General features: G+C 60.8%; 53 protein-coding genes (1 of these 53 cut by a window edge). 29 read left to right on the top strand and 24 right to left on the bottom strand.

The window, feature by feature from the left end:
* The first annotated feature begins 230 nt into the window (after positions 1–230).
* From DFR37_RS17395 to DFR37_RS17320, 16 genes are all read left to right on the top strand, one after another.
* Positions 231–605, top strand: coding sequence for a cupin domain-containing protein (locus DFR37_RS17395; protein WP_113934479.1), 375 nt, complete (start codon positions 231–233; stop codon positions 603–605).
* A gap of 120 nt (positions 606–725) precedes the next feature.
* On the top strand, positions 726–2141 hold the full coding sequence (locus DFR37_RS17390; RefSeq protein ID WP_113934478.1) for a porin: 1416 nt from the start codon (positions 726–728) through the stop codon (positions 2139–2141).
* Positions 2142–2395: 254 nt separating this feature from the next.
* Positions 2396–3337, top strand: coding sequence for a LysR family transcriptional regulator (locus DFR37_RS17385; protein ID WP_081921843.1), 942 nt, complete (start codon positions 2396–2398; stop codon positions 3335–3337).
* A complete protein-coding gene (locus DFR37_RS17380) occupies positions 3334–3600 on the top strand; it encodes an EexN family lipoprotein (RefSeq protein WP_009518848.1) in 267 nt (88 codons plus the stop codon). Before DFR37_RS17385 ends, DFR37_RS17380 begins: the two co-directional genes overlap by 4 nt.
* Positions 3601–3818: 218 nt before the next feature.
* On the top strand, positions 3819–5813 hold the full coding sequence (locus DFR37_RS17375; protein WP_009518847.1) for a conjugal transfer protein TraG: 1995 nt from the start codon (positions 3819–3821) through the stop codon (positions 5811–5813).
* A complete protein-coding gene (locus DFR37_RS17370; RefSeq protein WP_009518845.1) occupies positions 5810–6298 on the top strand; it encodes a ribbon-helix-helix protein, CopG family in 489 nt (162 codons plus the stop codon). The genes DFR37_RS17375 and DFR37_RS17370 overlap by 4 nt, the downstream gene beginning before the upstream one ends.
* Complete coding sequence (gene trbB, locus DFR37_RS17365) at positions 6295–7308, top strand: P-type conjugative transfer ATPase TrbB (RefSeq protein WP_009518844.1); 1014 nt, start codon at positions 6295–6297, stop codon at positions 7306–7308. The genes DFR37_RS17370 and trbB overlap by 4 nt, the downstream gene beginning before the upstream one ends.
* Complete coding sequence (locus DFR37_RS17360) at positions 7305–7691, top strand: TrbC/VirB2 family type IV secretion system protein (protein WP_009518843.1); 387 nt, start codon at positions 7305–7307, stop codon at positions 7689–7691. Before trbB ends, DFR37_RS17360 begins: the two co-directional genes overlap by 4 nt.
* Positions 7688–7960: a VirB3 family type IV secretion system protein gene (locus DFR37_RS17355; protein ID WP_009518842.1), complete on the top strand. Its 273-nt coding sequence runs from the start codon at positions 7688–7690 to the stop codon at positions 7958–7960. Before DFR37_RS17360 ends, DFR37_RS17355 begins: the two co-directional genes overlap by 4 nt.
* Before the next feature lie 10 nt (positions 7961–7970).
* The gene (trbE, locus tag DFR37_RS17350; RefSeq protein WP_009518841.1) at positions 7971–10409 is read left to right on the top strand and encodes a conjugal transfer protein TrbE; all 2439 of its coding nucleotides are present in this window, start codon (positions 7971–7973) and stop codon (positions 10407–10409) included.
* Positions 10406–11137 (top strand): P-type conjugative transfer protein TrbJ, encoded by a 732-nt coding sequence (gene trbJ, locus DFR37_RS17345; RefSeq protein WP_009518840.1) that lies wholly within the window; start codon positions 10406–10408, stop codon positions 11135–11137. Before trbE ends, trbJ begins: the two co-directional genes overlap by 4 nt.
* Before the next feature lie 11 nt (positions 11138–11148).
* Positions 11149–12510 (top strand): P-type conjugative transfer protein TrbL, encoded by a 1362-nt coding sequence (trbL, locus tag DFR37_RS17340; RefSeq protein WP_113934477.1) that lies wholly within the window; start codon positions 11149–11151, stop codon positions 12508–12510.
* Between the two features lie 12 nt (positions 12511–12522).
* Positions 12523–13227, top strand: coding sequence for a conjugal transfer protein TrbF (trbF, locus tag DFR37_RS17335; RefSeq protein WP_009518838.1), 705 nt, complete (start codon positions 12523–12525; stop codon positions 13225–13227).
* The gene (trbG, locus tag DFR37_RS17330) at positions 13224–14219 is read left to right on the top strand and encodes a P-type conjugative transfer protein TrbG (RefSeq protein WP_009518837.1); all 996 of its coding nucleotides are present in this window, start codon (positions 13224–13226) and stop codon (positions 14217–14219) included. Before trbF ends, trbG begins: the two co-directional genes overlap by 4 nt.
* Before the next feature lie 2 nt (positions 14220–14221).
* Positions 14222–15517 (top strand): TraB/TrbI/VirB10 family type IV secretion system protein, encoded by a 1296-nt coding sequence (locus DFR37_RS17325; protein ID WP_094159811.1) that lies wholly within the window; start codon positions 14222–14224, stop codon positions 15515–15517.
* The gene (locus tag DFR37_RS17320; protein ID WP_094159812.1) at positions 15514–15744 is read left to right on the top strand and encodes a DUF2274 domain-containing protein; all 231 of its coding nucleotides are present in this window, start codon (positions 15514–15516) and stop codon (positions 15742–15744) included. The genes DFR37_RS17325 and DFR37_RS17320 overlap by 4 nt, the downstream gene beginning before the upstream one ends.
* Positions 15745–15803: 59 nt before the next feature.
* On the opposite strand, the gene DFR37_RS17315 is transcribed toward DFR37_RS17320, so the two are convergent.
* Genes DFR37_RS17315 through DFR37_RS17295 form a run of 5 tightly spaced genes read right to left on the bottom strand, consistent with a single transcriptional unit; the run spans position 15804 to position 22635 of the window.
* Positions 15804–19316 (bottom strand): DEAD/DEAH box helicase, encoded by a 3513-nt coding sequence (locus tag DFR37_RS17315; RefSeq protein WP_094159813.1) that lies wholly within the window; start codon positions 19314–19316, stop codon positions 15804–15806.
* Complete coding sequence (locus DFR37_RS17310) at positions 19300–20079, bottom strand: Hachiman antiphage defense system protein HamA (protein WP_094159814.1); 780 nt, start codon at positions 20077–20079, stop codon at positions 19300–19302. Before DFR37_RS17310 ends, DFR37_RS17315 begins: the two co-directional genes overlap by 17 nt.
* Positions 20080–20097: 18 nt before the next feature.
* Entirely contained in the window at positions 20098–20970 is an 873-nt protein-coding gene (locus DFR37_RS17305) for a restriction endonuclease (protein ID WP_094159815.1), read from the bottom strand.
* 5 nt (positions 20971–20975) lie between these two features.
* Positions 20976–22046 (bottom strand): nucleotidyl transferase AbiEii/AbiGii toxin family protein, encoded by a 1071-nt coding sequence (locus tag DFR37_RS17300; protein WP_094159816.1) that lies wholly within the window; start codon positions 22044–22046, stop codon positions 20976–20978.
* Complete coding sequence (locus tag DFR37_RS17295) at positions 22039–22635, bottom strand: DUF6088 family protein (RefSeq protein ID WP_094159817.1); 597 nt, start codon at positions 22633–22635, stop codon at positions 22039–22041. The genes DFR37_RS17300 and DFR37_RS17295 overlap by 8 nt, the downstream gene beginning before the upstream one ends.
* 470 nt (positions 22636–23105) lie before the next feature.
* Between DFR37_RS17295 and DFR37_RS17290 the strand changes: the two genes are divergently transcribed.
* On the top strand, positions 23106–24359 hold the full coding sequence (locus DFR37_RS17290) for a pyridoxal phosphate-dependent aminotransferase (protein WP_113934476.1): 1254 nt from the start codon (positions 23106–23108) through the stop codon (positions 24357–24359).
* Between the two features lie 96 nt (positions 24360–24455).
* Here the strand turns inward: DFR37_RS17290 and serS are convergent, their stop codons facing one another.
* From serS to DFR37_RS17270, 4 genes are read right to left on the bottom strand one after another with little or no spacing between them, the layout of a single operon-like run.
* The gene (gene serS / locus DFR37_RS17285; protein WP_113934475.1) at positions 24456–25802 is read right to left on the bottom strand and encodes a serine--tRNA ligase; all 1347 of its coding nucleotides are present in this window, start codon (positions 25800–25802) and stop codon (positions 24456–24458) included.
* A 35-nt stretch (positions 25803–25837) separates the two neighbouring features.
* Positions 25838–27178: a replication-associated recombination protein A gene (locus tag DFR37_RS17280; RefSeq protein ID WP_180148044.1), complete on the bottom strand. Its 1341-nt coding sequence runs from the start codon at positions 27176–27178 to the stop codon at positions 25838–25840.
* Positions 27179–27184: 6 nt separating this feature from the next.
* Positions 27185–27805, bottom strand: a complete 621-nt coding sequence (gene lolA / locus DFR37_RS17275) for an outer membrane lipoprotein chaperone LolA (protein WP_113934474.1) — start codon at positions 27803–27805, stop codon at positions 27185–27187.
* Positions 27795–30152, bottom strand: a complete 2358-nt coding sequence (locus DFR37_RS17270) for a DNA translocase FtsK (RefSeq protein ID WP_113934498.1) — start codon at positions 30150–30152, stop codon at positions 27795–27797. Before DFR37_RS17270 ends, lolA begins: the two co-directional genes overlap by 11 nt.
* A 44-nt stretch (positions 30153–30196) precedes the next feature.
* Between DFR37_RS17270 and trxB the strand changes: the two genes are divergently transcribed.
* Entirely contained in the window at positions 30197–31153 is a 957-nt protein-coding gene (trxB, locus tag DFR37_RS17265; RefSeq protein WP_113934473.1) for a thioredoxin-disulfide reductase, read from the top strand.
* A 16-nt stretch (positions 31154–31169) separates the two neighbouring features.
* A complete protein-coding gene (locus DFR37_RS17260; RefSeq protein WP_113934472.1) occupies positions 31170–31895 on the top strand; it encodes a Smr/MutS family protein in 726 nt (241 codons plus the stop codon).
* 268 nt (positions 31896–32163) lie between these two features.
* On the opposite strand, the gene DFR37_RS17255 is transcribed toward DFR37_RS17260, so the two are convergent.
* From DFR37_RS17255 to DFR37_RS17230, 6 genes are all read right to left on the bottom strand, one after another.
* Positions 32164–32793, bottom strand: a complete 630-nt coding sequence (locus DFR37_RS17255) for a DUF1404 family protein (RefSeq protein WP_242341890.1) — start codon at positions 32791–32793, stop codon at positions 32164–32166.
* Positions 32793–33425 carry an SCO family protein gene (locus DFR37_RS17250; protein WP_113934471.1) on the bottom strand — a complete coding sequence of 211 codons (633 nt, stop codon included), beginning with the start codon at positions 33423–33425 and terminating at the stop codon, positions 32793–32795. The genes DFR37_RS17255 and DFR37_RS17250 overlap by 1 nt, the downstream gene beginning before the upstream one ends.
* The gene (locus tag DFR37_RS17245) at positions 33422–34036 is read right to left on the bottom strand and encodes a c-type cytochrome (RefSeq protein ID WP_113934470.1); all 615 of its coding nucleotides are present in this window, start codon (positions 34034–34036) and stop codon (positions 33422–33424) included. The genes DFR37_RS17250 and DFR37_RS17245 overlap by 4 nt, the downstream gene beginning before the upstream one ends.
* A 21-nt stretch (positions 34037–34057) precedes the next feature.
* Complete coding sequence (locus DFR37_RS17240; protein ID WP_113934469.1) at positions 34058–34741, bottom strand: cbb3-type cytochrome c oxidase subunit II; 684 nt, start codon at positions 34739–34741, stop codon at positions 34058–34060.
* Positions 34742–34747: 6 nt separating this feature from the next.
* Positions 34748–36391: a cbb3-type cytochrome c oxidase subunit I gene (locus DFR37_RS17235; protein WP_113934468.1), complete on the bottom strand. Its 1644-nt coding sequence runs from the start codon at positions 36389–36391 to the stop codon at positions 34748–34750.
* A 264-nt stretch (positions 36392–36655) separates the two neighbouring features.
* The gene (locus DFR37_RS17230; protein ID WP_113934467.1) at positions 36656–37033 is read right to left on the bottom strand and encodes a VOC family protein; all 378 of its coding nucleotides are present in this window, start codon (positions 37031–37033) and stop codon (positions 36656–36658) included.
* 183 nt (positions 37034–37216) lie between these two features.
* Here DFR37_RS17230 and DFR37_RS17225 point away from each other — a divergent pair, with 183 nt between their 5' ends.
* From DFR37_RS17225 to DFR37_RS17215, 3 genes are read left to right on the top strand one after another with little or no spacing between them, the layout of a single operon-like run.
* Complete coding sequence (locus DFR37_RS17225; RefSeq protein ID WP_113934466.1) at positions 37217–37987, top strand: COG4705 family protein; 771 nt, start codon at positions 37217–37219, stop codon at positions 37985–37987.
* Positions 37988–38012: 25 nt separating this feature from the next.
* Positions 38013–38678, top strand: a complete 666-nt coding sequence (locus DFR37_RS17220) for a response regulator transcription factor (protein WP_113934465.1) — start codon at positions 38013–38015, stop codon at positions 38676–38678.
* A complete protein-coding gene (locus DFR37_RS17215) occupies positions 38654–40006 on the top strand; it encodes an ATP-binding protein (RefSeq protein ID WP_113934464.1) in 1353 nt (450 codons plus the stop codon). Before DFR37_RS17220 ends, DFR37_RS17215 begins: the two co-directional genes overlap by 25 nt.
* 45 nt (positions 40007–40051) lie before the next feature.
* Here DFR37_RS17215 and DFR37_RS17210 read toward each other — a convergent pair whose 3' ends face one another.
* Both DFR37_RS17210 and icd read right to left on the bottom strand, forming a co-directional pair.
* Positions 40052–40246 carry a hypothetical protein gene (locus DFR37_RS17210; protein WP_113934463.1) on the bottom strand — a complete coding sequence of 65 codons (195 nt, stop codon included), beginning with the start codon at positions 40244–40246 and terminating at the stop codon, positions 40052–40054.
* Positions 40247–40406: 160 nt separating this feature from the next.
* Complete coding sequence (icd, locus tag DFR37_RS17205) at positions 40407–41663, bottom strand: NADP-dependent isocitrate dehydrogenase (protein WP_113934462.1); 1257 nt, start codon at positions 41661–41663, stop codon at positions 40407–40409.
* A 294-nt stretch (positions 41664–41957) separates the two neighbouring features.
* Between icd and DFR37_RS17200 the strand changes: the two genes are divergently transcribed.
* Positions 41958–42386 (top strand): DUF1841 family protein, encoded by a 429-nt coding sequence (locus tag DFR37_RS17200; protein WP_113934461.1) that lies wholly within the window; start codon positions 41958–41960, stop codon positions 42384–42386.
* A gap of 142 nt (positions 42387–42528) precedes the next feature.
* Here DFR37_RS17200 and DFR37_RS17195 read toward each other — a convergent pair whose 3' ends face one another.
* Positions 42529–42888 (bottom strand): c-type cytochrome, encoded by a 360-nt coding sequence (locus DFR37_RS17195; RefSeq protein ID WP_113934460.1) that lies wholly within the window; start codon positions 42886–42888, stop codon positions 42529–42531.
* 12 nt (positions 42889–42900) lie between these two features.
* Positions 42901–43257: a c-type cytochrome gene (locus tag DFR37_RS17190; protein ID WP_113934459.1), complete on the bottom strand. Its 357-nt coding sequence runs from the start codon at positions 43255–43257 to the stop codon at positions 42901–42903.
* 133 nt (positions 43258–43390) lie between these two features.
* Between DFR37_RS17190 and DFR37_RS17185 the strand changes: the two genes are divergently transcribed.
* Genes DFR37_RS17185 through DFR37_RS17175 form a run of 3 tightly spaced genes read left to right on the top strand, consistent with a single transcriptional unit; the run spans position 43391 to position 48322 of the window.
* On the top strand, positions 43391–44260 hold the full coding sequence (locus tag DFR37_RS17185; RefSeq protein ID WP_113934458.1) for an AAA family ATPase: 870 nt from the start codon (positions 43391–43393) through the stop codon (positions 44258–44260).
* 23 nt (positions 44261–44283) lie between these two features.
* A complete protein-coding gene (locus tag DFR37_RS17180; RefSeq protein WP_113934457.1) occupies positions 44284–45456 on the top strand; it encodes a vWA domain-containing protein in 1173 nt (390 codons plus the stop codon).
* Between the two features lie 31 nt (positions 45457–45487).
* Positions 45488–48322, top strand: a complete 2835-nt coding sequence (locus DFR37_RS17175) for a M16 family metallopeptidase (protein WP_113934456.1) — start codon at positions 45488–45490, stop codon at positions 48320–48322.
* A gap of 128 nt (positions 48323–48450) precedes the next feature.
* Here the strand turns inward: DFR37_RS17175 and dnaJ are convergent, their stop codons facing one another.
* The 3 genes from dnaJ to grpE form a co-directional block, all read right to left on the bottom strand.
* Positions 48451–49569 (bottom strand): molecular chaperone DnaJ, encoded by a 1119-nt coding sequence (gene dnaJ, locus DFR37_RS17170; RefSeq protein WP_113934455.1) that lies wholly within the window; start codon positions 49567–49569, stop codon positions 48451–48453.
* 105 nt (positions 49570–49674) lie between these two features.
* Positions 49675–51597: a molecular chaperone DnaK gene (gene dnaK, locus DFR37_RS17165; RefSeq protein ID WP_113934454.1), complete on the bottom strand. Its 1923-nt coding sequence runs from the start codon at positions 51595–51597 to the stop codon at positions 49675–49677.
* A 116-nt stretch (positions 51598–51713) separates the two neighbouring features.
* Entirely contained in the window at positions 51714–52289 is a 576-nt protein-coding gene (grpE, locus tag DFR37_RS17160) for a nucleotide exchange factor GrpE (protein WP_113934453.1), read from the bottom strand.
* Between the two features lie 267 nt (positions 52290–52556).
* On the opposite strand from grpE, the gene DFR37_RS17155 reads away from it, so the two are divergent.
* On the top strand, positions 52557–54158 hold the full coding sequence (locus tag DFR37_RS17155; protein WP_113934452.1) for an EAL domain-containing protein: 1602 nt from the start codon (positions 52557–52559) through the stop codon (positions 54156–54158).
* Positions 54159–54196: 38 nt separating this feature from the next.
* Here DFR37_RS17155 and hemH read toward each other — a convergent pair whose 3' ends face one another.
* The gene (hemH, locus tag DFR37_RS17150) at positions 54197–55261 is read right to left on the bottom strand and encodes a ferrochelatase (protein ID WP_113934496.1); all 1065 of its coding nucleotides are present in this window, start codon (positions 55259–55261) and stop codon (positions 54197–54199) included.
* A gap of 54 nt (positions 55262–55315) precedes the next feature.
* Entirely contained in the window at positions 55316–56326 is a 1011-nt protein-coding gene (gene hrcA, locus DFR37_RS17145) for a heat-inducible transcriptional repressor HrcA (protein ID WP_113934451.1), read from the bottom strand.
* Between the two features lie 197 nt (positions 56327–56523).
* Here hrcA and DFR37_RS17140 point away from each other — a divergent pair, with 197 nt between their 5' ends.
* Together DFR37_RS17140 and recN are read left to right on the top strand one after the other, a co-directional pair.
* Entirely contained in the window at positions 56524–57423 is a 900-nt protein-coding gene (locus DFR37_RS17140; protein ID WP_113934450.1) for an NAD kinase, read from the top strand.
* 4 nt (positions 57424–57427) lie between these two features.
* A protein-coding gene (recN, locus tag DFR37_RS17135; protein ID WP_113934449.1) for a DNA repair protein RecN crosses the window boundary here: on the top strand, positions 57428–57671 show its 5' portion. Its footprint extends 1400 nt past the window's final position; 244 of the gene's 1644 nt are visible here — the first part of the coding sequence; the start codon lies at positions 57428–57430; its stop codon lies beyond the right edge, outside the window.

The following is a 57671-nucleotide window of genomic DNA, read 5'->3' as shown; positions in this document are numbered from 1 at the left end:
TTTGTCTGACAATGCCTACTACCTTAATATGCCTTGAAAGAATCAAATTTCTTACGGAGGCTCACATGCACTACTTCGCTAATTCAGGCTCTGTTTTCAACTGGCTATCGCCAGCGCAATGTCCGGTTCCAGTCGGACCCGGCCTTTGGGCATCTCTGAAGGTTGGGAGGCAATGTGTGACCAAAGGCGCTCTCTTCAGCATCGTCATTGCGATAACAGGAGTTTTATGTATGGCTTACACCCAACCGGCTTTCGCCCAGGAAAAGCGAGGCGTGATACCGCATGCGCCGCTGCTGAGAACAGCCGTGCCCGATACGGCTAACCAGGAAGTCGCCGTCTATCACGTCGAATATGAGCCGGGTGGCATCAATCCACGGCACCTTCATCCGGCTGCGGTCACCTTCCACATCCTTTCCGGCACTGGCATCTGGCAGGAGGAAGGTGAACCGCCAGTCACTCTACGCGCTGGCGACAGTCTGCTCGTTCCGGCCGGCACCATTCATGCTCACTGGAATCCGAGTTCAACGGAGAGACTCCGCTTTCTCGAATTCATCGTGGCTGAAAAGGACAAAGGGCGGTCCATTCCAAAACCATTGGAAGACTAGCGTGTGTCGGGGACTGGGCAATTCAGTACGAGCAGGATCTTCGTGAGCAGGCACATTAAGCGAAGTGGTTTGGAACCTGCACCGGACCATTCTTGTCCTCGCCCGCGTAAATGTAATTGCGTGAAACGATGCGGAATCTTCACGGCGACGGCGATTGTCGCTGCGATCCTCGCCGGCGGACCCGCCGCCGCGCAGGATTCCGCCAGCGCCCGGCTGGAGGCGCTGAAGGCGGAAATCAACGAGCTGCGGAACGAAGTCGAGGCCCTGAAAGGGGACGTTGCGGAGGGGCGAGAGGAAGCCAGAGGGGCCACTGGGCAGATGGCTGCGGCCAAAACGGAGCCGCCCGCCGACGCACCTAGCATTCGAGTATCCTCCAGCAACCAGCCGACGATCTGCAGTTCCGACGGGCGAAACTGCATCTCGCTCACGAGCCGCCTGCAGCTCGACTTCGGCGGCTACAACTACCGGCCGAACACCACGGCCACGACGCCGCAGAATCTTGTCGGCGGCGTGATCGCGCGCCGAGCGAAGTTCGGGGTCATCGGCGCGTTCCTGAACGACTGGGGATACAGCATCGAATTTGAGGGTGGCGGGTCCGGCGGCGGGTCCGGCGTGGTCCTAGATAAAGCTTACCTTTCCTATAGTGGTTTCGAACCATTCAAGATCTGGGCCGGCATTCTCAGCGTGCGCTACTCGCTCGACCGAGCGACAAGTAACAACAACATCACCTTTATGGAGCGAGCCGCGCCCGTGGAAGTCGCCGCCGGCATCGGCGCCGCCACGCGTTCAGGCTTCGGCATTACCGCCAACGAGCGGCAATGGTGGGCCGGCGCCTTCCTGACGGGACCGGCCTCCGGCAGGACATCGCACGATGCAAGGCAGACCGCCGCGACCGGACGGGTGGTGTTCCTGCCAGTTCTGACCGACAGCGCCTCGCTCCTGATCGGCGGCGACGTGCAGTACCTGTTCGATGCGCCGACGGGCGCCTCGGAACTGAACCTGCGAGACCGGATTGAGATGCGCATCGACGGCAACCGCATCTTGGGCACCGGTCCTCTTCCGATCGACTCCGCGCGCGTCTTGAGCGCGGAACTGGCCGGAACACTGGGCAGCTTCCACTTCCAGGGCGAGTATTTCGATTTCAACGTCGAGCGGCCCCCTGGCAACGGGCCCAGCCTCAACTTCAGCGGCTATTACATCCAAGGCGGCTATATCCTCACCGGCGAGACGCGACGCTACAGCGCAAGCTCCGGCTCTTATGGGAGCGTTGCGCCAAGTCGTCCCTTCGACTGGAGGATGGGCGACTGGGGCGCATGGGAGATTGCTGCGCGCTACAGCATGATTGATCTCAACGACAGGGACATCTTCGGCGGCCGGCAGGAGAACCTCACGCTCGGCCTGAACTGGTATGTGAACAGCAACATCCGCTTCATGCTTAATTACATCAACGGCACGGTGGACAAGCGAACGGGTGGCGGTGGCGACATTGGCGCGAGGTACCAAGCCGTTGGTGCCCGCACGCAGATCGCGTTCTGACCTCCATCCACGAAAGACCAAGGAATGACCGCCGCATCGACGCCTCTTCCTTGACCTACAGCGACGTGCCCCGCGCGAACACGAAGCTGCAACGTTCGCTAGTTCCAGCGCTGGGTTGAGGCGGTGCTGTTGCTCCTCGCACCTCTGACTGGGGACACCATCTTTACGGCTAACGCAAATGATGGCGATCAAGGCTAAGGCTTCCACAACGATCGAAGCAGTCGGTGGTGCTATCACACAAAGGAGATCGTCCAGTGGAATTTCGTCATCTGCGTTGCTTTCTGGCCGTTGCTGAAGAACTCCACTTTGCCCGTGCCGCTGAGCGGCTACACATCGAGCAGTCACCTCTATCACGTGCTATCAAGGAACTGGAAGAGGAGTTGGGCGTGCAGCTCTTTGTGCGCACTACTCGCAGCACGCGCTTGACTCTCGCCGGAAAGCTGTTCCTCAATCACATTCCGCGCGTGTTTGCAGTCCTGGAGCAGGCGCGTGAAAGCGTGAAATCGGCTACCAATGGCTTTCACGGGCAGTTGCGCATTGCTTTGTCTGATGGCATCACACCATCGCGCCTGCCGGCGCTACTGGCACGTTGCCGCGAAGAATATCCAGAAATCGAAATCCGGCTCTTCGAAGTGCCGCTGGATCAGCAGATCAAGGGCCTGCATGATGATCTGTACGACGCGGGCTTTTCCATGGCCGATGAGGCCGGCGACGGCATCATCGTCAATCCAGTTTGGGAAGACCAGTTGATGGTAGCCGTGCCCGCGCGTCATCCCGTGCTGGCTTACAAACGAATTCCGCTGGAAGAAGTGCTGCGCTACCCGATCGTGCTGGGTGATCCCGCAGCATGCGAAGGCCATGCTCGCCAAGTTGATCGCATCCTGCGCCGACAGGAACGGGAGCCGCTGATCGCGCAGCGTGTGGCGACGTTCGACGTGATGATGATGCTGGTATCGGCCGGCTTGGCATTGGGCCTTGCGGGTGGCGCGCACATCGCATTCAGTCGTGAGCTAGGCGTCGTGGCGCGCCCGCTTGCGGGACAGCCACCCTTGTTGACTACTTACCTGCTTCGTAGGGACGCCGAACCGTCGCAGATGCTGGCTCGCTTCATTGAACGGCTGGCGTCCATGGAGTCGAACGATCCTGATTGGCCTGCATCCTCAAAATCTGGTGCTTTGAAGGATATCGAGCTATGAAGAAGATCATCCTGCTTCTGCTCGCTTTGATGCTAACCGCATGCGGTCAGTCAAACCCGATCGCGACCAAGACCACCATTGAAACGGTGGAGTCCCTTGCAGCTAATCCCGAGCGCCTCAAAGAGCTGCGTCAGCAATGCAAGCTGGAACGAGCCAAGCTGGGCAATGAGTTGTGCAACCGGGTTTCTGAGGCAACGCGCAAGCGCTTCTATGGCGACGGCAAGGTGCCGTATACATCACTGGAGAATCCGCCCAAATTTTGATTGTAGGCAGTTCGCCACGAATCATTTAATTTCTGTCAAACACGCCGCAATGCGCCATCGCTTGCGGCTTTTTTTCTGCCTACGCCCCTGCGCGAGTTCTTGCTTTTTGTTCGACCTTTCTCCCGATAACGGTCTTTGACCGGCACTGACCCGGCACCGATCCTGACACCAGCGGCACGTTGAACGCAGTGCGCGCAGGGGAAATCGGAGGCCGGGAGATGCAAGGGACGAACGTGTTGTTCGGTCAGATTGCCGTGGTATTCAGCATCGTGATCGCCGGAGTGTGGAGCGCCACACAATGGACAGCTGCGACCCTTGGTTATCAGATACGTCTTGGCTCGCCGTGGTTCGATTTCCTTGGCACGCCGATCTACCACCCGTGGAAGCTGTTCGAGTGGTGGTTCCTTTTCGACGCCTATGCGTCGCACGTCTTTGACATTGGTGGCGCCATCGCGGGCGGAAGCGGCTTGGTGGCCGTGGTGGTCGCCATAGGCATGTCCATCTGGCGCTCGCGCCAATCTCGTCTGGTCACGACCTACGGCTCGGCCCGCTGGGCCGATGCCGCGGAAATCTGCAAAGCCGGGCTGACCCAGCCATCCGGAGTCTTCCTCGGCCTGCATGGCCGCCAGTACCTGCGACACGAAGGCCCAGAACACGTCCTGACCTTCGCGCCCACGCGCTCGGGCAAGGGCGTCGGCCTGGTGGTGCCCACGCTGCTGTCGTGGCCCGCGTCCGCCGTGATCCACGACATCAAGGGCGAGAACTGGGCTATCACCGCCGGCTGGCGCTCGCGCTTCTCGCACTGCCTGCTATTCAACCCTACCGATGCGAAGTCCGCCGCCTACAACCCGCTGCTGGAAGTACGGCGCGGTGCGCATGAAGTGCGCGACGTGCAGAACATCGCGGACATTCTGGTCGATCCCGAAGGCGCGCTGGAGCGGCGCAACCACTGGGAGAAGACTTCGCACGCGCTGCTGGTCGGCGCGATCCTGCATGTGCTCTACGCCAGCGAGGACAAGACGCTGCGCGGCGTCGCCAACTTCCTGTCCGATCCCGCGTGTCCGTTCGAGGTGACGCTGCATCGGATGATGACGACGAAGCACCTCGGCGATGCACCGCATCCCGTCGTCGCGTCTGCTGCGCGCGAAGTGCTCAACAAGTCGGACAACGAGCGGTCCGGCGTGCTGTCCACCGCGATGAGTTTCCTTGGCCTGTACCGCGACCCCACGGTGGCCGAAGTCACGTCGCGCTGCGACTGGCGCATCGCGGACCTGATTTCCGCGCAGCATCCTGTATCGCTGTACCTCGTGGTACCGCCGTCGGACATCAGCCGCACCAAGCCGCTCATTCGTCTGATCCTCAACCAGATCGGACGGCGCCTCACTGAATCGCTCGATGGCAGCGACGGCGTGGAGCGCAAGCACAAGCTGCTGCTGATGCTCGACGAGTTCCCCGCACTCGGCCGGCTCGACTTCTTTGAATCCGCGCTCGCCTTCATGGCCGGCTACGGGCTGCGCGCCTTCCTGATTTCGCAGTCGCTCAACCAGATCGACAAAGCCTACGGCCAGAACCATTCGATTCTGGACAACTGCCATGTGCGCGTGACCTTCGCCACCAACGACGAACGCACGGCCAAGCGCATTTCCGAAACGCTGGGCACCGCCACCGAGCTGCGCGCGCAGCGCAACTACGCGGGCCATCGGCTCGCGCCCTGGCTCGGGCACCTGATGGTGTCGCGGCAGGAAACGGCGCGCCCGCTGCTCACGCCCGGCGAGGTGATGCAGCTCCCACCCGACGACGCCGTGGTGATGGTCTCCGGCCATCCGCCGATCAAGGCGAAGAAGCTGCGCTACTACGCGGACGCCAACTTCAAGCGCCGCGTGTTGCCAGCACCCACGCTGGCGCAGGGCCGCTACGCCGATGCCCCGGCCGCGCGGCCCGATGACTGGAGCGCCTTGGCGATTCCCGCCATGCCTGCCGTGCCCGCTGTGGCTTCGGACTTGGGAGACGCCAACGAAGGCGGCCCGCGCCAACAGCCCGAGCTGTCCGAAGTCGTCGCCTACAGCTCTGAATCCGAGCACGCGGCCAGCGATCTGGCGCTGCTCGATGACGACGACGATCTGCCGCTTCCCCTGCCGTCCCAGCTCGACCCGCGCTTGCAGCGCGCGGCTCGGCTGGCCGCCCTCAACCCCGACGACGGAATCCAGCTATGAGCCATCTTCATTCCCGCCATCGCCTGAACCTGTTCATCGAGCGCGACCATGCGAAGCGCCTGGACGAGCTGGCCGCGAAGAAAGGCGTCTCGAAATCCAGCATCGTCGCGGCCGCACTCGCGTCCTGGCTGTCGCCGGATGCGGCCGACCAGCGCGAAGCGGCGATGGCCAAGCGGCTGGATCGCCTGTCGCGCCAGTTCGAGAAGCTGGAGCGCGACCAGAACATCCAGATCGAAACGCTGGCGCTGTTCGTGCGCTACTACCTGACCGTCAGCACACCGCTGCCCGAGGCCCATCAGGAAGCCGCGAAGGCACAGGGCAAGGCGCGCTTCGAGCAGTTCATCGAACAGCTCGGCCGCCACCTGCTGCGCGGGCGCAGCCTCGTGCGCGAAGTCTACGAGGAGATCCAGCCCGACACGCAGCGGCTGGACGAGACGGCGGCGCTGGCCGAAGCGCAGGAACGCGCGCAGGAGGCTGCCGCATGAGTGCCGTCCCGCAGCCGCCATCGTCCTCTGTCACCTCGCTGGATCGGCGCATTCGCATGTTGCGCACGGCGATGGGGCCGCTGATCGCTTCCGCGCTCGAAGACCCGGACGTGGTGGAAGTGATGCTGAACCCGGACGGTGCGCTGTGGATCGACCGGCTCTCCACGGGCCGTGCCGCCACCGGCGAGTCGCTGTCGGCCGCCGATGGCGAGCGCATCATCCGCCTGGTCGCGGCGCACGTCGGCACGGAGGTGCATCGCGGCCGGCCGCTGCTGACCGCCGAGCTGCCAGAGACCGGCGAGCGCTTTGAGGGCATCCTGCCGCCGGCCGCGCCGGGTCCGGCCTTCGCCCTGCGCAAGCGTGCCGTGGGCGTAATCGGCCTGGCCGACTACGTGGGCGACGGCATCCTGAGTGCGGAGCAGGCCGAGTTCCTGCGCCGCGCCGTGCGCGAGCGCCAGAACATCCTGATCGCCGGCGGCACCAGCACCGGCAAGACCACGCTCGCCAATGCGCTGCTGGCCGAAATCGCCAGCACTGGTGATCGCGTGCTGGTGCTCGAAGACACGGTGGAGCTTCAGTGTTCTGCCCGCGACCATGTGCCGCTGCGCACCCGCGCCGGGGTTGTGAGCATGCAGGAACTGGTGCGCGCCACGATGCGCCTGCGCCCCGACCGCGTGATCGTCGGCGAAGTGCGCGGCGGCGAGGCGCTGGACCTCATCAAGGTGTGGGGCACAGGGCATCCCGGCGGCATTGCCACGCTGCACGCCAGCTCCGCGCACGGCGCGCTGCTGCGCCTCGAACAACTGATTCTCGAAGTCGCCATGACGCCGCCGCGCGCGCTGATCGCCGAAGCGGTGAACGTCATTGTCTTCATTGCCGGGCGCGGCCGTGCCCGCCAGGTCCAGACCGTCGCCCGCGTGACCGGCTTCGACGGTCAGGGCTACCAACTCGACGACGCGCTCGCGCCGCTTCCTTCCCCGTCCTCAACCCACTCTGGAGAACTGCCATGACGCCTGCTTACGTTTCTCATGATTCCCGCATTTCCGTAAATCCGCTTTCCCTGCTCGCACGCCTACGGTGCCTGGCCGGGCCAGCACAACAGGGGCTGCTGCTGGCGGTCGTATTCCTGCTGGCGACCGGCACGGCGCACGCGGCCGGTTCCAGCATGCCCTGGGAAGGGCCGCTGCAAGCCATCCTCGACTCCATCCAGGGGCCGGTGGCGCGCATCGTCGCAGTCATCATCATCATTGCCACCGGCCTGGCGCTGGCCTTCGGCGATACCAGCGGCGGTTTTCGCAAACTGGTCCAGATCGTCTTCGGCCTGTCCATCGCGTTCGCGGCGTCCTCGTTCTTCCTGTCCTTCTTCAGCTTCTCCGGTGGGGCTGTCGTATGAGTGCGCCCGATGAGTTCGCCAGCGGCTTCGAGGTGCCGCTGCATCGTTCGTTGACCGAAACCATCCTGCTGGGCGGTGCGCCGCGCACGGTCGCCATTGCCAACGGCACGCTGGCCGCCGCCGTGGGACTGGGCCTGCAACTGTGGATTCCGGGTCTGGTGATGTGGATCGTCGGCCATTCGCTCGCGGTATGGGGGGCGCGCGTCGATCCGCAGTTCATGCAGGTGTTCGCGCGGCACATCAAGCACAAGCCTCTGCTGGACGTGTGAGGACGACGCCATGTTGCATCTCGCCGAATACCGTCAGCGTCCCGCACTGCTCGCCGACTGGCTGCCCTGGGCCGGGTTGATGGCGCCCGGCATCGTGCTCAACAAGGACGGTTCGTTCCAAAGGACAGCATGCTTTCGCGGGCCGGACCTGGACAGCGCGACGCAGGGCGAGCTGATCGCCACGTCAGCGCGGCTCAACAACGCGCTACGCCGCCTGGGTTCCGGGTGGGCCTTGTTCGTCGAGGCCGAAAGGCTGTCAGCGGCTGACTATCCGCAGTCCGAGTTTCCCGAACCGCTGTCGTGGCTGGTGGACGAGGAACGCCGAGCGGTGTTCGAGGAAGACCAGAGTCACTTCGATAGCCGCTATCACCTGACGCTGGTGTGCCTGCCGCCGGAGGAGTCCCGCGCACGCGCCGCGAATCTGCTCTACGAGAATACGTCGCAGCGTGGCGTGGATTGGCATGAACGCCTGATCGCCTTCATCGCGGAGACGGATCGTTGCTTCGACCTGCTCGACGGCGTGATGCCAGAGATTGCCTGGCTCGACGACAGCGAAACGCTTACCTATCTGCACGCCACCATCTCCACGCGGCGTTATCACGTGGCCGTGCCGGAGCATCCGTTTCACCTCGATGCGCTGCTGACCGACTGCCCGCTGACCGGCGGGCTTGCGCCGATGTTGGGCGATGCGCATTTGCGCGTGGTGTCGGTGCGCGGCTTCCCGACCTCGACCTGGCCGGGGCTGCTCGACGACCTGAACCGACTCGGCTTCGCCTATCGCTGGAGCACGCGCTTCCTCTGCATGGACAAGTCCGAGGCGGAAAAGGAACTCGGCCGCCTGCGCCGCCAGTGGTTCGCCAAGCGCAAGAACGTCGTCGCACTGCTGCGCGAGACGATCTTTCAACAGGAAAGCCCGCTGGTCGATACCGACGCATCGAACAAGGCGGTGGACGCCGATGCGGCCTTGCAGGAGCTGGGCAGCGATCAAGTCGCTTTCGGCTACGTCACCGCGACCGTGACGGTGCTCGATACCGATGCCGGCGCGGCCGACGAGAAGCTGCGCAGGGTGGAGCGCGTCATTCAGGGCCGGGGTTTCGTCACGATCCCTGAAACACTCAACGCGGTGGAGGCGTGGCTGTCGTCGATTCCGGGCAACGCCTACGCGAACGTGCGCCAGCCCATCGTCTCGACGCTGAACCTCGCGCACCTGATGCCGGTGTCGGCGGTGTGGGCCGGGCCGGAGAAGAATGCCCACCTCGACGGGCCACCCTTGATCGTCACGCGCACCGATGGCGCCACGCCGTTCCGTCTGGTGACGCACATCGGCGATGTCGGCCACACCCTTGTCGTTGGACCGACCGGCATGGGCAAGTCCGTGTTGCTCGCCACGCTGGCGATGCAATTCCGCCGTTATCCCGGCTCACGCATTTTCGCCTTCGACATGGGCCGCTCGATGCGCGCCACCATCCTCGGCCTCGGTGGCGAGCACTACGACCTGGGCACGGACAGCGGCATCGCGTTTCAGCCGCTCGCGCGCATCGACCAAGAAAGCTACCGCACTTGGGCCGCCGAATGGCTCGAAGGCCGGATGCTGCGTGAAGGCGCGAGCATCGGCCCCGACGAGAAGGCGGCCATCTGGTCGGCGCTGGAAAGTCTCGCCGGTGCGCCGGTGGAGCAGCGCACGCTGACCGGGTTTTCCGTGCTGTTGCAGAACAACGCGCTACGCCAGGCGCTCGCGCCCTACGTGCTCGGCGGCGCGCACGGCAGTTTGCTCGATGCCGATCACGACCGTCTGGGCACCGCCGACGTGCAGGGTTTCGAGATGGAGGAACTGATGGCGAGCCGCGCCGCCGTGCTGGCGGTACTCGGTTATCTGTTCGCGCGCTTCGACGAGCGTTTCGACGGCGCACCGACTTTGCTGATTCTCGACGAGGCGTGGCTGTTCCTCGACGACCCGGTGTTCGCCGCGCGCATCCGCCAGTGGTTGAAGACGCTGCGCAAGAAAAACGTGTCGGTGATCTTCGCCACGCAGTCGCTGGCGGACATCAAGGACTCCAGCATCGCGCCGGCCATCGTGGAGAGCTGCGCAAGCCGCATCTTCCTGCCCAATCCACAAGCCACTGAGCCGCAAATCCGCAAGATCTACGAAGGCTTCGGCCTCAACGCCCGGCAAATCGAGATCGTCGCCACCGCGCAGCCCAAGCGCGACTACTACTACCAGTCGCGGCTGGGCAATCGCCTCTTTGACCTCGACCTGGGGCCGGTCGCGCTGGCCTTCGCCGGTGCTTCGACGCCGCAGGACCAGCGCGACATTGACGCGGTGGAAGCGTCGGCTTCGTCTTCCAGCTTCGCAGCCGCCTGGCTGCGCCACTGCGGCCTGGACTGGGCGGCCGATCTGCTGCCGTCCGCACCTGCCGCTTCCAATCCACCACAGGAGAAACCGTCATGAAGAAGACACTTCTTGCGACCGTCGCTGCCGCTCTGTTCTGCACGCTGCCTGCCGCGCAGGCGCAATGGGCGGTGATTGACCCGACCAACCTGATCCAGAACACGCTGACCGCGATCCGCACGCTGGAGCAGATCAACAACCAGGTGCGGCAGCTTCAGAACGAAGCGCAGATGCTCATCAACCAGGCACGCAATCTGACGAGCCTCGACTACAACGTGGTCAATCGCCTGCGCTCGACGCTGGCGACCACCGAACGCCTGATCGCCGAGGCGCAGGGTCTGGCCTACGACGTGACGAACATGGATCGGGAATTCGCCCGGCTGTACCCGCACGAATACGCCGCGACCGTCAGTGGTGACCGCATGGCGCAGGACGCGCGCGAACGCTGGCGACACACGCTCGACGGCCTGCACACAGCCATGCGGATGCAGGCGCAGGTGTCGCAGAACCTCAACGAGGACGAAGGCGTGCTGGCCGATCTGGTCGGCCAGAGCCAGTCGGCCACCGGCGCGTTGCAAGCCATGCAGGCAACCAACCAGTTGCTGGCCTTGCAGGCCAAGCAGGCGATCCAGGCGCAGCAGCTCCAGTTGACGCAGGACCGCGCCGCGTCGCTGGAACTGGCGCGGCAGGCAGCAGCCACCGAGCGCGCCCGCGAAGTGCGGCGACGCTTCCACGGCGAAGGCACGCCCTACACGCCGCAGACCGTGCCGTTCTACGGCGGCGACTGAGGGCACGCGCCATGAACGACATCTCGGTGATCGACCGCTTCCTCATCGTCTTCTCCACCTACATCGACTCGGGCTTCGGTCTGCTGGGTGGCGAGGTTGCGTTCCTCACCGCCACCTTGATCGTGATCGACATGACCATCGCGGGCCTCTATTGGGCGATGAGCCATGCCACCGGCCAGGGCGACGATGTGATCGCCAAGCTGATCCGCAAGGTGCTCTACATCGGTGCCTTCGCTTACATCATCGGCAATTTCAACTGGCTGGCCAGCATCGTGTTCCGCTCGTTCGCGGGTTTGGGATTGATGGCTTCGGGATCGACCATCACGCAGGCGGAGTTCCTGCAACCCGGCCGGCTGGCCAAGGTGGGCGTTGACGCCGGCGCGCCGATCCTCGAACAGATCAGCGACATGGCGGGCTTCCCCGAGGTGTTCGTGAACGTGACACCCATCGCGGTCATGTTTCTGGCCTGGCTCGTGGTGATCGTCACGTTCTTCGTGTTGGCGATCCAGCTTTTCATCACGTTGATCGAGTTCAAGCTGACGACGCTTGCCGGCTTCGTGCTGGTGCCGTTCGCGCTGTGGAACAAGACCGCGTTCCTGGCCGAGAAGGTGCTGGGCAATGTGGTGTCGTCGGGCATCAAGGTGCTGGTGCTGGCGGTGATCGTCGGCATCGGCACCGGCCTGTTCGCCGAATTCCAGGTCGCGCCGGACGAACCCTCCATCGACCATGCGCTGGTCATCATGTTGGCATCCCTTGCGCTGCTGGCGCTCGGGATCTTCGGGCCGGGTATTGCTACCGGACTGGTGTCCGGTTCGCCGCAGCTCGGCGCCGGTGCGATGGCGGGAGCCACGCTCGGCGCGGCCGGGACCGCCGTTGCCGTGGGTGCGGTAGCCACCGGCGTCGGTGGTGCCGTTGCGACCGGCGCGCGCATGGCACCTGGCGCTGCCCGCATGGCCGTCGGCGGCGCACGTTCGATGGCATCGACCGCGAGCAGCGCCAAGTCGGCCTTCCAAGCGGGTTCCTCTGGTGCCGGCGGTGGCCTCAAGGGCGCGGCGGCCGGTCTGGGCAATGTTGCCAGGACCGGCGCGCAGTCGGTCGGGCAGCGCGTGGCCGCCGGTGTGCATTCGCTGAAGGCGCGTGCCGCTGCCGCCATCAATCCCGATGCTTCCACGGGCAGCGCTGCTACCGGCTCGGCCGCTCAGGGCGGCAGTGCGGACGCCGCCGCCAGCACCGGACAACCCGCGTGGGCGAGGCGCTTGCAACGCCGCCAGCAGCTCACCCATGCCGCCACCACCGTCGCGCACACGCTGCGCGGTGGCGACGGCGGCGGCTCGGGCAGCGGCCCCAGCCTGCGCGACCCATCGAACTCATAAGGAGAACCTGCCATGCGATTCAAACGACCGCAGGTGCGCTATGCCGACACACCACAGCCGGCCACGCCGTACCAGGCTGCCGAACAGGTGTGGGACGAGCGCATCGGCTCGGCCCGCGCACAGGCGAAGAACTGGCGGCTGATGGCCTTCGGCTGCCTCGCGCTCGCGCTGCTGATGGCGGGCGGCCTCGTCTGGCGCTCGGCGCAGTCCATCGTCACGCCCTACGTGGTGGAGGTGGACCACGGCGGGCAGGTGCGCGCCGTCGGTGAGGCAGCCACGCCGTACCGGCCAACAGACGTGCAGATCGGCTATCACTTGGCACGTTTCGTCACGATAGTTCGCTCGTTGTCCATCGACCCGATCGTGGTGCGGGACAACTGGCTCGAAGCCTACGACTACACCACCGACCGCGGCGCGGCCGTGCTCAACGACTACGCGCGCACCAACGATCCCTTTGCGCGGATCGGCCGGGAAACGGTGACGGTGGAGATCAACAGCGTTGTACGCGCCAGCGACACGTCGTTCAACGTGCGCTGGACGGAGCGCCGCTACGTCAACGGCGCGGCGGCAGGGCTGGAACGCTGGACGGCGGTGGTCTCCATCGTGCTGCAAACGCCGCGCACCGAGGAACGGTTGCGCCGCAATCCATTGGGCATCTACGTCAACGGCCTGTCATGGAGCCGTGAACTCGACTCAACCGAAGGAGGCAGGCCATGAAACCGTCTTTGCGCTTTTATGCTGTTGCATTGATTGCCGTCACGCTGGCGGGCTGCGCCACGCCACGCAAGCCACCGAGCATCACGCTCGACGAGCCGGTGCAGGCGCAGCCCTTGCCCGAACCACCTCTGCCGATGGAAGTGGTTGCGGTGCCGGAGCCTTTGCCGCTACCGGGGCAGTTGATGCCGCTGCCCGAACTCGCGGAAACGGAGGTGACACCCGAGCCGGAGGACGAGCGCGTGCGCGTATCCCGCGCCAACGAGGAAGCGCGCATGGCGCCCACGCGCGAAGGCTACATCAATGCGATTCAGGTCTGGCCGTTTACCGACGGCGCGCTGTACCAGGTCTATACGAGTCCCGAGCGGGTCACGGTGATTACACTCCAGCCCGGCGAGGAACTGGTGACGGTCGCCGCCGGCGACACGGTGCGCTGGATCGTCGGCGATACGTCGAGCGGCGCCGGCGGCGAACTGCGCGTCAACGTGCTGGTCAAGCCGATCCGCACCGGCCTCAAGACCAATCTGGTCATCACCACCAGCCGCCGCACCTATCTGATCGAACTGACTTCGACCGAAAAGGCGTGGATGGCGTCGGTGTCCTGGGACTATCCGCGCGACCGCATGCTGGCCTTGCAGCGCCAGGCGCGGGCGGCGCAGACGGCGGCGCCGCTCGATACGGGCCTGTCGCTGGAGAACATCCGCTTCCGCTACGCGATCAGCGGTAGCAATACACCGTGGAAGCCGCTGCGCGCCTTCGACGACGGCGAGAAAGTCTACATCCAGTTTCCCGGCGGCATCGCACAGGGCGAGTTGCCGCCACTGTTCGTGATCGGCGCACAGGGCGATGGCCAACTCGTGAACTACCGCTTCCGGTCGCCGTACTACATCGTGGACCGGCTGTTCGGCGCGGCCGAATTGCGCCTGGGTGGCGACAAGGGCGACGTGGTGCGCATCGAGCGCACGGACGGCACGACGGGCGCGCGGAGGAACTGACCATGAGCCAGGACGATTCTCCGGACATGCTTGGCGCCGCCCCGAAGCTGGCGCCGGAACAAGTCGCCCTGCGGGCGCAGCCGCGTCCCGTCACGCGGTTGAACCGGCGCATGCTGGCAGTTCTGGTCGGCAGCGTGGCCGCCGCCGTATTGGGCGCAACGCTCTGGTCGCTGCAAGCACCGCAGCGCCGTGGCGCAGGCGAGCCGACCGAGTTGTACAACGTCGATCGCGTGTCGCGCTCCGAAGGGCTGGCGCAGTTGCCCATCGACTATTCGCAACTACCGCCGACCTTGCCACCGCTGCCGCCGGAGCTGGGCGAACCGCTACCCGGCGACCTCGGAGCACCGATCCTGCGCGCCGAACAGCGAGCGCAGGGTTACTCGCAACCGGGCTATGACCCGGCCGAAGCCGAGCGCCTAGCGCGGCTCAAGGAGGCCGAGGAAGCGGCGGCTTCGTCCGTGTTCTTCAGCACGGGCGGACAGCGCGCCGCCGTAGCCCCTCCCACTCAGAGCATGGCAGGAACCCCACCGCTGACCGGACTGGCGGGTTTCGATCCGCTGGCCGCCGGACCGGCTTCGACGGCCGCGCAGCCGGGCGATCCCACCGCCGTGCAGAACCGGCAGGACCAGAAGGAAGCGTTTCTGAGCAATGCCGGTCCTGTGCAAACCCGCAATTCTGGCAACCTGCAACTACCTGCCTCGCCGTATCAGGTGATGGCCGGCACGGTGATCGCGGGCGCACTGGTGACGGGCATCAAGTCCGACCTACCGGGCGACGTGATCGCCACGGTGACGGAGCCGATCTACGACACGGCCACCGGCCGCCATCTGCTGATCCCGCAGGGCTCGCGCATCCTGGGCCGCTACAACAGCCAGGTCAGCTACGGGCAGACCCGACTCCAGATGGTGTGGCACCGGCTGATCCTGCCGGACACCTCATCAAGCCAGCTCGACAACCTCGTGGGCACGGACCCGGCCGGTTACGCGGGCCTGGAGGATGGTGTCGATTGGCATTGGGATCGCATCTTCGCCGGCGCGGTGCTGACCACGCTGCTGGGCGTCGGCGCCGAACTGGCCGCCCCGGAGAATCGCCAGGGCGGGGATCGCGTCGTCATTGCCGGCCGCGACAGCGTGCAGGACAGCGTGAACCAGATCGGCCAGGAGATGACCCGGCGCAACATGAACATCCAGCCCACGCTGACGGCTCGCCCCGGCCTGCCGGTGCGCATCATCGTCAACCGCGACCTGGTGCTGCGTCCGTACCAACCGCTGTTCTTCAACAGGGGAGCCTCGCAATGAACACGAACAAGCTGCGGCTCGGCCCGCTGCCCAAGAGCGAAACCGTCAAGCTGACCTTTGCATGTCCGGCCAGCCTGAAGGCCGACCTCGACCGTTACGCCACGTTGCATGGGCAGACCTACGGCGAAGCGGTCGATGCGGTGACGCTGATCCCGCACATGCTGGAGGCGTTCATTGCGCGGGATCGGGGATTCAGGAAGGTGATTGCCTCCAAAGTCGGCGCATGAAGGTCTCCCGACGATACGACGCTACCTGCTTTCTTCATCCATAGTTTGGAGATTGGGAGTTACACCTGCCACAAATCGTCGGGGCCTAAATAACTCAGGTCGATTCTGCCGGGCTCTTGAGACACTGTGGCCCGCATTAGGCCGCTCCGAACTGGGTTGAGCGCAGCCTGAAGGGTGCCCATGGGAAGCCCCTCTCCTGATAGGACGATCGGCTGACCGTTCCAGTGATGGAGCCTGACAGGCGCACCAGGTGGGACCGGGACGCCATACCAAGCGACGCCGGCCCAATAGCGGCGTTCAGTCCAAGTTCGCCTGTCGGCTGGCGTGAAGCTTTGCGCGAATTCGATCCACATCGCCTTGGTCTCTGCAGTGGGCCAATCCGGCAGTGCACTCCACATGGCGATAGCTTCGGAATTGAGCCAGAGCTTCAATGCCTGGCTGGTAGTGAAAGTTGCCGCCGTATCGGCGACGGCCTTTATAGCGGCGAGTCTGGAACTGAAGCCGGCTTGGATCAGAATCGAGGCTGAACGATTCATCGTGCCTGTTTCGACAGCGGGGACAGCTAAGCCAAGTTCAAAATCCTCAAGTTCCAGGTCAGCGACAGTATCGCCGTTGGCGGCGGCCCGCACTCGTATGGCCTCCATGGCCCACGGCAGACGATAGACGAGACCGCCTTCGATAAACTGAAGGGTCTCCGACTCCTGGCCAGCGACAATGCCCGCTAGCGGCTGGCCGAGCAACCAGCAGCGCAGGATGTCGTGCCAGTTGTCAGGCAAGGAGTCTGGCATGAACGGATAGAAGGCGAACACCTGCTCAGCGAGGTTGGTGATCGCCGCGATCGCTTCTTCTGCGTTGTTGGTAAGAAGCGCTGCATTGGCCTGAACCAGCAGTAGGTTGGCCCCCTCTGCAATCGCGTCAAGAGCGTGGCCAGTTGCCAATCCAACGCCGGCGAGGAAGTACCCTCTCCGCTGGGGAGCCGTGGACTGCGCCCAGATCAATCGGCTGCGCGCGAGTAGCCCCGCCTTTAGAGTCTGCTGCACCTGTTCATTCTGGCGCAGTAGGCGGCGTTGCCACAGGGAAGACTGGAGAATGTCATCAAGCGCAGTTTCAATGCCGTCATCTGGGATGTCGTTCTCGCCGATCAGGCTCAGGATGGCGGTATCAAGCGTAGCGACGCGCCGTTCCCACTCGGCAAGCGCGCGTTCGCGATCTTCGGGAGACTCATTGGCTATCTCAGGGAACGTCCACGCTTGAGCATTGTTCGCCACGTATTCGACAAGCTGGGCGAGGTCGTCACCGATGCTGACGTGCATCCGACTCAGTAGCGCTGCGACGAGCCGAACAAGTCCGCTCTCCATCTCCCGAGCGCCCACGTTGCTGATGAGGCTCTCCCAATTGAGCCGCTTTCTCGCGACCTCATCGAACATCGGAAAGAGTACGATGCCTTCCACATCAACGTAGGCTCGACCCGCTCGGCCGATGACGTTCTTGAATTCGGAAACCTCGATGAGCGCGCCGTTGCGGTGAAGCGAGTGCATGACAACAGCCGTGGCCGAGAGATTCAGCCCTTGGGCAAGGGTCGGTGAGGAAATCGTGACTTTCAGAATACCTTCCCGAAGAAGGCGCTCGATCTCCTTGCGATAAGCCGTCGGTAGGGCGCCATGATGTAGGGCAACGCCCAACCTCAGGCACTTTAGGAGCGCACTGTTTGGCCCAAGCCATTCCTCTCCGAGCGTGACCGCTGCGTTCAGCACATTCGGATCGACTTCAAGAAGCGAGCGAAGTGCGCCGCGCTCGTGGAGATCGACAATAACGTCGGCGAAGGGCTCAACGCTCCGGCGTTCTGGGCAGAAGATAAGGGCCGTCTGGCCATCATCAACGAGTCGCCAGGCTGTCGCCAGGCTAAGCTCGCGCTGATCTTTCGGGAAGAGGCGCGTGCGACGTCGCTTTGGTGGTACGAAGTCCGGAGGGGCAAATCCGGTGAGGAATCGCTGTACCCATGGACGCTCGTCGCCGACGCGAAGGTTGAGTCGAGCAAAGGGCGAGTTCCAGACGACCTCGCCGAACCGCAGTCGCGTCGGCCTCCAATCGTTCTTGATTAGGCCGCCGGGATGGTCGCGGCGGAGCCACGCCGCGAAATCATCCAGTTGATCCCCATCGGGAAGGATCGCCGACAGGCAGACGATACGGCGATCGTGTGCATCGGCACGCCGAAGGAGTCGCTGGATTTGCACCTCGTAGCGGATCTCGCGCTCGTTCATGCCAATCATGTGGCCTTCGTCGAAGACAAGAAGGCCGACATCATCGAGCAGTGAAGGATCGTTACGCAGCGCGAAATCGAGCTTTTCAGGGGTAGCGACGACGATATCGCGCTCGCGAATCGAATCCTCATCGAAGCCACTCACTCCAATGCTGCCGTAGAGGGCGGAGATGGTTTTACCGAGTGGCCCGAAGGTTCGCTGTAGCGTCACTTCAGTCTGGGCGGACAGCGCCCTGAGCGGTGTTACGAAGACGACGCGCTTGCCTGCGGCGAGGCAGCGCAAGATGCACAGCTCGGCAATTCTGGTTTTGCCGGCGCTGGTGGGCAGCGAAACCACTAGGTCGTCGGACTGATCGACAGCGCGCGTTGCGGCTTCGATCTGCGAGGGCCATAGATCAACTTCAGCTCTTGGCCGATTCAGCAGAGAGGCAATGAATAAATCACGGAGGCGAGGCCAATCGGCGGCGGCTCCACCAATCGGCAGCATCGGCACCTTTTCGTGGAAGGTATTGGACCAGAGATCGGGCAAGATATGGATCGCCACGCGATGCGCCCACCATTGGGGCAGCAAGTTCATTTCGCTGCAGACGCTCAGGCTTTCTTGGAGGCGGGCTAAAGCTTGGTCGAGAATCTGCCGTTCGCCACGCTCCAGCGCCAGCAAGAACAGAGACATGGCGGCGAGAAAAGAGTCGGTAAGCGCCGTATCCAGGCTGTCGAAAAGAAAGGCGTTTTCGTCGCCTGCCTGGCCTACGGCTGCTTCGATCTGATCCAGATGCCCCTGGATTGTGGCAGTGATCTGCTCGTCACTTCCGGTCCCCAAAACCCTGTAGTCCAGCGACATGGTTCGGAGGCCGTCGATATTGCGGAGCATCAGGAGGGCCAAGGCCCGCTCTATCGGCGAGAAATTTTCCTCGGTTTCAACGATAGTGAGGAGCGAGTAGGCCCGTGCAGACAGCCGAGCCAGGTGATAGCTCGCTGCGGTCATGATGAAGTGGAAGTCTCGATCAGCTTCCCCAGGGTTTCCTCTGGCCATAACTGCCTCCAGAGCAGTTGCGGCTTGCTCGAAAGCGACACGGGCCTGCGCAGCGTCACCACCTAGCTCACGGAGACGCAGACCGAGCCCAAGCATGGCATAACCATAGGAATGCAGGTCGTAGCTGAGCTGAGGAGAGAAGGCAGGTGCATCCGGTGGTAGGGCGCCATCGCGCCAGATCATGGCGCGTGCTTGGCCGCGGGCGATGAGGCGGCCGCGAAAACCTGCCGCTGCCGCCTCGTTGATACCCGCAACGATGGTCTCAGGCGTTGTTGGCATTGGCGATCACCTGATCATAGACGGCGCCGACGAACGCTGCGTGTCCCTCGACGCGCAGTCCGACGCCCCATTGTGTGATCGTTCCCGGATAGGATTGCAACGATGCGGTGAGAAGAGCGTCCGGGGTGTTGCCAGAAAAGGTGAACAGCAGATGGCGGACACTTTCGACGGGAATGCCATGTTTCAGAAGGGCAGCGTCGATGGCATCGGCTAGTGGAGCGTTGTCCAGTTCGAGAAGCCGGGCGGAAATGAAGGAGAGCGCATGAGCGGAGGGGAGCCCGCCATCCTTGTCCAGCCCAGCCCGAGCAGCGGCGAGGACTTGCGCCGTCAGCGTGACACGGCTCTTAGCCTCAGTCTTTAGAAAGTACAGGCGTTGGGTCTGTGGGTCTTGGAGAAGTCCAATTACATCGTCGCCGCGCATCGCCATGTTGCGATGATCCTTCCAGCGCAGACGTTTGATGGGCGCGCGGTAGCCACCGCTATGCGTGTCGATCCATTCGGTCGCATAGATCTCACCAAGATCGCCGGAGCGGATCGTCTTGGTGGTTGGCAACTTGCCCTGGATCAGCGCGGCTGCGGCCGGTTTACCGAGGCGGGCGAGAGCCCGCGCAACCTGTTCCTCAGCAGCATAGTGGTTTGGTATGACCGCCGCCGTCGCCTGAATTCCACTCGCCAGATTTGCTGGATTACTGGTCAGGACGCAAAGACCATGGTTGCCAACGGCCGAATTGGTCAAGCTACACCAAGTATTGAACTGCGCCATCTTCGCCCCCCTTGCGGATCAATGTGGAAAGAGGTCGCGAACACGTACAAAGGGTGAGCCGGTTTCGGCCGCCCGACGCACCTTGCGTTCGAGGACGTGGTTGAGGGGGATTTCCCGATTCAGGGTCTCGTAGAGATCATAGCCGTCCATGCAGGTGACGCGCTTGCCACGACCGAATGCGGCGAGGCCGTCTTCGGTGAAACCGCTGTTGCTGACGAATAGACCCCTAGTCCAGGCGGCCTTCTGTTCGATCTTGCCGTGAAAAGTGTGAAGCTCGGCGACACCGATGGGCTTGCCGTGCCACTTGGCTTCGACGAGATAGGTCTCGTTGCCAAACTGAAAGCTGCCGTCGATCTGCTCACCCTTCAGACGAAATGGTTCTTGCGCCGCCAACCCGTAGGTGTCAAACAAATCACACAAGAATTTCTCGAAGGCATAACCACGCGCATGAGCCTCCAGCGACGTCATCGCGAGGAGATTGCTCTTGATCTGGGCCAACTTCTGGCGATCAAATGCCGGGACGGGATCTTGACTGGGCGCTTGGGAATTTTCCGGCCGGCCTTCAAGCCGATTGAGCAAGGACAGGAGACGGCCGTGGGCGTTCGGAATCTTGTCGGCTTGCTCAGAGCGTTGTCGCAATGCTTCCCGGTATACCCATAGGGCGTTTAGCGTTCGGGCGACAGTTGCCTTATCGACTGTTTGAAGGAAGCAGCGTAGGCGCTTGGCTTTTGACCCACCATTGCGCGCATAGATCGGGTCGTCGATGTCGATATTGAGTTCTTCGGCGAAGAACTGCGCGAAGGTGCGATCCGAGAAATTGAGGACATAGCCGCCCCCCATCTCGAACACATCGTCAAGAAACATCATGTCGATAGATCGGATGTTGCTCATACGTACTATCGCGGAGAAGGTTGACGACCTAGGTTCTGGTCATCATTGTCGATGTCTACGACAGAGTTGTTGATCTTCGCTTCGAGTTCGGCGCATATCTTCAGCAACTCGTCAAAAGGTAAGGCATTGCCAACCATCACTTCGTCGGCCAGCATGGCCGCATAGTCCTTTGCGAGTGCGGCCTTGGCTTCGCCTTCGGGAACGATTTTCAGATGTCCCGTAGTCGCTGCTGCATAGTCGATGACTTGGCCGTTGGTGTCCTTCTCAATGAAGAAGTGCGACTTGTGATGGGCGACGGCCGTTGCCACCATGCGATCGGTCATGACAGCAGCGAAGTGGGCGCTTCGTGCGATCGCGACCAGGTCATGCCAGTGCCGCGCGTAACGTTCATTGCGGACGCGGCCCTGCGCGCAGAACACATGCGCTGCGGTAGCCTTCTCCCAGAAGGTGCGCGCGACGCTCATGACCAGAGGCGAGGCAGTGGGAAAGGACACTCCAGGAAAATGCTCGGCTATATCACAGGCCACCTGAAATACCTCGTGCGGTTCGCCGGTGGCGCGGCCACCGAATTCCAGCGTGACAACGGGTGCCACATACCCGGTACCTTGCGCTAGGGCTGGGTAGTGTAGGAACAGCTTGTCGTTCTCTTGGCCGCCGAGTTCGAGTCGGGCGTCCAGACGCTCGCGCGTCAGGGCCGCCTGAATCACCGGCTGCACGTTCTGCGTGATCCACTCAGGTAGCCGACGCCGCACGGCCTGCGTCCATTTGCCGGCTTGGCTGCGACTGGCCGGCAACTCTCCGTCGTGGCCGATCAGGTCCGGGATCAGCTTGCGGATGTCGTAGGTCAGGTCGATGTCTTCGGAGAAGCGGTCGATGACCTTGTAGACCTTCGACAGTGACGTGCCACCCTTGAAGGTCAGGTCGGCTGACAGCGGCGACTCGAACAGGGCGCGCAACGTCCACACCACCCACACGTCCTTTTCGAGCAGATGGGCCGGACGGCCGGTTTCAGCGCGCCCGTGTTCCAGCGCTTCGTGTTGATCCTTCTTGCTCAGAGCAAAGAAAGATTCAGCCACGAGCGGCTTCCTTGCCGATGGCTTGCGCCATCCAGCCGGGTAGCGTCGCGCGCGCCAAGGTCAGTGCCTTCCATTCGGAACGAGGCAAGGTGCGACGAAGCGACGCCAGCGACTCATCGGCGTGCGTCGGCCCGATCCAGGCCAGTGCGCGCACGGCCGAGCCTGCCGGCCGCGTGCCTAGCGCCAACATCCAGCGCGGCGCGTGCTTCACCAGCACTTCCGAGCGCCCGAGCTTCAACTTCCGGGTCCGGCCGGAGGTCAGGTAGACCTCACGGATGGGAACCTGCTGCGTCAGGCCCAGGACATTGGCGGCACTGGCGCCGTGCGGCACGACGATCTCGCCGCTCTGCTCGGCCAGCGCCCTGACGACCTTCTCGGGAGTGGGAGCGCGAGAACCGAAGCGACCGGAAATCGGGGCAGCGTAGGCGCCGCGCGCTACGCGCAGCAGCTTGCCGGCCTTGGCCAATCGAGAGAACGCCTGATCTACCGCCGATCGGCTTCCCAAGTGCAGGAACTCCTTGGGCGACAGGACGCCTCCCTCGGGGAGGGATCGCGCTTGTTGCAGGATGGTCTCGGGCAGCGTGTTCATAGGACACCTCTTAAGGTGAGAAATGATACATCAGTTTCTGACATCTTGAAAGCAGCATGGTCCCACTGATCTGGTGACGGATTGGTGGGGTGGGATAAGCGGGCCTTGACCGTTACGCTGCGCCGCATCCGCGAAAGCGCAGGTCGGTGGCCTGCGCTTTCGCGTCTTGGGGGAGGGCTATGGTTTGCGGGCGCCTTGTCATATCATTCAAGCAAGCCTCATCAGAGGCCCGCTTGGGTACGCTCAGGCCCGCAACCGCGTTGCTCCTATGTGGCTCCTGGCCTACAAGAGCCGGACTGGCCAGGGAGCTGGCACAAACGCCCAAGCCCTTGTCACACTTAGACTTCAGCCGATGCGCTGCCGTTTATGGAGTGCTTGACATCGGCCCTTTTTTGCCCCTGAAGCCGCGCAAGCACCAAAGTGCTATGCTTCTAGGCGCACATTTCCACAGAAAACCACCCATACCCCCCATGAAAACCATCAACAAATCGAGCAAGCTGGCTCACGTCCTGTACGATATTCGCGGCCCCATCATGGACAGGGCCAAGCAGATGGAAGACGAAGGCCAGCAGCTCATCAAGCTCAATATCGGCAACCTGGCCGTGTTCGGCTTCGACGCCCCCGAAGAAGTGCAGCAGGACATGATCCGCAATCTGCCCAACTCGGCGGGCTATTCGGACAGCAAGGGCATCTTCGCCGCGCGCAAAGCAGTAATGCATTACACCCAGGCCCAGGGCGTACAGGGTGTGACGCTGGAAGATGTCTACCTGGGCAACGGAGCGTCCGACCTGATCGCAATGGCCACCAACGCTTTGCTGGACGATGGCGACGAACTGCTGCTGCCCGCGCCCGACTATCCGCTGTGGACGGCGGTTACCAGCCTGTCGGGCGGCACACCCGTACACTACTTGTGCGATGAAGCCAACGGCTGGATTCCCGACCTGGATGACATCCGCTCGAAGATAACGCCGCGCACCAAGGGAATCGTGGTCATCAACCCGAACAACCCAACGGGCGTGCTCTATCCCGACCATGTGCTGCGGGAAATCATTGCCATCGCGCGCAAACACGGGCTGGTCATTCTGGCCGACGAGGTATACGACAAAGTACTGTACGACGACGTCAAGCACACCGCAATGGCAAGTCTGTCCAACGATGTACTGACCTTGACCTTCAATTCGCTCTCCAAAAGCTACCGCGCCTGCGGCTACCGCGCAGGCTGGCTGGTGGTCACGGGCGACAAACAAGCCGCCAGCGACTACATCGAAGGCTTGAACATGCTTGCCAACATGAGGCTGTGTGCCAACGTGCCAGGCCAATGGGCGATCCAGACTGCGCTGGGCGGCTACCAAAGCATCAACGACCTGGTGCGCGAGGGCGGCCGGCTGCGCCATCAACGCGATCTGGCCTACGAACTGATTACCGCCATTCCGGGTGTCACCTGCGTCAAGCCGCAGGCCGCGCTGTATATGTTTCCGCGGCTCGACCCCGAGGTCTACCCCATCGAGGACGACCGCCAGTTTTTCCTGCAGCTACTGGAAGCCACGCGTGTGATGCTGGTGCAGGGCACGGGATTCAACTGGCCGCGTCCCGATCACTTCCGCATTGTGTTTTTGCCGCATGAGCCCGACTTGCGTGAAGCCATTGGCCGCATCGCCAAGTTTCTCGAGGACTACCGCAACAAGCACAGCAAGGCGCAGGCAGAGTCCCTTACCGCCGAATAGCTGGCGCAGGCGGCTCTTTGGCCGCAGATTCGCCAAGCAAAAGAGCCGCCCCTTAGCGGGCGGCAAACCGCAACGCTACAGGCGCACGGTGTTTTTCTACTTCGGCAACCGCTCCAAGCCACCCATGTATGGCCGCAAGGCCTCGGGCACGACGACGCTGCCGTCTTGCTGCTGATAGTTTTCCAGGACAGCCACCAGCGCACGCCCTACAGCCAGGCCTGAACCGTTCAGCGTATGCAGGTATTCAGGCTTGCCTTTTTCGGGGCGATAGCGCGCCTGCAGGCGGCGCGCCTGGAAAGCCTCGCAGTTGGAGACCGAGGAGATTTCGCGCCAGGCGTTTTGCGCCGGCAGCCAGACTTCCAGGTCGTAGGTTTTGGCGGAACCGAAACCCATGTCGCCGCCGCACAGCAAAACAACGCGATAAGCCACGCCCAGGCGTTGCAAGACGGCTTCGGCGTGTCCGACCATGTCTTCCAGAACCTGGTAGGAAGTATCAGGGTGCACGACCTGCACCATTTCGACTTTGTCGAACTGGTGCTGGCGTATCATGCCGCGCACGTCGCGCCCACCGCTGCCGGCTTCCGAACGAAAGCATGGCGTATGCGCGGTCAGGCGTATGGGCAAGTCGGTTTGCGCCACAATGGTATCGCGCATGGCCCCCGTAAGGGTTATTTCGGCAGTGGAGATTAAGTACAGATCGTCGCCAGCCACGGCATTGCCCTGCTCATCCTGCTCGGATTCGCCGCCGCCTTTGGTAACCCAGAACATGTCGTCCTTGAACTTGGGCAACTGGCCGGTGCCGAACAGCGTCGCGCCGTTGACGATATACGGCGTATAGCATTCCTGATAGCCATGCTCAGTCGTTTGCAGGTCAAGCATGAACTGGGCCAGGGCGCGATGCAGGCGGGCAATGGGGCCGCGCAGCATCATGAAGCGGGAACCCGACAGCTTGCGGGCCGTCTCGAAATCCAGGCCTATGGCCTCGCCCAGCGCCACATGGTCTTTGGCCTCGAACGCAAACGGCCGCGGGTTGCCGTCCGCATCGGTTTGCATGCCTGGCGGAAGCCAGCGTCGCACCTCGATGTTGTCGTCGCTGGACTCGCCATCCGGCACGCTTTCATGCGGCAGGTTGGGAATCGTCATGAGCCAATCATTCAGCTCGCCCTGCACCAGCGCCAAATCGTGCTCCAGATCTTTCAGCCGGGCCGGAATCGCCTGCGACTCGGCCATTTCAGCGGTGGCGTCTTCGCCTTTGGACTTAAGCTGGCCAATCAGTTTGGAGACCGCATTGCGGCGGGCCTGCAGCGTTTCGGTTTCGACCTGGACGGCCTTGCGGCGCGCCTCAAGCTGGCTGAATCTTTCGGTGTCGAACGAAACTTTCCGGCGCGCCAGCGCATTCACAACGGTAGTTAAGTCTTTGCGCAACTGATTGGGGTCTAACATGATTTACCAGAAAATTAAGATGAAAGAATAAGCGGTCAAGATTTGTTCTGCTTGTCCAGATCGCGTAAAAACGCCAGTTTGTCGGCGATTTTACCCTCTAGACCCCGATCTGTCGGGCGGTAGAACTGAGCCCTCAGCCCATCGGGAAAATACTGCACGCCCGCGGCGTAACCATGCGGCTCGTCGTGCGCATAGCGGTATGCCTTGCCATGGCCGAGCTCTTTCATGAGCTTGGTCGGAGCGTTGCGCAAGTGCATGGGCACCGGCGCGCTGCCGTGCTGCTGCGCATAGGCCTTGGCCGCTTTGTAGGCGTTATACACCGCATTGGATTTGGCGGCGCACGCCAAGTACACCACGGCTTGCGCCAGCGCCAGTTCACCTTCGGGCGAACCCAGGCGCTCGTAGATATCGGCGCCGTTCAAGGCCAGTTCGGTTGCGCGCGGATCCGCCAGGCCGATGTCCTCGACCGCCATGCGGACTATGCGCCGCGACAGATAGCGCGGGTCGACGCCCCCGTCCAGCATGCGTGCAAACCAATACAGGGAAGCATCCGGGTCCGAGCCGCGCACCGCTTTGTGCAAGGCGCTGATCTGGTCGTAAAAGGCATCGCCGCCTTTATCGAAGCGGCGCAAGTTCTGCGACAAGGAAGTTTCCAGCCACTCGGAATCGATAAGTTCGCGCTGCGCATTGCGGGCCGATTCGGCCACGACCTCGACCGCGTTGATCAACCGGCGCGCATCGCCATCGGCCCATGCCGCCAATTGCGCCTGCGCCTCCGGGTCGAACACCAAAGGCGCCCCCTGGTCTTGCGCCGGGGCATTGATAATGGCCATTGCCCGCCCTATCAGGCTAAGAAGATCTTGCTGTGAAATGGATTCCAGCACGTAAACGCGGGCGCGCGAAAGCAAAGCCGAGTTGACTTCAAACGAGGGGTTTTCGGTTGTTGCGCCTATGAAGGTGAACAGGCCGCTTTCCACATAGGGCAGGAAGGCGTCTTGCTGGGCCTTGTTGAAGCGATGGACTTCGTCGACGAACAATATGGTGCGCCGGCCCTGGCCTTGCGCCACCTGGGCGGCAACCACGGCATCGCGAATGTCCTTGACCCCACCCAATACCGCCGACATGGCCAGGAACTGGGCATCAAAGCCATCGGCCATCAGGCGCGCCAGCGTTGTCTTGCCCACGCCCGGCGGGCCCCAGAAGATCATGGAATGGGGACGGCCCGAATCAAAGGCCACACGCAGCGGCTTGCCCGGGCCCAATAAATGGGCCTGGCCAACGACATCATCCAGTGTCCTGGGGCGCAAGCGCTCGGCCAACGGCGTATGGGCCAGGCTGGCGGCGGAATTGGCAAACAAGTCCTGGGATTTCAGCACAGCGCCCTATTGCATCTTGACGACGTCCACCCCTTTGGGTGGAACGAACTTGAACTCGGACGCAGGCAAGGAAGGATTTGCCTTGATGTTGCTTAAGTCGATGCGCGTGGTCTGGCCGAACGAATCGAGCAGTTGCAGGCGGGCCGGCAAATTGTTGCGAAAGCCGATATCGACATAGGCGAATCCCGCGTCGGAACTGCGCGGCTTGGCGCGCAACCACTGCAGGCCGTCGTTATCAGGCAAGGCGCTGATATTGAAGGACTCGTCCAGCGAACCCGAGCCGAACAAAATAGCCGCAGGCGAAGCGCCAATGGACTTATCGACCGTACGCTGGGTTACCTGGGCCAGGTCGGGGTCGTACTGATAGACGGTAGCGCCGTCCGAAACCACAAGCTGCTCGTACGGCTGCTTGACGTCCCACCTGAACTTGCCTGGCCGTTGAAACGCGAACTGCCCGTCCTGCTGCGGCTTGCTACGGCCCTGCCCGGTGGTTTGCTGCGTAAAATCGCCGGTGGCCGAAGCCACTTTGTCGATGAACTGGCGCAACTGCGCCGGGGCGTCGGCCGACCACGCAACCAGGGGACTGGCCGCAAGCACGGCGGCAAGCACTAAGTTTTTAATCCGCACTGGCTGAGTCTCCGGCTGGGGTCAGGATTTCACGATTGCCGTTGGACTGCATGGCCGACACCAGGCCGGCCTGCTCCATTTGTTCGAGCAAGCGCGCCGCACGGTTATAGCCGATGCGCAAGTGGCGTTGCACCGACGAAATGGACGCCCGCCGGTTTTTCAGGATGACTTCCACCGCCTGGTCGTACAAGGGGTCGGACTCGGCGTCGGCAAAGCCTGTGACACTGCTTACGCCGTCGCCGGTTTCGCCCTCCTGGGCGCCTTCGAGCAGGCCTTCGACATAATTGGGCTCGCCCTGCTGCTTAAGGTAGTCGACGACACGGTGCACTTCTTCGTCGCTGACGAAGGCGCCATGTACGCGTACCGGCAGCCCCGTGCCGGGCGGCATATAGAGCATATCGCCCTGGCCCAGCAAGGTTTCAGCGCCCATCTGGTCCAGAATGGTGCGCGAGTCGATCTTGGATGAAACCTGGAAAGCAATACGAGTTGGAATATTGGCTTTGATCAGGCCGGTGATGACGTCCACGCTGGGCCGCTGGGTAGCCAGAATAAGGTGAATGCCCGCTGCCCGCGCCTTTTGCGCCAGGCGTGCAATGAGTTCTTCGATTTTCTTGCCGACCACCATCATCAAATCGGCCAGCTCGTCGATGACCACCACAATGGTAGGCAAGGTGCTCAAGGGTTCGGGTGCGTCGGGCGTCAGCGAGAACGGATTGGGGATGGGTTCTTCGCGCTTGATCGCATCGCGTATCTTGGCGTTGTAGCCGGCCAGGTTGCGCACCCCCATTTTGCTCATGAGGCGATAGCGTTTTTCCATTTCGCCCACACACCAGTTAAGTGCATTGGCGGCGTGGCGCATGTCGGTGACGACCGGCGCCAACAGATGCGGAATGCCTTCGTAGATGCTCATTTCCAGCATCTTGGGGTCGATAAGAATCAGCCGGGTTTGGGTGGAATCCGCCTTGTACAGCAACGACAGGATCATGGCGTTGATACCTACCGACTTGCCCGAGCCCGTTGTACCCGCCACCAGCAGGTGCGGCATCTTGGCCAGGTCGGCCACCATGGGGTTGCCGGCAATGTCTTTGCCCAGCGCCATGGTAACGACCGACTGGCTGGCGTAATAGGTTTGCGAGCCGATGATCTCGGAGAGCTTGACCATCTGGCGCTTGGGATTCGGCAATTCGAGCCCCATCAGATTCTTGCCAGGTATGGTTTCAACCACACGTATGCTGACCAGGCTGAGCGCCCTGGCCAGGTCTTTGGCCAGATTCACGATCTGGCTGCCTTTGACGCCTGTGGCTGGTTCGATTTCGTAGCGGGTAATGACGGGGCCGGCTTGCGCGGCCACCACCACGACCTTGACGCCGAAGTCGGATAGTTTTTTCTCGATGAGGCGTGAAGTGAACTCTATGGTTTCGGGGGTGACCGTTTCCAGGCGCTCGGTTACTGGGTCAAGCAGGCTGACCGCGGGCAGGTCGCCCGAACTGCCGGATTCGGGTGCGGCGGTAAACAGGGTTTGCTGCTTTTCCTTTTCGGCCCGAACCGATTTCGGCACCGAGACAATGGCGGGCTCGATACGCACCGGCTGTTCGTGCACCAGTTGTTCTTGCTTGGCGACGACGGTTTCATCGCGCTCGGCCTTCTTTACCTGGCCCAGGCGGCGGTCTTCGCGGGCCGCCTTGAGTTCGAAGGCGCGCCTGACCGATTTTTCGATGAATGTGCCGATGCGTTCGGACAATTGCAGCCACGAAAAACCCAGGAAAAGGCTGGCGCCCACCGCAATGAACACCAGCAGAAGCAGCGTACAACCGGTGGACCCGAACACTTCGGACATTCCGGCCGCCAGCAATTTGCCCAGCTGCCCTCCGGCGCCGCTGGGCAAGCTCGTACCGAAATGCTGCAGTTGCTGCGCCGCAATGCCCATGACGCCCAGAAACAGCAAAAAGAAGCCGATACCGATTTCCCAGTGGATGCGCGGCAGGACGTCGGCCTTGCCATTGGGCAGCAAGACGCTGGTAAGGCGGTAAAAGCCGACCGCCACGCGCTGTGCCAGCAAAGCCACCCATAGCCAGGCCGAGTATCCGAAAAGGAATAGCAAGAGGTCGGACACGTACGCGCCCAGCATGCCGCCGCCGTTTTGAGTAACGGTGGAGTGGACGGAGTGCGACCAGCCCGGGTCGGAAGGCACCCACGTGGCCAGCACTAGGCCGAGCCACGCGGCAAGCGCCGCGAAGAGGATCCAGCGCGCTTCGCGCAGCAAGCCGGACAAGCGGGTTTGCAACGCAGAAGGGCCATTGCGCACGTTGCGCGAGGAACGGGAAGGTGCTGCAGGTAATCTAGCCATGGACTCATTATAATTGCCTATGAACATTTTTCGGATTTTCTCTGATGACAACCCCAAAACACGCTAAAGTTCTCATTCTTGGTTCGGGTCCGGCGGGCTACACCGCCGCCGTATACGCCGCCCGGGCCAACCTCAACCCGGTGCTTATCACGGGTATGGAACAAGGCGGCCAGCTCATGACAACCACCGACGTCGACAATTGGCCCGCCGACGCACAGGGCGTGCAAGGGCCCGACCTGATGCAGCGCTTCCAGGCCCACGCCGAGCGCTTCGAGACCGAACTGGTCTTCGACCAGATTACCAGCGCCGACCTGTCCAAACGTCCATTTACACTGACCGGCGACTCCGGCGGCATCTATACCTGCGACGCCCTGATCATTGCCACCGGCGCCTCGGCCCAATACCTGGGCCTGCCGTCCGAGCAGGAATTCATGGGCCGCGGTGTATCGGGCTGCGCCACATGCGACGGTTTTTTCTATAAAAAACAAGATGTTGTAGTGGTCGGCGGCGGCAATACCGCCGTCGAAGAAGCTCTGTACCTGTCCAATATCTGCTCCACGGTCACCCTGATCCACCGACGCGATAAATTCCGGGCCGAACCCATCCTGATCGACAAGCTCATGGAAAAAGTCGAACACGGCAACATGAAACTCAAGCTTTTCAACGAGTTGGAGGCCGTACTGGGCGACGCCAGCGGCGTTACCGGTGTGCGCATACGCAACAATCAGACCAACGCCACCGAAGAACTGGCTGTTACAGGCGCTTTCATTGCCATAGGCCATAAGCCCAATACCGGCCTGTTCGAAGGCCAGCTCACCATGGAAAACGGCTACATCATTACCCAAGGCGGGCTTAAAGGGATGGCCACGCAAACCTCGGTAGCGGGCGTATTCGCCGCGGGCGACGTACAAGACCACGTCTACCGCCAAGCCATCACCAGCGCCGGCACGGGCTGCATGGCAGCGCTGGACGCCCAGCGCTGGCTGGAGAACGCGGGCTAAGAAGGGCGAAGCACCCATGGCGGCGAATAAACCCGGACTGGCCGACCTAAAGGCGTTGCGAAGGCAGCAGGCCGAGGCGGACGCGCCCAAACCGCGTACCCGCAAGGTCTCGCCCAAGAAGCGGGGAACGCAGCCCGGCCCGTCCGAGCCGGCTGCGGTCGCTGCGACAAGCGGCGCCGTCCAGCATTTTGCGCAGGCCGACGTCGGTCTCAGCACCGAAGACCGTACCTTGTTTCGGCGAGCGGTCAAAATGGTTCAGCCTATTAAAGACGCCAAACGCGCCAGCCTGCCGCCCGTACCTCGCGCCACAGCCGATTTGCTGCGCCAGCGCCGCGAAGTGGCCATGGGAAAAGACAGCCCCGCCCTGTCGGCCATTTCGGATCATTACGCCCCGGCCAAGCTGGACGACGGCAGCTTCATCCAGGCCGGCCATGGCCCCGACCTGATAAAAGACCTGAAACGCGGCAAATGGCCTATAGAGGCCAGCCTGGATTTGCACGGCTCCACGCTGGACGAAGCGCGCGAACGCCTGGAGCAGTTTTTGCAATCTTGCCTGGCCCACGGCATAAAGTGCGTGCGCATCGTGCATGGCAAAGGGTATGGTTCGAAGGACGGCGCCCCGGTGCTTAAAGAAACCGTTCGGCGCTGGCTCTCGCAGATGCAGGCGGTAAAGGCCTATACCGAATGCGCAGAGCACGACGGCGGCAGCGGTGCCGTACAAGCCTTGTTGCGCTTGAAGTAAGCCAAGATCGGTTTATTGATTCAGAATAGACAAAGGCCGACGAGGGTATCGTCGGCCTTTGTGCTGTTTATATTTTTTATGGGACCAGCTGTTTTTTATTAGCCGCTTTTATTCGGCTTGCCCATGCAGGGCTATGTCTCCTCACCTGCATGAACGAGATTCTGCACTACTTCTTGTCATATGACACTTAGGGAATGCACCTAGCTTGTGCGTTTTTTCAGGTTCGAGCACCATAATGGCGCCCGGCCTTGCCGCCAGGCCAACATGCTCAGGCGCCGCCGCCCAGCAAATTAGCGCCTTTCACAGCCCCCGGCACCCACAGTACAAAAACCGCCACAGCCCAGAAGATCATGAACGCGCCAGCGCTCCATTGTTCATCGGGCAGGTAAACAGTGCACAGCTGCTGCGGAGCCTGCTGGTATATCAGCCCCACGGCTGTTGTCATCCAGCACCAATTGAAAATAAAAAATGCCTGAATTACCAAGCCCGCCTGACGCCATGAGGCTCCCAGCAGCAAGCCGGCCAATACCCAGCAGGCCACCTTGGCAATTCCCACCGCGGGATGCAGCACAGCCAGGTCCAGAGCCGCGGGGATCATCCAGAAGGCGCTAAGCAACAAGGTAAAGACCAGCGCTGCCAGCCCCTTCGCATTCCAGGGCTGCAGAAAACGGGTGAAACGCGGCCCTGCCGCGGCGGCGGCCAGCCAGCCCACGAAAAACAGCAATGGCAGCTCCAGCCCCATGTGGCGCGCCATGTGCACTTCAAACCATGGGCGCAAAGCCGCCGTCGCCAGCAACAAGAGGCCTGGCAGCCACACGGGCACGCGACGGCCATACCAGCCCGTGCCGCTGCGGCCCTGCCTCCCGGCCGCGGAAATGGGAGGAAATAAATGCCCCACTATTGCTCCGTTGAGCGCAAGTAGTCGACCAACGCCAGATCGGGCCGGTCGGTGTCGTAGGCCCGGGCCAGGCGTCCTTGCTTGTCTACGGCAAACAATGCCGAGTTGTGCGAGTACCCGCCCAAGCCATCGGGAATGACGACGATGCCGAACAACTCAAGCAAGGCGGCCAGATCGCGCGGGTCGCGCAGCGTAGCAGTGCGCCAAATGGCTGCATCGGCTCCAACGGAACGGGCATGATTCTGCATGACCTGGGGCGTATCGTTACCCGGGTCGAAACTGAGCGTCAGCAAACGGACCTGTCCCTTTAGGCCAAGATCACGAATTTGCTGCTGCATGAATGCCAGGCCCGACGCGCTGGTGCGGCACACTGTCTGGCAGCGCATATAGGCCAGGCTGACAAACGTTGTGTAGGGCGAAGCCCCGCCGTAATCCGCCAGGGACAAATCATGACCCGCCTGGTCCACCAATGCCAAGGCCGGCAGCGCGCGCGGCGATTGCTGCAAGTCGATACGGCGCACCTGGTCGGATGTGACCGCGGCAAAGCCGCGGGTCACTCTGTCAAAAGCAAAGAAAGCCAGGAGCAGCATCAACAAAATTGCCGCCGACGTGGCCGCGGCGCTGCGGTTCATGGCTTGGCGGCCCCAATGGCGGCCTCGATGTCTTTGACATTGGGCCATGGTTCGGCGCGCTTGGCGGTCAGGGCACGCGATTCAGCGACCAGGCTGGCCTCGACAGGCGGCGCGGCATTGCCCCACTCTTTGCGGATGAAACTCAGCAAGGCGGCAAGCTCGTCGTCGTTGAACTGCGTACCGAAGGCCGGCATCGAGCCGTTATAGGTCGTGCCGGCCACCTCGACAGGCCCATGCAGGCCGTGCAGCACAATTTGCACCAGCACATGCGGGTCGCCGACAACCCAGGAAGCCCCCGCCAGCGGCGGAAAGACGCCGGGCAGCCCTTGGCCGGTGGCCTGATGGCAAGCCTGGCATGTGCCGGTAAAGAGCTGTTTGCCGTCTATGGCACCGCCTTTGGCACCTGTGTTGGTAACCAGTTGCGAGGGCAATCTGTGGTCGCCCAGGGACGCCACACCGTCGGGATTCGCGGCAAAAATATAATAAATGGCCCAGGCAATAAGCCCGACAATGAGTCCCAGGACTACCCGCGGAACCGGGTTATACAGTTCGCTGGGATCCGCGTTTTCCGACTCGCGAGTTTGCTTTGGCACCTTCTTAGCCCTTTTCATTCAAGCTCCCTTTCGTAGCCTTTACTTAGTTTCCGGCGCCTGTTCCTGACGCTGTTCGGCCTTGTCGTCCTGCTTTAGCCGGGCAGGCGAAAGCCGGCTTTCCGCATACTTCAGTTGCTCGGGCGTCAGCGCGTTATAGGTGTGGTTGAGACTGATCAGGTAAGCCACCAAGTCCAAGGCTTCCGGCCGCGCCACAACAACCTTGCCTTCGGCTGCGGTTCCCGGAGGCAGCGCTACAACGCGCTCGGCCTTCGAGACGTTGTCCGGATCCTTCACCTCGAACAAAAACGGATAAGCCGGCATGATGCTTCCCGGAACATAGGCGCGCGGCTGAAACAGGTGGCCGAGTTGCCAGTCGACGCTGGGCTGGCGCGCCCCGATATTGAACAAGTCGGGCCCGGTGCGCATGGTGCCCAGCAAAACGGGTTGGTCGTAGTAGTAGTCGCCAGCAACCGATGGCCGGCCCCAGCCCCGGCTGCTGTCGACCACGCCCGCGCCGGTGGAGCTGGGCTGCTGGGTATGGCAGGCAATGCAGCCGTTGGACATATATACCTGGCGCCCGCGCAATTGTTCGCTGGTGTAGGGCTTGAGTCCCTCGGGCGGGGGAACGTTCTTGAGTTGCAGGAACGGCAGGACAACCAGCGCCGCCGTCGCCAGCGACAAGGTAATCATCGCACCGGCAAGAAGTTTGGTTTCGTTTTCCATAGTTCTTTATGCCGTATGCTGTTGAGAGGCAATAACCGGTGCGTCCAGCGGCACCGAGCTGACACGCAGGGTCATCAGGGCAATGTGGTAGACGAAAACCAAATGGCCCAATGTCATTAGAGTGCCGCCTATAGAACGCCCCTGTAGCCAGGGTATGGTCAGTGCCACCGACTGCATGAATGGGACATTGGGGTCTTGCAGCGCCAACCCCTGCAAAATGCCGCCTATGCTTAGCGTAATGACGTACACGGCAAACCCCGCCACCACCAGCCAGAAGTGCCATGTAATAAGCGCCGGCTTGGGCCAGGGGATATTAAGCACTCTGGGCATGACAAAGTAAATCCCGCCAAAAATCACCATCGTGACAAAGCCATACAAGCCGATGTGCGCATGGGCCACGGTGAAATGGGTAAAGTGCGTAACCGCATTGACCGTGCGTAAAGCTTCGAACGAGCCTTGCACCGACGACACGGTATACATAATTGCGCCAAAAAGTATAAAACGCAGCACCGGCGAATACTTGAGCGCGCTGAAGTACCCCACCATGGTCAAATGCTGATTTACCGAAAAGGCAATGACAGGAATAAGCATCATCATGCTTTGCACGATGGACAGTGTTGCCAGCCACTCGGGTATGGGTCCGCCAATAAGGTGGTGCGCCCCCACCTGGCCATAGAAAAACGCCAGCGTCCAGAATCCCAGCAAAGACAAGTTGTATGAACGTATCGGACGTCCGATGACTTTGGGCAGAAAATAATAGACGCAGGCCAAGGATATGGGAGTGTAATAAAGCCCCAGTACATTGTGGCCAAACCACCAGTTCATGGTGCCCTGTTCAACGCCGAAGTGAAGTCCCGGAATTTTCGCCACGATATACAAAGTGGGGAACCAGAACAGCGCAGCCCCCATATACCAGACCGACACATATAGATGGTGTACCTTGCGCCGCCCCAACATCAGTGCCATGGGCAAGCCAATAAGCATGCCGCCCATGGCGAACAGGCCACCGATCTGCCAGGGGATTTCCAGCCACTCCATGCCGGCATTGATGCCAACCGCCAGCCCGCCCAGCCCGGCGACCAAAGCGGCATTCCATATGACGGCGCCCAGAATGACAAGCCGGGCACCCCGCAACGGCGTTTGCAGCAAGCGCGGCAAAAGCCAGACACTCAAGCCCAGCGTACCCATGGGCGCCCAGCCATAGGCCACGGCATTAAGATGGATAGTCCGCAGGCGGCCGAAACTCAGCCAGGCATACTCGGTAAGCAAATCGGGCCAGTGCAGCTTAAGCGAACTGAGCAGGCCCGCCAGGGATGCCACGACCAGCCACACCCCCGCGCTGGCCAGCATGACATAAACCGGATATGCGGTTGAGCGGTCGGCCTCTATGCGGGCGGACAGCTCAATGGGCGAAACGCCCTCTTCGGAGCCACTGTCGCGCTCGTTTGAGTCGGTGACACCCTGCAAACGCACGCGCTGTGCACTATCGGCAGAGGGTTCTTCGGTTTGCCCGATTTCCCCTTTGGTGAAAATTGTTCGCGCACCTGAAGAGGTGTCATCGAACATACCGCGGCGCAAAGACCAGATAAAAAAGAATAAACCAACAATGGACAGGATAAAAGTGGCCAGCAATATTGCTGTCGGATTCATGTAACAACTCCCTCGTTAGACTCGAAGTCTTCGGAAACAAGATGCCGACAAGTATAAATTTCCCGGCCGTCAAGCCCGCTAATTACCTTACGCTCAAAATAGATATGCGTCCAGGGGCGCAAAAAAAATGTCTCGGAAAAGCTGCCGAAGCCGGTCTATGCTCACCACCGCCAAGGCTTAGAAGCGCTGCCAACGGTCCGTGGGACATTGGAATACGAACCCGTAGGATTTATCGGACGGGGGATTCAAAAGTGTCAGGAGTTTTTAGCCGCCATAAGGCTTGGTGATGACCTCCAGCAGATGGCCGTCGGGGTCCTCGAAATATAGCCCCCGGCCGCCATCCTCCCGGTTTATCTTCCCTGCATGGTGCTGGCCTGGATCGGACCAATATTGAATCTTGCGATCGCAAATACGGGAGAAAACGCGGTCGAAATCCTCTTCGCTTATCAAGAACGCGTAATGCTGCGATGCGATCGCATTATTGGTCTCGTAAAAGTCAAGGGATACGCCATTATCAAGCTGGACGACCAGCATGGGACCAAACGGCACGGGCTCGGCCAGGCCCAGGATGTCAGCCATGAACGCCGCCGATTTGCGCTTACCGCGGCACCAGACAATCGTGTGATTCAGCCGTGCGCTCATGTGCATTCTCCTTTTCAGGCTTGCAACGTATGTAAGACTATTTTCGTCCTTCCTGAGACCTATGCAAAGCAAAAAGGCGGACAGTTGTCCTGACAAGCGCCCTTCGAGTGAACAAGCTATGGCTGTGCTAAGTCAGGTGGCCCAGACTGAAAACAAATCCTTCATTCGACCGGAAAAAACGCTATGAACGCACTGCCCTCAACCCAGGCAAACGCCTGGCCCAGCAAAGTCCCCGAGGTCACGCTGGGATTCTGGCTCATCAAGATCGCAGCCACTACGCTGGGCGAAACCGGCGGCGATGCGGTTTCAATGTCCATGAACCTGGGTTATCTGGCCGGCACGGGCATCTTCGCTGCCATTTTTCTTGCCGCCGTGATCGCGCAAGTCAAAGCCAAGAAATTCCATCCATTCCTGTACTGGGCCACCATCGTCGCCACTACCACAGTCGGCACGACGCTGGCCGATTTTGTGGACCGCTCGCTCGGAATCGGGTATGCGGGGGGATCAAGCATACTGCTGGCTTTGCTGCTGGGCTCGCTCTTCGCCTGGCATCGCACCCTTGGCTCCGTGTCGGTGAGCACCGTCAACTCGCCCAATGCGGAAGCCTTCTATTGGGTGACTATCATGTTCTCCCAGACCCTGGGAACGGCCTTGGGTGACTGGACTGCCGGCGCGGCTGGCTTGGGCTACACCGGGGCGGCCCTTGTTTTCGGCGCGTTGCTTGCCGTGACCGCGGCTACCTACTGCTGGACCCGCGTGTCGCGTACACTGTTATTTTGGATCGCTTTCATTCTGACCCGCCCACTGGGTGCGGTAGTCGGAGACTATTTGGACAAGCCTCTGGCCGCGGGGGGGTTGGCTCTAAGCCGTTATTCCGCATCGATCACGCTTTTTGTTTTCATTATTGCGTGCATCCTGCTACTGCGCCAACGGGCAGCCCGGACGATGCATTAAGCAACAAAAATTGGACGGAACGAGAATGCGGGTATTGCTGGTCGAAGACGACCCCATGATCGGCGAGGTAGTTCAAGATGCATTGAAGGATGCGTCCTACGCAACCGACTGGGTAAAGAACGGACTGAGCGCCCTGACGACCTTGGCCAGTCAACGCTACGACCTGGTTCTGCTCGACCTCGGCCTACCCGGCAGGGATGGGCTGGATGTCTTGGCCAGCATCCGCGCCAAAGACAACCCGATTCCCCTGCTGATTATCACGGCCCGCGATGGCCTGGACGACCGCTTGCGCGGCTTGGACGGCGGAGCCGACGACTACGTGCCCAAGCCCTTCCAGATGGCTGAACTGCTGGCGCGAATGCGGGCGGTGCTGCGCCGCAAGAGCGGCAACGCTGCGCCCGTCCTCAGCAACGGTGTAGTATCGCTGGACCCGGCCACGAAAGAAGCCAGCGTCCACAGCAGCTCGCCGACGCTCTTGTCCAACCGCGAATTTGCCTTGCTGCAAGCCTTGCTGGTCCGGCCTGGGGCTATCCTGTCTCGCGCCGAACTGGAAGACCGCATATACGGTTGGGGAGAAGAGGTCGAAAGCAATGCCGTCGAATATCTGATCCATGCATTGCGGCGCAAGCTGGGCAGCGAAATCATCAAGAATGTCAGAGGGGTCGGATGGATGGTCTCAAAAAACGCCTGAGCGAGTCGATTCAGCTCAAGCTCTCCCTTACCCTGTCTCTGGCAATCCTCGTTGTGGCCATCGTCGCCGGCATCTTCTCATTCATGTCGGCCTTCAGTGAAGCTCACGAATTGCAAGATGATGTCTTGCGTCAAGTAGCGCAGCTCATGGATCGGCAGCGTTTGTCGCCAGCCCCTTCACCCGCCGACTCCCGTCTCGAAAACGGCAATGAGGAAGCGCGCGTGATCGTCCAACGCTTGGGCGACAGCCACCCATCCTCAGTAGGAGTGGATGATGGCGGACTGCTGCCCCTGCCGGCAACTCTGGCGGACGGGCTACACACGGTGAAGGTCGGCGGTGAAACATTCCGTGTGTTGATCAAGACAACAACAGCTGGCGAACGGATCGCGCTGGCCCAGGAGTCCGGCTTCCGGGACCAGATTGCCCGCGGCAGCGCCTTGCGTACAGTGATGCCTTTTCTGATCCTCGTGCCGATCCTGTTATTGCTCGTCGCCAATCTGGTGCGCAAGATGTTCCGGCCCATTGCAACGCTCTCCAGCGAGATCGACCAGCGCGCAGAGCAGGACCTGTACCGCATCGAAGCCGGCCACTTCCCCACCGAAGTGCGCCCGTTCGCTGTGGCGATCAATCGCCTGCTCACCCGCGTTGCTCATTCGATGGACGCTCAGCGCCGCTTTGTGGCGGATGCAGCGCACGAACTGCGATCGCCGCTGACGGCCTTGTCACTGCAAGCGGAACGGTTGGCGGAAGCGGAAATGTCCGGCCCGGCGCGTGAACGACTAATAACACTGCGCCAAGGCATCGAGCGCGGCAGAAACCTGCTGGACCAACTCCTGGCATTGGCCAGGGCGCAAGCGGCCTCCGAATCACCGAAGTCGCCAACATCCATACAGAGTATTTACCGCCGTGCACTGGAAGACCTTATGCCATTGGCCGAGGCCAAGCGCATCGACATCGGAGTCGAAGGCGCGCAAGACGCCCAGGTCTGGGCCAGCGAACTGGACATGATCGCCGTCGTCAAAAACCTAATCGATAACGCCATTCGCTACACGCCGGAGGGCGGCCGGATCGACCTCTCGATCGACAAGGAGGAGAGATACGCCGTAATGCATATCCGTGACACAGGGCCGGGCATTCCATTGCCTGAACGAGACCGGGTATTCGACCCGTTCTACCGCATGCTCGGCAGCGAACAGACTGGCTCTGGACTGGGTCTTTCCATCATCCGAACGATTGCCAATCGCATCGGTGCCGAGGTCCGCTTCGGCTTCACCGACGAAGTAAGACAAACCGGCTTGAGCGTTGCCATTCTCATTCCAATGGCATGAGTTTGACCTAGCAAACTAGCGCGCGCTGGCATACCACCCGCAAACTCACAGGTCGTCGTCATCGCCGGAGAAATCGGCGTCCGGGAACATTTCGCGCAGCGTCCTGGGGCGATCTTCCGGACCCTTGAATTTCTTGATTTCGATTTGGTTGTTTGCCGCATTTTCCTGCTGCGGCGACAAGTAAAACGCGGTCATGCGGCGTTGATTGGTCTGGCGCGCGTGAAGACTGAGCGGTTTCATGGACTCCTCACGTCAATGATGGATTAGCTTACTACCGTACCACGACTTTAGTGAAGAATGTCTGATGCATGGCGCGGCCTCTACCCTTCGCCCATAAAAAAACCCGCAAACCTGGATGGAGTGCGGGTTTTGTTTCTGCCTGATACGACGGCAGACTGACTTACATATTGTCGATCATGACCTGGCCGAAACCCGAGCACGAAACCTGGGTTGCGCCTTCAAGCAGGCGGGCGAAGTCGTAAGTGACCTTTTTCGACAGGATGGATTTTTCCATGCTGCTGATGATGAGGTCAGCGGCTTCGGTCCAGCCCATGTGGCGCAGCATCATTTCGGCGGACAGGATCTCGGAACCGGGGTTCACGTAGTCTTTGCCGGCGTACTTCGGTGCAGTACCGTGGGTGGCCTCGAACATGGCGATGGAGTCGGACAAATTGGCGCCCGGAGCAATGCCGATGCCGCCAACCTGTGCCGCCAGGGCGTCGGAGACGTAGTCGCCGTTCAGGTTAAGGGTGGCAATGACGGAGTATTCAGCCGGACGCAGCAAGATTTGCTGCAGGAAAGCGTCAGCGATGACGTCCTTGACCACAATATCGCGACCCGTCTTGGGGTTCTTGAACTTGCACCATGGGCCGCCATCGATAAGCTGGGCGCCGAATTCTTTCAAGGCCAGGTCGTAGCCCCAGTCGCGGAAGCCGCCTTCGGTGAACTTCATGATGTTGCCCTTGTGCACCAAAGTGACCGAGGGCTTGTCGTTGTCGATGGCGTACTGGATGGCTTTGCGAACCAGGCGCTGCGTACCTTCGCGCGACACGGGCTTGACGCCGATGCCAGAGGTGGCCGGGAAGCGGATTTTATTGACGCCCAGTTTGTCTTGCAGGAAGTCGATAAGCAGCTTGGCTTTTTCGGATTCGGCTTCGAACTCGATACCGGCATAGATGTCTTCGGAGTTTTCGCGGAAAATAACCATGTCGGTTTTTTCGGGTTCGCGAACAGGCGAAGGCACACCCTTGAAGTAGCGCACCGGGCGCAGGCAGACATACAGGTCAAGCTGCTGGCGCAGGGCCACGTTAAGCGAACGGATGCCGCCGCCGACGGGCGTGGTCAGAGGACCTTTGATGGATACGACGTAGTCTTTGACGGCATCCAGGGTTTCTTCGGGCAGCCAGACGTCGGGGCCGTAGATTTTGGTGGACTTTTCGCCAGCGTAGACTTCCATCCAGTGGATCTTGCGCTTGCCGCCGTATGCCTTGGCAACGGCTGCATCAACGACTTTGAGCATGACCGGAGTGATATCGGCACCGGTGCCATCACCCTCGATATAGGGCAGGATGGGCTCGTCGGGAACGTTAATTGAAAAATCGGCGTTGACCGTAATCTTTTGGCCCGCTGCGGGAACCTTAATATGCTGATAAGCCATGGATGCTCCAGTTGCTCCATTAATAAGAAAAAGCGCTAACTCTCTAACCAGAGGCAGGCTGAAAAACGGCAGTGGCGCACACAGCTTGCGCCCGCGACTGGCGGGAGCAATATATGTGGCGGCACTTTGTTCAGACGACCTAAAGACTGCCATTATAAACGCAGTCTTATATAAGACTAGTGTAACTCAAGTTTTCCCGCTATTTTAACGGTTAAGTCGCTACTGTGTTGACAATCGAGCCCCTACTGTCAAGGGGCCGGGTAAAATAGGTCTTTTACGGCATTGTGCGTAGTCATGTTTAATCCCTCCCGAGAGCAAGTCCGACAGTTTTTTACCGAAGCCTGGCGCAAGCATCGTGCGCGGGAAATTCTTACGCCGCTGGAAAGCATTGCCGTGCAGTGGGCGGAACAGCACCCCGAATATCACCGCGACCTTGAAGACCCGGAAGTCGCCGCGGCCGATTACACCGTGGAACAGGGCCGCACCAATCCTTTTCTGCACCTGTCCATGCATCTGGCCATCGCAGAGCAATTGCAAATCGACCAGCCGCCCGGCATCCGCGCCGCGCACCAGCAATTGCTGGCCACGCACGACGCGCACGAGGCGGCGCACGAAATCATGGAATGCCTGGGAGAAGTGGTCTGGGAAGCGCAGCGGCTGGGCACGCCTTTCAGCAACGACGGCTACCTGGACCTGATAAAACGGCGCATTACCCGGGGATAACCCGGCGGCAACGGCTAAAGCCTTGTTCTGGCACCGCGGTCTTTACAAGCCACCGATGCATGCCGAAGAAGCATGTGAGCAAAAATGATTGAAGCCTTCTTCGACCAGGCCGAAGAAGGCTTCGAATACCGCCAGACGCCGATTACCGAACGGACAAAGGCGTTGGCAAGCTAGCCAGCCATGCGGCAATGTTGGCAACGTCGTCATCGCTTAGCTGCATGGCCATTGCGCCCATGACGGCGTTTTTACGGATATTGGACGTAGCGGGCGCGCCGGCCTGGCCGCGTTTGTAGGTCTTGAGGGCGTGGGCCAGGTAGTCGGCATGCTGGCCGGCCAGAATTGGATACGCAGGCATGATGGGCGACTTGGCGTCGGCACCATGACAGCTGGCGCAGGTGTATTTTTGGTAGGCGGCCTGGCCGGCAGCCAGATCGGCGGCGCTTGCAGCCGAGCCGGTAGCAACGAACAAAGAGGCCGCTAAGGCGAGAGTCAGTTTTTTCATGTCGGCTCCCGATTATTTGAAACTGGAATAGTAAGCGGCAAGGTCGGCCATGTCCTGTTCGGACAAGGTCGCGGCAATGGCTTCCATGGTGGGGAAAGTACGCGTGCCGCCTGCGTATTCTTTCAGGGCGGCGACGATGTATTCAGCGTTCTGGCCGGCAATCATGGGAACGTGATACACCTCGGGGAAGCTGGCTTTGTAGCCGGGGATCCCGTGGCATCCGATACACATGGAAATTTTATTGACTGCGGCTGTCGCGTTGCCCACCGGGGCTTTGTCGGCCGCATGGGCCAGACCAACGAACCCACAGGAAGCCGCCGTAACGGCAAGCACGGATAACGTGCGCATCAGGTTAATTCGCAACTTCATAATAGCTCTTGTTTGGCGGTAAATAAAAGCCGGCCCTTCTCTTGCTGAACCGACGAACCTGACGGATTGTACGATAATTGTTGTAATACACGCTATGTATCCCTACTAACGTTATAAATTCACGGACCAGAACATGACATCACCCGCCCCGGCCTTCCCTTCCGAACGCTTCTCCGGAACCGAACGCTACGTTGCCACCGACGACCTGAAGATGGCCGTCAATGCGGCGCTATCGCTGCAGCGTCCGCTGCTTATCAAGGGCGAACCGGGCACGGGCAAGACCATGCTGGCCGAAGAGGTGGCCGCCGCGCTGGGCCGTCCGCTGCTGCAATGGCACATCAAATCCACCACCAAGGCGCACCAGGGGCTGTACGAATACGATGCCGTCTCGCGCCTGCGCGATTCGCAACTGGGCGACGAAAAAGTGCGCGACATCGGCAACTACATCGTCAAGGGCGTGCTGTGGCAGGCCTTCGAAGCCGAACAGCCGGTGGTCGTCCTGATCGACGAAATCGACAAGGCCGACATCGAATTCCCCAACGACTTGCTGCGCGAACTGGACCGCATGGAGTTCCATGTGTACGAAACCCGCCAGACCATACAGGCGCGCCACCGTCCCCTTATCATTATTACGTCCAACAACGAAAAAGACCTGCCCGACGCTTTCCTGCGCCGCTGCTTTTTCCACTACATCAACTTTCCCGATCGCGAAACCATGCAGGACATCGTGAAAGTCCACTACCCCAACCTGAAGGCGGATATTCTGCGGGCGGCGCTGGATACATTCTTTGCTCTGCGCGAAGTACCCGGCCTGAAGAAAAAGCCGTCCACGTCGGAATTCCTGGACTGGCTGCGCCTGCTCTTGAACGAAGCGGCATCGGCCAGCGCCATCAGCAGCGCCCAGGGCGACTTGCCGCTGATGGCGGGCGCCCTGCTCAAGAACGAGCAAGACCTGACCCTGCTGCAGCGCCTGGCCGCCATAACCCGTGCCCAGCGCCGCTAATTCGGCGCAGCGGAGCCCGAACCATGCTGACTGACTTCTTCTACCACTTGCGCTCCCGTCGACTGCCGGTTTCTGTGCAGGAGTACCTGACCCTGCTCGAAGTGCTGCAAAGCGGCGTCATGCCGCCCACTGTCGACGACTTCTACCACCTGGCCCGCATGACGCTGGTCAAGGACGAAACCTTGTTCGACCGCTACGACCAGGCCTTTGGCGAGTTCTATCGCGGGCTTGAGGCCATGGCGCTGCCCGATAAAGAAATCCCCCTTGACTGGCTGCTCAAAGAATTCCAGAAAAAGCTCAGCCCCGAAGAAAAAGAGGCCATTGAAAAGCACGGCTGGGACAAGCTGATGGAGCTGTTCAAGAAAACCCTGGACGAGCAGAACGAGCGCCATGCCGGAGGCAATAAATGGGTGGGAACGGGCGGCAGCTCGGCCTTCGGGCATGGCGGCTATCATCCGGAGGGCATACGCGTGGGCGGGCCTTCGGCCGGCAACCGTACCGCGGTAAAAGTATGGGAAAAGCGCGAATACCGCGACTACGACGACCAGCAGGAACTGGGTACGCGCAACTTTAAAATGGCCTTGCGCCGGCTGCGCCACTTTGCGCGCGAAGGAGCTGCGCTGGAACTGGACCTGGACGACACGATCAGCAGCACGGCGCGCAATGCGGGCTTTCTCGATCTTAAAATGATGCCGGAGCGGCACAACACGGTGAAAGTTCTGATGCTGCTTGACGTAGGCGGCAGCATGGACGACCACATTGAACGCATACAAGAACTGTTTTCAGCGGCACGCAGCGAATTCAAGCACCTGGATGTCTATTATTTCCATAACTGCCCCTACGAGTCGTTATGGCAAAACAACCGGCGCAGGACGTCCGAGCGCTTCGATACCTGGGACATACTGCGCAAATACAACGATGACTGGCGCCTGATCATCGTTGGCGACGCCACCATGAGCCCCTACGAAATCCTTCATCCCGGCGGGTCGGTAGAGCACCACAACCGGGAAACCGGCGCAACGTGGCTGCAACGCCTGCTGGAAAACTGGCCCAAGTCGGTCTGGCTAAATCCCGAGCCCGAGGGCTATTGGCAATACCGCCAATCCATTGCCATTATCAAGAACATCATGCACGACCGCATGTACGGTGTAACCGTGGCCGGCCTGAAGCAGGCCATGGAAAAGCTGTCCAAATAAACCCGTCTGTACCCACTTGCCAGGAATCGCAATGCGCTTGTCTTTGATCCGAATAGTCAATATTGCCGCCATCGTGCTTGCCAGCAGTTTCGTGGCGGGCGCCCATGCCCTGAACCTGCCTCCAAACGTCACGCAAGGCCCGTCTATCGAAGGCACGACGCAATACACGCTGGCAAACGGGCTGACGGTGCTGTTGACGCCCGACGATTCCAAGCCGACCACCATCGTCAACATGACGTATCTGGTCGGCTCGCGGCAGGAAAACCGGGGGCAAACCGGCATGGCGCACTTGCTGGAACACATGCTGTTTCGGGGTTCGCCCACGTTGCGCGACCCATGGGCCGAATTTTCCAAGCGCGGACTGCGGGCCAATGGCTCTACCAACGAAGACCGCACCAATTACTTTGCCAGCTTTGCCGCCGACCCGGAAACGCTGGAATGGTATGTAAACTGGCAGGCCGACGCCATGGTCAATTCGCTTATCTCCAAACAGGACCTGGACTCGGAAATGACTGTGGTGCGCAACGAAATGGAGTCGGGCGAAAACAATCCCTTCAAGATTTTGCTGCAAAAAATGCAGGCGGCCGCTTATTTGTGGCACAGCTACGGCAAAGACACCATCGGCGCGCGCTCGGACGTTGAAAACGTGGACATAGGCCAGTTGCGCCAGTTCTACCATCTGTACTACCAACCCGACAATGCCGTGCTTATCGTTTCAGGCAAGTTCGAGCCGGCTTCCACGCTAGACGTCATTGCCCGGGCTTTCGGCAAGATACCCAAGCCGCAGCGTGCGCTGCCGCCGGAATACACCGTCGAACCCGTACAGGACGGCGAACACAAGATTGTCGTGCGGCGCCATGGCGGCAGCCCTCTTGTTGCCGCCATGTTCCATATTCCGCAAGCGGCCAGCCCCGACTACGTGCCTTTCGACCTGGGCCTGGACATCATCAGCGACACACCGTCGGGCCGCCTCTATCACGCGCTGGTCGACAAAAAGCTGGCGACCAGCGTTTTCGGCTTCTCGCGTACCATGAAGCAACCCGGCGTCGCCCTGTTCGGAGCCCAGCTGGATTCGGGCATGGATCAGGCCAAGGCCTTGCAAGCCCTGAATGAAACGCTGAACAGTCTGCCCCGGCAACCTTTCACCCAGGCCGAGCTGGACCGCATAAAAAACAAATGGCGCACGCTGTGGGCCAACACCTATGCCGACCCGGTGAGCCTGACTTCAGCGTTGTCGTCGGCTGTCGCCGCGGGGGATTGGCGCTTGTTTTTTGTGCAGCGCGACCAAATGGAAAAAGCCACGCTGGCCCAGGTTCAGAAAGTCAGCCAGGAATACCTTGTTGCCAGCAACCGTACCGACGGCATGTATATCCCCACCGAAAAGCCGCTGCGCGCCCCCCTGCCTGCCCCCGTGGACCTTGCCGCCGAACTCAAGGACTACCAAGGGAAAACGACGCCCGATACAGTTGCGGCTTTCGAACCGACACCGGCCAACATCGACGCCGCCACCTCGCGCACGCCCTTGTCATTGCCCAACGGCAAGGTTCAACTGGCACTTTTGCCCAAGCCTACCCGCGGAGATCGCGTACAGGCCAACCTGCTGGTTCAGTTCAGCAATGCCCAAGGGCTCAAAGGACAGCGCGTCAACGCCGAAGCCACAGCGGCCATGCTGGACCGCGGCACGCCGAAGTTATCGCGACAAGCCATCCAGGACAAGCTCGATTCCCTGCAGGCCGACCTAAACTTCAGCGGCCATGCCGGGGTAGTCATCGCCAATCTGTCGACCACCAGCCAGAACCTGCCAGAACTGGTGGAGCTTACCTTGACCCTGCTTCGCAATGCCAACTTTCCAGAGAACGAGCTGGCCGAGTTCAAGCGCCAAGCAATTTCGTCCACCGAAAGCGCCATGACCAAGCCCGAAGCGCTGGCGTCCCGCGCGCTGGCCCGCTACGACAACCCCTGGACGCGCGACGACGTGCGTTACACGCCCTCCTTTGAAGAGACCCTCAAGGATATTGCGGCGCTGACACGCGACGACCTGGTCAAGTTCCACAGTAGCTATTACGGCGCCGGAACTGTGGCGTTTTCCGCCGTGGGCGCCTTCGCCCCCGACGCCGTAAAAGCAGCGCTAAGCAAGGGCCTGGCCGGCTGGAAGACAGCGCCTGCCTACACCCGCGTCCCCGACCCGTACCGCGCGCTGGCGCCCAAGCGCTTCGACATCGACACGCCCGACAAGGCCAATGCCGTGTACCTGGCCAGCCTGCCTCTTGAAATACAGGATACCGATCCGCGCTATCCCGCGCTGGTCGTCGCCAACTACTTGCTGGGCGGCTCGCAGACCTCGCGCTTGTGGAACCGGATCCGGGTCAAGGAAGGGCTCTCGTATACCGTCAGCAGCGATTTCGATGCCTCTTCTTACGAGCCAACGGCCACTTGGTCCGCCTACGCCATCTATGCCCCGGAAAACCAACAGCGCCTGCTGGACGCCATGCAAGAAGAACTGGCCCGGGCGGTACGTGACGGATTTACCGAAGACGAAGTCAAGATGGGGGTGGAGTCGATGCTGAAGCTGCGCAAACTGACGCGCACCCGGGATGGCGTGCTGGCATCGGCGTGGATCAATTACATGCAATTGGGCCGCAGCTTCGAATGGTCGGAACACATAGACCAGGCACTGGCCAAGCTGACCGCCAAAGACGTGAACAGCGCCCTGCGCGCAACTCTGGCACCCACTAAGTTCAGCATAGCCATCGCCGCGGACAAGAGCAAAGCAAAAGGCGAGCATCCCGCATCGGCAGAACCCGCCACGCGGAAGGACCCTGTGAAGGCCGAGGCGCCGGCGACCGAAGAGAACGCCATTCAATGAACAAAATGCAAAGGACTCCAGCCCGAAGGCGGAGTCCTTTGTGGTTTACGAAAGTACTGGCGCTGAAGCAAGAGTATCGCGCCCAGTCCGGCCTGAAGCCGGGCTGGGGCGCCAATAGCTAATTAGACTCAGCTGAAAAAGCTTTTTACCCGGTCCGTCCAGGATTCGCTTTTGGGCGAATGTTTTTCACCGCCTTGCGACAGCGAGGTTTCGAACTGGCGCAGAATCTTCTTTTGATCTTCGCTCAGGCGCACCGGGGTCTCGACCGCTACGTGGCAATATAAATCGCCCGGATAGCTGGAGCGCACGCCGCGTATGCCTTTGCCGCGCAAGCGGAAGGTCTTGCCGGTTTGCGTGCCTTCCGGAATCGTGATCTCGCCTTTGCCGCTTAGCGTGGGAACTTCCAGTTCGCCGCCAAGCGCTGCCGTGGTGAACGGTATCGTCAGTTCGCAATGCAGGTCTTCGCCGTCGCGCTGGAAAATACCGTGCGGCTTAAGGTGGATTTCGACATACAGATCGCCCGGAGGGCCTCCGTTGACGCCCGGTTCGCCATTGCCCGAAGAACGTATGCGCATGCCGTCATCGATGCCCGCGGGAATCTTGACTTGCAGGGTCTTGTTCTTGCGGATGCGGCCCACGCCGTCGCAAACGGTACACGGATCGGTAATTTCCTTGCCCGTGCCATGGCAGGTCGGGCAGGTTTGCTGCACGCTGAAAAAGCCCTGCTGCATGCGCACGGCGCCATTGCCCCCGCAGGTCTGGCAGGTGCGGGGCTTGGTGCCCGGCTTGGCGCCCGAGCCGTGGCAGGTGTCGCAGTTTTCCCAGCTGGGAACACGGATTTCGGTATCGAAGCCATGAGCGGCTTGCTCCAGGCTGATTTCCAGCGTGTATTTGAGGTCGGCGCCGCGATACACCTGAGGGCCGCCGCCACCGCGTCGTCCACCCCCGAAGATTTCTCCGAAGATATCGCCGAAGGCATCGGAGAACCCCGCCCCGCCCATGCCGCCGCCGGCGGCGTTGGGATCGACGCCCGCGTGTCCGAAACGATCATAAGCTGCGCGCTTGTCTTCGTTGGACAGCATCTCGTAGGCTTCTTTGACTTCCTTGAACTTCTCTTCTGTTTCTTTGCTGTCCGGATTGCGGTCCGGATGATACTTCATTGCCAACTTGCGGTAGGCTTTTTTAATTTCTGCCTCGGTCGCGTTCTTTCCTACGCCCAGGATCTCATAAAAGTCGCGTTTTGCCATAGTTTTGATAACGTCGGTGACGCCTTACTCGTTACATCACAAAAGAACGCGCCCGATCCCCGGCAAAATGCCAGAAACCGGGCTCTGAACCATTAAGATTAAACCTTACTGGTCGCGTTTGACTTCCTTGAAGTCGGCGTCGACGACATTGTCGTCGGCGGGCTCGGCGGACGCCTGAGCGCCTTGCTGGGCCGCTGCCTGGGCCTGCATGTCGGCGTACATTTTTTCGCCGAGCTTTTGCGAAGCCGTGGAAAGCGCTTCAACCTTGGCATCGATGGCAGCCTTATCGCCTTCCTTGAGGGTGTCCTCGAGGTCCTTGATGGCGGCTTCGATTGACTCCTTCTCGGAAGCTTCAAGCTTGTCGCCGTATTCTTCCAGCGATTTGCGCGTGGAATGCACCAGGCTGTCGGCCTGGTTGCGGGCCAGCGCCAGCTCGGCTACGCGGTGGTCGTCCTCGGCATTGGCCTCGGCGTCCTTGACCATGCGCTCGATCTCTTCGTCCGTCAGGCCGGAGTTGGCCTTGATGGTGATCTTGTTTTCTTTGCCCGTGCCCTTGTCTTTGGCCGACACATGCAAGATACCGTTGGCGTCGATGTCGAACGTCACTTCAATTTGCGGCGTACCGCGAGTTGCCGGCGGAATGCCTTCCAGGTTGAACTCGCCCAAGCCCTTGTTGCCGGCGGCAATTTCGCGTTCGCCCTGGAACACCTTGATGGTGACCGCGGGCTGATTGTCGTCGGCCGTCGAGAACACTTGCGAGAAACGCGTAGGAATCGTCGTGTTCTTTTGAATCATCTTGGTCATGACGCCGCCCAGGGTTTCAATGCCCAGGGACAAAGGCGTCACGTCAAGCAGCAGCACGTCCTTGCGGTCACCCGACAGAACTGAACCCTGAATCGCGGCGCCAGCGGCGACGGCTTCGTCGGGGTTGACGTCCTTGCGCGGATCGCGGCCGAACAATTCCTTGACCTGTTCCTGCACCTTGGGCATGCGGGTCATCCCGCCCACAAGGATGACGTCGTCGATTTCGGAAACCTTGATGCCGGCGTCCTTGATCGCGATGCGGCAAGGCTCGATGGTGCGCTCGATCAGCTCTTCGACCAGAGCTTCCAGCTTGGCACGCGTAATCTTCAGATTCAGGTGCTTGGGGCCCGAGGCATCGGCCGTGATGTACGGCAGGTTGATCTCGGTTTGCTGGGTCGAGGACAGCTCGATCTTGGCCTTTTCAGCCGATTCTTTCAGGCGCTGCAAGGCCAGCACGTCTTTCGAGAGATCGACGCCGCTTTCCTTCTTGAACTCGCCAATGATGTAGTCGATGATGCGCTGGTCGAAGTCTTCGCCGCCCAGGAAGGTGTCGCCGTTGGTGGACAGCACTTCAAATTGCTTTTCACCGTCGACATCGGCAATTTCGATGATGGAAATATCGAAAGTACCGCCGCCCAGGTCATAAACGGCAATCTTGCGATCGCCTTTTTCAGCCTTGTCCATGCCGAAGGCCAGCGCTGCCGCTGTCGGCTCGTTGATGATGCGCTTGACTTCAAGGCCGGCAATGCGGCCGGCGTCTTTGGTTGCCTGGCGCTGGGTGTCGTTGAAGTAGGCGGGCACCGTAATGACAGCTTCGGTCACTTCTTCGCCCAGATAGTCTTCGGCGGTTTTCTTCATCTTGCGCAGCACATCGGCCGAGACCTGGGGAGGTGCAAGCTGTTTATCTTGCGCTGCGACCCAGGCGTCGCCGTTGTCGGCCTTGATGATTTTGTAAGGCATCAGGTGGATGTCTTTTTGCACGGCCTTTTCGTCGAACTTGCGTCCGATAAGACGCTTGACCGCATACAGAGTATTGGTCGGATTCGTCACGGCCTGGCGTTTGGCGGGTGCGCCGACCAGGACTTCGCCGTCGCCCATGTAGGCTACAACGGAGGGCGTGGTGCGCGCGCCTTCGGAGTTTTCAATGATCTTGACCTTGCCGCCTTCCAGGACGGATACACAGCTGTTTGTTGTGCCAAGGTCGATACCGATAATTTTGCCCATGATCTATAACCTCGAGAAATTCTTGAATAATGAAATAAGCGGATGCTTGATAAATGGGGGCGGGTCAGACACTTTCAAGCCCGCTCGGCATACTTTTATCAAGCAGATCGCCCCGATCAGGCCGACTGGCCCGACGAAACGGTGACCAGCGCCGGGCGCAACACGCGCTCGGCGATGGTGTAGCCTTTTTGCAGCATTTGTACGACCGCGCCTTCCGGCAATTCGGACGGAAGCGCCGAAATAGCCTGGTGCACATGAGGATCGAACTTTTCGCCAGGCGCAGGCGCGACTTCCTTGAGCAGGTTGCGCTCGAATGCGCCGACCAATTGCTTCAGCGTTGCCTCGACGCCGGCGCGCCAGGCCTCCGGGGTCTGGTCCGCCAGGGCCAGCGCCGCCTCAAGACTGTCCTTGACCGGCACCAGGCTTTCCGCAAACGACTCCGTGCCGAACTTGCGGGCCTTGGAAACGTCTTCCTGAGAGCGCCGGCGGATATTTTCGACTTCGGCCTTGGCGCGTAAAAGCTCTTCGTGATATTGAGCCACCTGGTCCTGCGCCTCTTTCAGCAAACTTGCCAGATCCTCTTGCGCATCCGCCCCCGACTCTTGGCCCGGCTCATTGACCTCGAGCTGCTCCGAAGTATCCAAAGGCTGGTTTTCTTTTTTTGAATCAATAGGTTGATCCGACGACGACATAGGGAATCTCCACTTCAAATAATCGTGATCCTAAGAAAATGGGGGCGATTGTCTCCGTTTCAAGACCCGGGCGCACCACACAGCGCTGAAGCTGCCCTGAGGGCAACCCTGTCTTGGGCCCGCGATCCGGCCCCGGCCGGGCCCAGGGACATAAACCTGTGAAATTATGCTTATGTCGCCCTTTGCCAGCGAAAACATGACAAAATGAAACATTCGTTTCTTGCCACGCCCGCGAAGTACCCGTAGCCGTCCATCAAGGAATGCCGCTTGAAACATCCACAATACTGGCTGCTGTTAAAAATTGCCAAGTCGCCCAAGGCATTTACCTTTGGCGCGGGGCTGCTGATAGCGGCCTTGCTGGCCCTGGCCAGCGCAACAAGCATATGGTGGCTGGACGAAGCCCGCACAAGCGAAAAACACGAAAACGCCATACAGACCATGCAGGCCGTATTGGCCGAAAGCGCCGACCTGCTGCAGCATCTGGCTACCCACGGCAATCTGGATTGCGGCCACATCAGCCTGGTCCACTTGAATACGCATCTGCTGCAATCCCGCTTTCTACGGGAAATCGGGATACTGGACGCCGACGACCGGCTGGTCTGTTCGTCGGCGGTGGGCCGGCTTCCCCACCCGGTCAAAGGCAACTACCCGGCATCGACATCGTTGTCGGGGATAAAAATCCTGGTTGACGTGCCGCTGCAAATGGCCAATAAAAAGGTCAACGCCACCATTCTTCAGCAAGGCGGCTTCAATGCAGTGGTCAGCCCGCACATTACCGAAGATGTCTATTCCAGCGCCGACGCCGTATGGCTGCGCGGCGCCACCAGCCTGGAATTGCTGCGGCCGATCTCCGCCAAGGCCGACACCCTCATGCACATGCGCGAACGCGCCGCCCGGGCCAGCGGCACCGCCACGCATCGCCAGGGCCTGGGATACGAACTGATCACGTCCGCGCCCGACATAGACCTTGTCCTGCAAACACAGCGCCGTGCAGGCGCAATCATCCAGGACAATGAGCTGCTGCTGGCCGCGCTGCTGATGGGCAGCGTCGTGATTGCCGCATTGGCGGCCGGCACTCTTGCCCCCTATGTCACGCGATTAGGCGCGGTACAACATCGCGTGCGCTTTTTATGCCGCGAAGAACACCTGGTGCTGCTGTATCAGCCCATCTTCGATCTGGCATCGGGCAAGCCCATAGGCTGCGAAGTCTTGATGCGCCTCAAAGAAGAAAACACTATCTGGATGCCCGACCAACTCATCCCCACCTTGCTTGCGGCCGGACTGACCAAGCCCCTGGACTATGCCGTAACCAGGAAAGCCATGCGCGAGCTGTCCAGCCTGCTGCCGGTCCAGCCCGAACCGTTCCACGTTGCCTTGAATTACTTTCCCGCAAGCATCGACTACGAAAAATTATCCACACAGTTCGCCTCGCAAGAGACGGTCCGCAAAGACATCCAGATATGCATTGAAATTACCGAACACAGCTTGTCCAGCGAATTGGCGCGCGAGGTCAAAGCCTTCAAGGAACAAGGATTCCTGATCGCCATCGACGATTTCGGCACGGGCTACTCAAACCTGAAGTCGGTGACCAACCTGTCGCCCAACGTACTGAAAATCGATAAGTCGCTGGTCTTCGAACTGGAAGAGGCGACGATACGCTCCAACCTTATCCCCGAAATCGTCAGCATTGCCCGCGCGGTCGATGCCATGATCGTTGCCGAAGGCATAGAAAAACTCGAACAAGTACAACTTCTGGCCGACCTGGGCGTGCAATTCGGGCAAGGCTATGCACTTGCCCGGCCGATGAAAATCAAACCCTTTCTTGCCTTCCTGCGCGAAAAAACAAGCCAGGCCCAGGCCTGTACTTGATCAGGCGCCAAAGCGCAGCAAGCCGAACCCCGCCCGCGTCAAGACTCCCAACCGCTGATATTGCGCCGGACCAGCGCCGCCAGGCCCTCGGCCCAGAACGCGTCGTCGTTCAAGCAGGGAATATAGCGAAACTGCTTGCCGCCGCTGGCCAGGAATGCATCGCGGCACTGCATCTGGATTTCTTCCAGTGTTTCCAGGCAATCGGCCAGGAACCCCGGGCACATGACGTCAACGTCGGTGATGCCTTGCGCGGCCCATTCTTTCAGTGTGGGTTCTGTGTAGGGCTCAAGCCAGCGCTGCGCGCCAAAACGGCTTTGAAACGATACGTGGACGCGGTCGGCGTCATCGCCCAAACGCTGGCGCAAGGCCTGCACGGTTTCCATGCAATCGCGGTGATAGGGGTCGCCCTGCTCTACCGTTGTGCGCGGCAAGCCATGGAAGCTCAACAAGAGGCGTTGCGGCTTGCCGTGGTCGGCCCAGAACTGGCGCACCTTGCGAGCCAAGGCATCGATATAGGTAGGGTCAGTGTTGTAGCGCTTGATAAAACGCAGTTCCGGCTGATTGCGCATGCGCGCCGCGCTGGCGGCCACCGCGTCCACCGCAGTGGCCGTCGTGCTGGCCGCGTACTGAGGATACATGGGCAACACCACGATGCGCTCGCAGCCCTGGCTGCGCAGCCGGCCCAAGGCATCGGAGATGGAGGGATTGCCGTAGCGCATTCCGACTTCGACCCGTACATTATCGCCGCCGCCCCGCAAGACTTCCTGCAAAGCGCGTCCCTGGGCCTGGCTATAGACCAGCAGCGGCGAGCCCTGCTCCAGCCAGATTTCCTTGTAGCGCGGCGCCAGCTTGCGCGGACGCAGGTTCAAAATAACGCCCCGCAAAATAATTTGCCAAAGCCACTGCGGCAGCTCGATAACCCGGGAATCGGACAGGAACTCGCCCAGATAGCGCTTTATGGCACCCGCGCTGGGCTGGTCGGGAGTTCCCAGGTTGACCAGCAGCACACCCACCGGACCCGCCGCACGCAAAGGGGGATCGGGTTCGAGGGCATGCGGATCGGGAGACTCGGACAAAAAACGCGGCAAAAATATATTCGGCATAAAAACCATAAGACCGGGATGATCCCTGAAGAACGGGGCTTTACGTGTTGGCGATCAAGACTGATTATGGCTTAACGCGTTGGACAACAAGCGGGAAGTGATGTCGACAATCGGAATGACCCGCTCGTACGCCATGCGGGTTGGACCAATTACGCCCAAGGTGCCGACTATCTTGCCATCGACGCCATAGGGCGCGGTAATGACCGAGACATCTTCCATGGGGACCAGTTGGGAATCGCCGCCAATATAGATTTGCACCCCTTGCGCCCGGCTTGATACGTCGAGCAACTGAAGCAGGTCGGTTTTTTTCTCGAACAACGAAAACATGCGGCGCAAGCGGTCCATGTCGGAGGCGATCTCGGAAATATCGAGCAGTTTGCTTTCGCCCGAAATCACCACGGATTCGTCGGTACCTACGGTAGACGTGCCAGCCTCGACGGCGGCCTGCATCAAGCGCGAAATATCGGCTTGCAGCGAAGAGAGCTCGTCGGCAATGGCTACCCTGACTTCTTCGAACGACATGCCGGCAAAATGGTGATTGAAAAAATTACTGGCTTCCAGCAACTCTTGCTCAAGGTAGTCGCGCTGTACAAACAGAATACGGTTTTGCACGTCGCCGTCGGGCGTGACGATAATCAGCAGCACGCGCTTTTCGGACAGGCGGATAAATTCTATTTGCCGAAATACCTGCGCGCGCTTGGGGGCCAGCACCACGCCGGCAAACTGCGACAAGTTGGACAATAAGGCGGCGGCCGCGCTGACGGCCCGGCTGGGCTCGGCAGCGGGCAGCATTTCAAGGATTTCGCTGGGCCGCAAGACTTCAAACTTGCGGACCGCCAGCAGCCTGTCGACAAACAGGCGATACCCTTTGGGCGTCGGTACTCGGCCGGCAGAAGCATGCGGGCTGTGAATAAGGCCCAGCTCTTCGAGGTCGGCCATGACGTTGCGTATGGTCGCCGGCGAAAGATCGAAGATTTTGGATAGCGTACGAGAGCCCACGGGCTGTCCGTCCGCTATATAACGCTCTATCAGGGCTTTTAAAAGTGCTTTGGCTCGGTCATCCATATCGATATATTACGCAATCCAGCAAAAAACGGGTTGTTTTACGTACATCCATAAACGCCCGCGGGAACATATAATCAATTTATCTTCAAAAAACCGAAGAATTGTCTGTATAAACCGGCACGGGGTCCGCATTGCCGCCACGCAAAACGCAACACGCCGGTATATTGCAGAACATTCTCACATTAGCAGGGTTTCCAATGCATTTTAAAACTGTCGCGCTTATTGGCAGGTACCAGGACAGCGGCCTGGACGCCCCCTTGCGCAATCTCGCCCAAACCATACAGGCGGCGGGAAGCACAGTTCTTATCGAAGCCGAAACAGCGAAAAACACGGGGCTAACCGAATATCGCATTGGCGACTATAACGAAATAGGCAGGCAAGCCGACCTGGCCGTCATCATGGGCGGCGACGGCACCATGCTTGGGGCGGCGCGCACGCTCGCCCCCGACAAAGTCCCACTTATCGGCATCAACCACGGCCGGCTCGGCTTCATTACCGACATTCCCCTGCACAACGCCACCGACGCACTTACCAGCGTCATCCACGGCAACTACGAAATCGAAGAACGCATCCTGCTTGAAGGCCGCATCATGCGCGGCGACGAAACGCTGTTCTCGGGCATCGCGCTCAATGACGTCGTCATCAACCGCGCCGGGCGCGGCGGCATGATCGAACTGCGCGTCGAGCTGGACGGCTCGTTCATGTACAGCCAGCGCGCCGACGGCCTTATCATTTCAACGCCCACCGGCTCTACCGCATACGCCCTGTCGGCCAACGGCCCCATCCTGCATCCGCGGTTAAACGGCATATTGTTGGTTCCGGTCGCGCCGCAAACGCTATCGAACAGGCCTATCGTCATTCCCGACAGTGGCCTGCTAAGCATGACCATCACCGCGCTGGGCCGGGTCGAATCCGGCGCCAGCGTGCACTTCGACATGCAAACCTGGTCCGACTGCCAGCCCGGCGACCGCATCGACGTGCGCCGCGCCCAGCATACCGCCAAGTTCATCCACCCTGTCGGCTATAGTTTCTTTTCCACCCTGCGGCGCAAGCTGCAATGGAACCACATGCCGCAACTCACAGACGAAACCGAATAACCCTATGCTGCGCACCCTGCACATCCGCGACTTCGTCATTGTCGATATGGCCGAAATTTCCTTCGATGCCGGCTTCACCGTTTTCTCGGGCGAAACCGGCGCGGGCAAATCCATACTTATCGACGCGCTGTCATTGGCGCTGGGCGCGCGGGGCGATGCCGGCGCCATCCGCGACGGAGCCGCGCGCACCGACATCAGTGCCGTCTTCGACGCCCCGCCCAGCCTTGCCGGCTGGCTGAACGAGCAGG

Source organism: Eoetvoesiella caeni, assembly GCF_003315175.1.
Lineage (GTDB): Bacteria > Pseudomonadota > Gammaproteobacteria > Burkholderiales > Burkholderiaceae_B > Eoetvoesia > Eoetvoesia caeni.
This window is presented reverse-complemented; position numbering and strand designations above follow the sequence as displayed.

Coding starts and splice junctions, on each gene's coding strand:
- DFR37_RS17395 (WP_113934479.1), top strand. CDS start 231: ATGGCTTACACCCAACCGGCTTTCGCCCAGGAAAAGCGAGGCGTGATA.
- DFR37_RS17380 (WP_009518848.1), top strand. CDS start 3,334: ATGAAGAAGATCATCCTGCTTCTGCTCGCTTTGATGCTAACCGCATGC.
- DFR37_RS17375 (WP_009518847.1), top strand. CDS start 3,819: ATGCAAGGGACGAACGTGTTGTTCGGTCAGATTGCCGTGGTATTCAGC.
- DFR37_RS17370 (WP_009518845.1), top strand. CDS start 5,810: ATGAGCCATCTTCATTCCCGCCATCGCCTGAACCTGTTCATCGAGCGC.
- trbB (WP_009518844.1), top strand. CDS start 6,295: ATGAGTGCCGTCCCGCAGCCGCCATCGTCCTCTGTCACCTCGCTGGAT.
- DFR37_RS17360 (WP_009518843.1), top strand. CDS start 7,305: ATGACGCCTGCTTACGTTTCTCATGATTCCCGCATTTCCGTAAATCCG.
- DFR37_RS17355 (WP_009518842.1), top strand. CDS start 7,688: ATGAGTGCGCCCGATGAGTTCGCCAGCGGCTTCGAGGTGCCGCTGCAT.
- trbE (WP_009518841.1), top strand. CDS start 7,971: ATGTTGCATCTCGCCGAATACCGTCAGCGTCCCGCACTGCTCGCCGAC.
- trbJ (WP_009518840.1), top strand. CDS start 10,406: ATGAAGAAGACACTTCTTGCGACCGTCGCTGCCGCTCTGTTCTGCACG.
- trbL (WP_113934477.1), top strand. CDS start 11,149: ATGAACGACATCTCGGTGATCGACCGCTTCCTCATCGTCTTCTCCACC.
- trbF (WP_009518838.1), top strand. CDS start 12,523: ATGCGATTCAAACGACCGCAGGTGCGCTATGCCGACACACCACAGCCG.
- trbG (WP_009518837.1), top strand. CDS start 13,224: ATGAAACCGTCTTTGCGCTTTTATGCTGTTGCATTGATTGCCGTCACG.
- DFR37_RS17325 (WP_094159811.1), top strand. CDS start 14,222: ATGAGCCAGGACGATTCTCCGGACATGCTTGGCGCCGCCCCGAAGCTG.
- DFR37_RS17320 (WP_094159812.1), top strand. CDS start 15,514: ATGAACACGAACAAGCTGCGGCTCGGCCCGCTGCCCAAGAGCGAAACC.
- DFR37_RS17315 (WP_094159813.1), bottom strand. CDS start 19,316: ATGCCAACAACGCCTGAGACCATCGTTGCGGGTATCAACGAGGCGGCA.
- DFR37_RS17310 (WP_094159814.1), bottom strand. CDS start 20,079: ATGGCGCAGTTCAATACTTGGTGTAGCTTGACCAATTCGGCCGTTGGC.
- DFR37_RS17305 (WP_094159815.1), bottom strand. CDS start 20,970: ATGAGCAACATCCGATCTATCGACATGATGTTTCTTGACGATGTGTTC.
- DFR37_RS17295 (WP_094159817.1), bottom strand. CDS start 22,635: ATGAACACGCTGCCCGAGACCATCCTGCAACAAGCGCGATCCCTCCCC.
- DFR37_RS17290 (WP_113934476.1), top strand. CDS start 23,106: ATGAAAACCATCAACAAATCGAGCAAGCTGGCTCACGTCCTGTACGAT.
- serS (WP_113934475.1), bottom strand. CDS start 25,802: ATGTTAGACCCCAATCAGTTGCGCAAAGACTTAACTACCGTTGTGAAT.
- DFR37_RS17270 (WP_113934498.1), bottom strand. CDS start 30,152: ATGGCTAGATTACCTGCAGCACCTTCCCGTTCCTCGCGCAACGTGCGC.
- trxB (WP_113934473.1), top strand. CDS start 30,197: ATGACAACCCCAAAACACGCTAAAGTTCTCATTCTTGGTTCGGGTCCG.
- DFR37_RS17260 (WP_113934472.1), top strand. CDS start 31,170: ATGGCGGCGAATAAACCCGGACTGGCCGACCTAAAGGCGTTGCGAAGG.
- DFR37_RS17250 (WP_113934471.1), bottom strand. CDS start 33,425: ATGAACCGCAGCGCCGCGGCCACGTCGGCGGCAATTTTGTTGATGCTG.
- DFR37_RS17245 (WP_113934470.1), bottom strand. CDS start 34,036: ATGAAAAGGGCTAAGAAGGTGCCAAAGCAAACTCGCGAGTCGGAAAAC.
- DFR37_RS17240 (WP_113934469.1), bottom strand. CDS start 34,741: ATGGAAAACGAAACCAAACTTCTTGCCGGTGCGATGATTACCTTGTCG.
- DFR37_RS17235 (WP_113934468.1), bottom strand. CDS start 36,391: ATGAATCCGACAGCAATATTGCTGGCCACTTTTATCCTGTCCATTGTT.
- DFR37_RS17230 (WP_113934467.1), bottom strand. CDS start 37,033: ATGAGCGCACGGCTGAATCACACGATTGTCTGGTGCCGCGGTAAGCGC.
- DFR37_RS17225 (WP_113934466.1), top strand. CDS start 37,217: ATGAACGCACTGCCCTCAACCCAGGCAAACGCCTGGCCCAGCAAAGTC.
- DFR37_RS17220 (WP_113934465.1), top strand. CDS start 38,013: ATGCGGGTATTGCTGGTCGAAGACGACCCCATGATCGGCGAGGTAGTT.
- DFR37_RS17215 (WP_113934464.1), top strand. CDS start 38,654: ATGGATGGTCTCAAAAAACGCCTGAGCGAGTCGATTCAGCTCAAGCTC.
- DFR37_RS17210 (WP_113934463.1), bottom strand. CDS start 40,246: ATGAAACCGCTCAGTCTTCACGCGCGCCAGACCAATCAACGCCGCATG.
- icd (WP_113934462.1), bottom strand. CDS start 41,663: ATGGCTTATCAGCATATTAAGGTTCCCGCAGCGGGCCAAAAGATTACG.
- DFR37_RS17200 (WP_113934461.1), top strand. CDS start 41,958: ATGTTTAATCCCTCCCGAGAGCAAGTCCGACAGTTTTTTACCGAAGCC.
- DFR37_RS17195 (WP_113934460.1), bottom strand. CDS start 42,888: ATGAAAAAACTGACTCTCGCCTTAGCGGCCTCTTTGTTCGTTGCTACC.
- DFR37_RS17190 (WP_113934459.1), bottom strand. CDS start 43,257: ATGAAGTTGCGAATTAACCTGATGCGCACGTTATCCGTGCTTGCCGTT.
- DFR37_RS17185 (WP_113934458.1), top strand. CDS start 43,391: ATGACATCACCCGCCCCGGCCTTCCCTTCCGAACGCTTCTCCGGAACC.
- DFR37_RS17180 (WP_113934457.1), top strand. CDS start 44,284: ATGCTGACTGACTTCTTCTACCACTTGCGCTCCCGTCGACTGCCGGTT.
- DFR37_RS17175 (WP_113934456.1), top strand. CDS start 45,488: ATGCGCTTGTCTTTGATCCGAATAGTCAATATTGCCGCCATCGTGCTT.
- dnaJ (WP_113934455.1), bottom strand. CDS start 49,569: ATGGCAAAACGCGACTTTTATGAGATCCTGGGCGTAGGAAAGAACGCG.
- dnaK (WP_113934454.1), bottom strand. CDS start 51,597: ATGGGCAAAATTATCGGTATCGACCTTGGCACAACAAACAGCTGTGTA.
- grpE (WP_113934453.1), bottom strand. CDS start 52,289: ATGTCGTCGTCGGATCAACCTATTGATTCAAAAAAAGAAAACCAGCCT.
- hemH (WP_113934496.1), bottom strand. CDS start 55,261: ATGCCGAATATATTTTTGCCGCGTTTTTTGTCCGAGTCTCCCGATCCG.
- hrcA (WP_113934451.1), bottom strand. CDS start 56,326: ATGGATGACCGAGCCAAAGCACTTTTAAAAGCCCTGATAGAGCGTTAT.
- DFR37_RS17140 (WP_113934450.1), top strand. CDS start 56,524: ATGCATTTTAAAACTGTCGCGCTTATTGGCAGGTACCAGGACAGCGGC.